General features: G+C 56.9%; 53 protein-coding genes (1 of these 53 running past the window's edge). 31 read left to right on the forward strand and 22 right to left on the reverse strand.

Annotated features, from left to right (window positions below; all coding sequences use genetic code 11):
* Positions 1 to 172: 172 nt before the first annotated feature.
* Together EXR70_00530 and EXR70_00535 are read right to left on the reverse strand one after the other, a co-directional pair.
* Positions 173 to 1048, reverse strand: a complete 876-nt coding sequence (locus EXR70_00530) for an AEC family transporter (protein MSP36958.1) — start codon at positions 1046 to 1048, stop codon at positions 173 to 175.
* A 16-nt stretch (positions 1049 to 1064) separates the two neighbouring features.
* Entirely contained in the window at positions 1065 to 1772 is a 708-nt protein-coding gene (locus EXR70_00535; protein ID MSP36959.1) for a hypothetical protein, read from the reverse strand.
* Positions 1773 to 2011: 239 nt separating this feature from the next.
* Between EXR70_00535 and gyrB the strand changes: the two genes are divergently transcribed.
* From gyrB to EXR70_00590, 11 genes are all read left to right on the forward strand, one after another.
* Positions 2012 to 4450: a DNA topoisomerase (ATP-hydrolyzing) subunit B gene (gene gyrB, locus EXR70_00540; protein ID MSP36960.1), complete on the forward strand. Its 2439-nt coding sequence runs from the start codon at positions 2012 to 2014 to the stop codon at positions 4448 to 4450.
* Positions 4451 to 4516: 66 nt separating this feature from the next.
* Positions 4517 to 6988, forward strand: coding sequence for a DNA gyrase subunit A (gene gyrA, locus EXR70_00545; protein ID MSP36961.1), 2472 nt, complete (start codon positions 4517 to 4519; stop codon positions 6986 to 6988).
* A gap of 58 nt (positions 6989 to 7046) precedes the next feature.
* Complete coding sequence (locus EXR70_00550) at positions 7047 to 8054, forward strand: NAD(P)-dependent glycerol-3-phosphate dehydrogenase (protein MSP36962.1); 1008 nt, start codon at positions 7047 to 7049, stop codon at positions 8052 to 8054.
* A gap of 86 nt (positions 8055 to 8140) precedes the next feature.
* Positions 8141 to 8302 carry a 50S ribosomal protein L34 gene (gene rpmH, locus EXR70_00555; protein MSP36963.1) on the forward strand — a complete coding sequence of 54 codons (162 nt, stop codon included), beginning with the start codon at positions 8141 to 8143 and terminating at the stop codon, positions 8300 to 8302.
* A 9-nt stretch (positions 8303 to 8311) separates the two neighbouring features.
* On the forward strand, positions 8312 to 8677 hold the full coding sequence (gene rnpA, locus EXR70_00560; GenBank protein ID MSP36964.1) for a ribonuclease P protein component: 366 nt from the start codon (positions 8312 to 8314) through the stop codon (positions 8675 to 8677).
* 14 nt (positions 8678 to 8691) lie between these two features.
* On the forward strand, positions 8692 to 8904 hold the full coding sequence (gene yidD, locus EXR70_00565) for a membrane protein insertion efficiency factor YidD (protein ID MSP36965.1): 213 nt from the start codon (positions 8692 to 8694) through the stop codon (positions 8902 to 8904).
* A gap of 9 nt (positions 8905 to 8913) precedes the next feature.
* Positions 8914 to 10503 carry a membrane protein insertase YidC gene (locus EXR70_00570; protein MSP36966.1) on the forward strand — a complete coding sequence of 530 codons (1590 nt, stop codon included), beginning with the start codon at positions 8914 to 8916 and terminating at the stop codon, positions 10501 to 10503.
* 30 nt (positions 10504 to 10533) lie between these two features.
* Positions 10534 to 11379 (forward strand): KH domain-containing protein, encoded by an 846-nt coding sequence (locus tag EXR70_00575; protein MSP36967.1) that lies wholly within the window; start codon positions 10534 to 10536, stop codon positions 11377 to 11379.
* A gap of 77 nt (positions 11380 to 11456) precedes the next feature.
* Positions 11457 to 12554: a flavodoxin-dependent (E)-4-hydroxy-3-methylbut-2-enyl-diphosphate synthase gene (locus EXR70_00580; protein MSP36968.1), complete on the forward strand. Its 1098-nt coding sequence runs from the start codon at positions 11457 to 11459 to the stop codon at positions 12552 to 12554.
* Between the two features lie 149 nt (positions 12555 to 12703).
* Positions 12704 to 14425, forward strand: coding sequence for a proline--tRNA ligase (locus tag EXR70_00585; GenBank protein ID MSP36969.1), 1722 nt, complete (start codon positions 12704 to 12706; stop codon positions 14423 to 14425).
* Positions 14426 to 14473: 48 nt separating this feature from the next.
* Complete coding sequence (locus EXR70_00590; GenBank protein MSP36970.1) at positions 14474 to 15187, forward strand: orotidine-5'-phosphate decarboxylase; 714 nt, start codon at positions 14474 to 14476, stop codon at positions 15185 to 15187.
* 64 nt (positions 15188 to 15251) lie between these two features.
* Here the strand turns inward: EXR70_00590 and thiD are convergent, their stop codons facing one another.
* The gene (gene thiD, locus EXR70_00595; GenBank protein MSP36971.1) at positions 15252 to 16049 is read right to left on the reverse strand and encodes a bifunctional hydroxymethylpyrimidine kinase/phosphomethylpyrimidine kinase; all 798 of its coding nucleotides are present in this window, start codon (positions 16047 to 16049) and stop codon (positions 15252 to 15254) included.
* A gap of 158 nt (positions 16050 to 16207) precedes the next feature.
* On the opposite strand from thiD, the gene EXR70_00600 reads away from it, so the two are divergent.
* Together EXR70_00600 and EXR70_00605 are read left to right on the forward strand one after the other, a co-directional pair.
* The gene (locus EXR70_00600) at positions 16208 to 17227 is read left to right on the forward strand and encodes an ABC transporter substrate-binding protein (protein ID MSP36972.1); all 1020 of its coding nucleotides are present in this window, start codon (positions 16208 to 16210) and stop codon (positions 17225 to 17227) included.
* 162 nt (positions 17228 to 17389) lie between these two features.
* Complete coding sequence (locus tag EXR70_00605) at positions 17390 to 18730, forward strand: MmgE/PrpD family protein (protein MSP36973.1); 1341 nt, start codon at positions 17390 to 17392, stop codon at positions 18728 to 18730.
* 105 nt (positions 18731 to 18835) lie between these two features.
* Here EXR70_00605 and EXR70_00610 read toward each other — a convergent pair whose 3' ends face one another.
* The 4 genes from EXR70_00610 to EXR70_00625 form a co-directional block, all read right to left on the reverse strand.
* Entirely contained in the window at positions 18836 to 19909 is a 1074-nt protein-coding gene (locus EXR70_00610) for a M28 family peptidase (GenBank protein ID MSP36974.1), read from the reverse strand.
* A gap of 90 nt (positions 19910 to 19999) precedes the next feature.
* Entirely contained in the window at positions 20000 to 20401 is a 402-nt protein-coding gene (locus EXR70_00615) for a hypothetical protein (protein ID MSP36975.1), read from the reverse strand.
* 56 nt (positions 20402 to 20457) lie between these two features.
* Positions 20458 to 21954: a YdiU family protein gene (locus EXR70_00620; protein MSP36976.1), complete on the reverse strand. Its 1497-nt coding sequence runs from the start codon at positions 21952 to 21954 to the stop codon at positions 20458 to 20460.
* A 118-nt stretch (positions 21955 to 22072) separates the two neighbouring features.
* A complete protein-coding gene (locus EXR70_00625; protein MSP36977.1) occupies positions 22073 to 23632 on the reverse strand; it encodes an FAD-binding protein in 1560 nt (519 codons plus the stop codon).
* 159 nt (positions 23633 to 23791) lie between these two features.
* Here EXR70_00625 and EXR70_00630 point away from each other — a divergent pair, with 159 nt between their 5' ends.
* Positions 23792 to 24622 (forward strand): alpha/beta hydrolase, encoded by an 831-nt coding sequence (locus EXR70_00630; GenBank protein MSP36978.1) that lies wholly within the window; start codon positions 23792 to 23794, stop codon positions 24620 to 24622.
* Here EXR70_00630 and EXR70_00635 read toward each other — a convergent pair.
* The gene (locus tag EXR70_00635; GenBank protein MSP36979.1) at positions 24600 to 25004 is read right to left on the reverse strand and encodes a hypothetical protein; all 405 of its coding nucleotides are present in this window, start codon (positions 25002 to 25004) and stop codon (positions 24600 to 24602) included. The two genes, EXR70_00630 and EXR70_00635, sit on opposite strands and share 23 nt — an antisense overlap.
* Here EXR70_00635 and EXR70_00640 point away from each other — a divergent pair.
* Both EXR70_00640 and EXR70_00645 read left to right on the forward strand, forming a co-directional pair.
* On the forward strand, positions 24988 to 25224 hold the full coding sequence (locus EXR70_00640) for a hypothetical protein (GenBank protein ID MSP36980.1): 237 nt from the start codon (positions 24988 to 24990) through the stop codon (positions 25222 to 25224). The genes EXR70_00635 and EXR70_00640 overlap by 17 nt on opposite strands.
* Positions 25221 to 26174: an MBL fold metallo-hydrolase gene (locus EXR70_00645; GenBank protein ID MSP36981.1), complete on the forward strand. Its 954-nt coding sequence runs from the start codon at positions 25221 to 25223 to the stop codon at positions 26172 to 26174. Before EXR70_00640 ends, EXR70_00645 begins: the two co-directional genes overlap by 4 nt.
* Before the next feature lie 240 nt (positions 26175 to 26414).
* Here EXR70_00645 and EXR70_00650 read toward each other — a convergent pair whose 3' ends face one another.
* The 4 genes from EXR70_00650 to EXR70_00665 form a co-directional block, all read right to left on the reverse strand.
* On the reverse strand, positions 26415 to 27407 hold the full coding sequence (locus EXR70_00650) for an ABC transporter substrate-binding protein (GenBank protein ID MSP36982.1): 993 nt from the start codon (positions 27405 to 27407) through the stop codon (positions 26415 to 26417).
* A gap of 232 nt (positions 27408 to 27639) precedes the next feature.
* Positions 27640 to 27747: a hypothetical protein gene (locus EXR70_00655; GenBank protein MSP36983.1), complete on the reverse strand. Its 108-nt coding sequence runs from the start codon at positions 27745 to 27747 to the stop codon at positions 27640 to 27642.
* A 223-nt stretch (positions 27748 to 27970) separates the two neighbouring features.
* The gene (locus EXR70_00660; protein ID MSP36984.1) at positions 27971 to 28975 is read right to left on the reverse strand and encodes an ABC transporter substrate-binding protein; all 1005 of its coding nucleotides are present in this window, start codon (positions 28973 to 28975) and stop codon (positions 27971 to 27973) included.
* Between the two features lie 22 nt (positions 28976 to 28997).
* The gene (locus tag EXR70_00665) at positions 28998 to 30050 is read right to left on the reverse strand and encodes an ABC transporter substrate-binding protein (GenBank protein MSP36985.1); all 1053 of its coding nucleotides are present in this window, start codon (positions 30048 to 30050) and stop codon (positions 28998 to 29000) included.
* A 192-nt stretch (positions 30051 to 30242) separates the two neighbouring features.
* On the opposite strand from EXR70_00665, the gene EXR70_00670 reads away from it, so the two are divergent.
* A complete protein-coding gene (locus EXR70_00670; GenBank protein ID MSP36986.1) occupies positions 30243 to 30947 on the forward strand; it encodes a hypothetical protein in 705 nt (234 codons plus the stop codon).
* A 66-nt stretch (positions 30948 to 31013) separates the two neighbouring features.
* On the opposite strand, the gene EXR70_00675 is transcribed toward EXR70_00670, so the two are convergent.
* Positions 31014 to 31334, reverse strand: coding sequence for a (2Fe-2S) ferredoxin domain-containing protein (locus EXR70_00675; protein MSP36987.1), 321 nt, complete (start codon positions 31332 to 31334; stop codon positions 31014 to 31016).
* A gap of 34 nt (positions 31335 to 31368) precedes the next feature.
* Entirely contained in the window at positions 31369 to 31845 is a 477-nt protein-coding gene (locus tag EXR70_00680) for a glyoxalase (GenBank protein ID MSP36988.1), read from the reverse strand.
* 107 nt (positions 31846 to 31952) lie between these two features.
* Here EXR70_00680 and EXR70_00685 point away from each other — a divergent pair, with 107 nt between their 5' ends.
* The 7 genes from EXR70_00685 (at position 31953) to EXR70_00715 (ending at position 37061) form a co-directional block, all read left to right on the forward strand.
* A complete protein-coding gene (locus EXR70_00685) occupies positions 31953 to 32414 on the forward strand; it encodes a GNAT family N-acetyltransferase (GenBank protein ID MSP36989.1) in 462 nt (153 codons plus the stop codon).
* A 139-nt stretch (positions 32415 to 32553) separates the two neighbouring features.
* Complete coding sequence (locus tag EXR70_00690) at positions 32554 to 33411, forward strand: isocitrate lyase/phosphoenolpyruvate mutase family protein (protein MSP36990.1); 858 nt, start codon at positions 32554 to 32556, stop codon at positions 33409 to 33411.
* A gap of 9 nt (positions 33412 to 33420) precedes the next feature.
* The gene (locus EXR70_00695; protein ID MSP36991.1) at positions 33421 to 33894 is read left to right on the forward strand and encodes an MOSC domain-containing protein; all 474 of its coding nucleotides are present in this window, start codon (positions 33421 to 33423) and stop codon (positions 33892 to 33894) included.
* Between the two features lie 21 nt (positions 33895 to 33915).
* Complete coding sequence (locus tag EXR70_00700; protein ID MSP36992.1) at positions 33916 to 34776, forward strand: EamA family transporter; 861 nt, start codon at positions 33916 to 33918, stop codon at positions 34774 to 34776.
* Complete coding sequence (locus EXR70_00705; protein MSP36993.1) at positions 34709 to 35158, forward strand: TfoX family protein; 450 nt, start codon at positions 34709 to 34711, stop codon at positions 35156 to 35158. The genes EXR70_00700 and EXR70_00705 overlap by 68 nt, the downstream gene beginning before the upstream one ends.
* A 233-nt stretch (positions 35159 to 35391) precedes the next feature.
* Positions 35392 to 36537 (forward strand): ImmA/IrrE family metallo-endopeptidase, encoded by a 1146-nt coding sequence (locus tag EXR70_00710; GenBank protein MSP36994.1) that lies wholly within the window; start codon positions 35392 to 35394, stop codon positions 36535 to 36537.
* Positions 36538 to 36539: 2 nt separating this feature from the next.
* Positions 36540 to 37061 (forward strand): DUF4411 family protein, encoded by a 522-nt coding sequence (locus EXR70_00715; protein ID MSP36995.1) that lies wholly within the window; start codon positions 36540 to 36542, stop codon positions 37059 to 37061.
* 136 nt (positions 37062 to 37197) lie between these two features.
* Here EXR70_00715 and EXR70_00720 read toward each other — a convergent pair whose 3' ends face one another.
* Together EXR70_00720 and uvrA are read right to left on the reverse strand one after the other, a co-directional pair.
* A complete protein-coding gene (locus tag EXR70_00720) occupies positions 37198 to 37587 on the reverse strand; it encodes a DUF983 domain-containing protein (GenBank protein MSP36996.1) in 390 nt (129 codons plus the stop codon).
* Between the two features lie 5 nt (positions 37588 to 37592).
* Positions 37593 to 43271, reverse strand: a complete 5679-nt coding sequence (uvrA, locus tag EXR70_00725) for an excinuclease ABC subunit UvrA (GenBank protein ID MSP36997.1) — start codon at positions 43269 to 43271, stop codon at positions 37593 to 37595.
* Between the two features lie 230 nt (positions 43272 to 43501).
* Between uvrA and EXR70_00730 the strand changes: the two genes are divergently transcribed.
* On the forward strand, positions 43502 to 44188 hold the full coding sequence (locus tag EXR70_00730) for a 7-carboxy-7-deazaguanine synthase QueE (GenBank protein MSP36998.1): 687 nt from the start codon (positions 43502 to 43504) through the stop codon (positions 44186 to 44188).
* A gap of 79 nt (positions 44189 to 44267) precedes the next feature.
* Here the strand turns inward: EXR70_00730 and EXR70_00735 are convergent, their stop codons facing one another.
* Together EXR70_00735 and EXR70_00740 are read right to left on the reverse strand one after the other, a co-directional pair.
* Positions 44268 to 47459 carry a glycosyl transferase family 51 gene (locus tag EXR70_00735; GenBank protein MSP36999.1) on the reverse strand — a complete coding sequence of 1064 codons (3192 nt, stop codon included), beginning with the start codon at positions 47457 to 47459 and terminating at the stop codon, positions 44268 to 44270.
* 218 nt (positions 47460 to 47677) lie between these two features.
* Entirely contained in the window at positions 47678 to 48109 is a 432-nt protein-coding gene (locus EXR70_00740) for a cupin domain-containing protein (GenBank protein ID MSP37000.1), read from the reverse strand.
* A gap of 270 nt (positions 48110 to 48379) precedes the next feature.
* Here EXR70_00740 and EXR70_00745 point away from each other — a divergent pair, with 270 nt between their 5' ends.
* The 5 genes from EXR70_00745 (at position 48380) to EXR70_00765 (ending at position 53014) form a co-directional block, all read left to right on the forward strand.
* Positions 48380 to 49279 carry an ABC transporter substrate-binding protein gene (locus EXR70_00745; protein MSP37001.1) on the forward strand — a complete coding sequence of 300 codons (900 nt, stop codon included), beginning with the start codon at positions 48380 to 48382 and terminating at the stop codon, positions 49277 to 49279.
* Positions 49280 to 49346: 67 nt separating this feature from the next.
* Positions 49347 to 50405: an ABC transporter substrate-binding protein gene (locus EXR70_00750; protein ID MSP37002.1), complete on the forward strand. Its 1059-nt coding sequence runs from the start codon at positions 49347 to 49349 to the stop codon at positions 50403 to 50405.
* A 51-nt stretch (positions 50406 to 50456) separates the two neighbouring features.
* Entirely contained in the window at positions 50457 to 51551 is a 1095-nt protein-coding gene (locus EXR70_00755; protein ID MSP37003.1) for an amidohydrolase, read from the forward strand.
* 92 nt (positions 51552 to 51643) lie between these two features.
* On the forward strand, positions 51644 to 52651 hold the full coding sequence (locus tag EXR70_00760) for a hypothetical protein (GenBank protein MSP37004.1): 1008 nt from the start codon (positions 51644 to 51646) through the stop codon (positions 52649 to 52651).
* 81 nt (positions 52652 to 52732) lie between these two features.
* Positions 52733 to 53014, forward strand: coding sequence for a hypothetical protein (locus EXR70_00765; protein MSP37005.1), 282 nt, complete (start codon positions 52733 to 52735; stop codon positions 53012 to 53014).
* A 46-nt stretch (positions 53015 to 53060) separates the two neighbouring features.
* Here the strand turns inward: EXR70_00765 and EXR70_00770 are convergent, their stop codons facing one another.
* On the reverse strand, positions 53061 to 53960 hold the full coding sequence (locus EXR70_00770) for a 2-hydroxy-3-oxopropionate reductase (GenBank protein MSP37006.1): 900 nt from the start codon (positions 53958 to 53960) through the stop codon (positions 53061 to 53063).
* 112 nt (positions 53961 to 54072) lie between these two features.
* Entirely contained in the window at positions 54073 to 55038 is a 966-nt protein-coding gene (locus EXR70_00775) for an ABC transporter substrate-binding protein (protein MSP37007.1), read from the reverse strand.
* A gap of 138 nt (positions 55039 to 55176) precedes the next feature.
* Between EXR70_00775 and EXR70_00780 the strand changes: the two genes are divergently transcribed.
* Positions 55177 to 55860, forward strand: a complete 684-nt coding sequence (locus EXR70_00780; protein ID MSP37008.1) for a hypothetical protein — start codon at positions 55177 to 55179, stop codon at positions 55858 to 55860.
* A 180-nt stretch (positions 55861 to 56040) separates the two neighbouring features.
* On the opposite strand, the gene EXR70_00785 is transcribed toward EXR70_00780, so the two are convergent.
* Positions 56041 to 57048, reverse strand: coding sequence for an extracellular solute-binding protein (locus tag EXR70_00785; GenBank protein ID MSP37009.1), 1008 nt, complete (start codon positions 57046 to 57048; stop codon positions 56041 to 56043).
* Positions 57049 to 57057: 9 nt separating this feature from the next.
* Positions 57058 to 57671, reverse strand: partial view of a hypothetical protein gene (locus EXR70_00790; protein MSP37010.1) — the 3' portion only. Its footprint extends 58 nt past the window's final position; only the last 614 of its 672 coding nucleotides appear in the window; its start codon lies beyond the right edge, outside the window; its stop codon occupies positions 57058 to 57060.

Genomic DNA, 57671 nt, shown 5'->3' on the forward strand with positions numbered 1-57671 from the left:
GTGCGGCCTCAACCACGGTGATCTCGCTGCGATATACTTGTTGAATTACGTCTAGTCGTTTCTCGTCTTTCATTGTCAGGGTTGTCATCCTTCCACCCTGACATAATTACGTTGCCGTTAACCCCTGACATAATCACTTTGCTACAACAGTTACAAAAAATTATTTCGCGCGTTAAAGAATCAGCCACAACACCAGCGGAATCGTCAGTAGCGAGAGAAACGTGCCGATGACGACGATGGAAGCGGCAAGCGCCGGATCCTGGCGGTATTTTTCGGTGAGGACGAAATTGATCACGGCGGCGGGGAGCGCGCCGTAGAGCAGCAAGACTTGGCGGTTGACGCCCTGGGCGCCGATCAAATAGACCGCGACATTGGCGGCGGCAAAGCCGCCGACCATGCGCACTAGCGCGCCGCCCAGCGCATGGCCCCATTGCAGCGATTCGACTTCATGGAGACGATAGCCGAGGCTGATCAGCATGAACGGAATCGTCGCTTGGCCGAGCAAGCCGATGGGCTGGAGCAAGATTTCCGGCAATTTGATTTGCAATAAATTAAACCCTAGCCCGGTGAGGGTCGCGTAGATCAGCGGCAGGCGAAAAATTTCCGTCCAGTTGCCGCGGCCGTTCAAAATATAAATTCCCAGCGAGTATTGGAGAAAGGTGATGATCACGAACAGCAGCGTCGCCCGCTGCATGCCGGCCGGGCCGAAGGCGAACAGCGCCAGCGGTATGCCCATGTTGCCGGCGTTCATGAACAACGCCGGCAGGGCGAAGCCGCGGGAACTGAATCGAAAGAGCAAAAAATAAATCCGGATCAGCAAGCCGACGCCGGCGAAGATCAGCAAAATGCCGCTCAACAGTACGCCAATGTCGCCGGCGTAGAGCGGTTTGCTCGCCAGCGAACTAAACACCAGCGACGGCGTGCCCAGGTAGACGATCAGCTCGGTAACGGAGGTTAGATTGATTTTTTTCCAATGGGCGAAAACGAAACCGGCGGCGATCAACAAAAAGACCTGCAGGACCGGAGAAAGGGGCTTTAAAATTTCCATGAAAAAAATATGCTGCTCAGAGCGTTGCTAACATAACCAAGCTCAGAGTTTCGCTGAACTCGATGGCGGCGCCAAAGTTGCTGTGGGTCAGAACCGCGTGGCGGCGATGCAATAGACTGCGGGCGAATAAGGCCAAGGCTGACAAGGTCAAGGCGAGCCACAGTCCTTTGCGTCCGACTAAGTAGACGGTCAGACCGAGGGTCGCCAGTGTCGTCACTACGAGATGCCAGAAGCGGACGTTTTCAGCAATGCGCCGGGGCGTTTCTGCGCAACGGTCATGGTAGCCATAGATAAAAATCACCAACGCCCAACGCGCCAGCGCCGGCGTCAGCAGCAAGCTCATGGTCAGTGTGTCATCCAAACTGTTGATCGCGCTGACTTTGAACAGAATGATAAAAATGATCGTTACCAAGCCAGCAATTTTTTCACCGGAGTTATCAGCGCGCGCGGGATTATTGACGAATGCTTCGACGGTCTGCTTGATGCCTTCGAGCGGTGCGCCGCCGGTGGCGATTAGTAATATCGCAACTAAAGAGACGCTAAGAATCTGCGCATCGATGTAGGTACTCAGTCCGTAGTTGAGTAGCGCCAAAATAAAACCGAGAGCGATGCCGACCATGGGGAAATACACCGCGCCGCTACCGATCGATGACGGCGTCGGCTGAATCACATTTATGCGGCCCCAAACCGTGAGATATTTGAACGCCGCGATCAGGCTTTGCATGCCACTCCTTTTCCCTTAGTAGTGGTGAGCTGTCAACCTTGGCGGAGCGATTTCAGCGAACTTTCACGGGGATTTGCTCCCGCCCCCAAAAATCATTTTTTTTGCATTAACTATCAACGGCTTAGCGGCACTCTTGAGCTTTACTTTTGGGGGCCATTCCGGTACTATTCAAAGCGGTTGTAAGTCTTCCTAAGTCCACAACTTTTCAAGCAAAATTTCCAACTCGGCGATGGGTGAAAATGGCTGATCCAAAAACTCCAGCGGAGATCGAATACGGCGCGGACAACATCAAGGTTTTAGAAGGCCTTGAAGCGGTGCGCAAACGGCCCGGCATGTATATCGGCGACACCAGCGAGCGCGGTTTGCATCATTTGGTTTATGAAGTCGTCGACAACTCCATCGATGAAGCTCTCGCCGGCCACTGCGACACCATCGAAGTCACCATTCATATCGATAACAGCGTCACCGTGGTCGACAATGGCCGCGGCATACCCGTCGATATGCATTCCACCGAAAAGATTTCCGCTGCCGAAGTGGTGCTCACCAAACTCCATGCCGGCGGTAAGTTCGACAAGAATTCGTACAAAGTTTCCGGCGGCTTGCATGGTGTCGGTATTTCCGTGGTCAACGCGTTGTCGGAAGCCTTGGAAATTGAAATCAAACGGGACGGCAAGGTTTATCAACAAAGTTATCGACGCGGCGATCCCCAAGCACCGCTCAAAGAAGTCGGCAAAACCAAAGAGCGTGGCACGCGAGTCACTTTCAAACCGGACAGTCAGATCTTCGAGGTCAGCGAGTTTAGCTTCGATATTCTCTCACAGCGCTTGCGCGAATTGGCGTTTCTCAACCGCGGCATCAGAATCACCATCGACGACGAACGGTCGCAGAAAAAACATGAATTCGTCTACAAGGGCGGTTTGCTTTCCTTCGTCGAGCATTTGAACCGCGCTAAGAGCGCGATCCACGCCAAAGTGGTTCATTTCGAAGGCGAGAAAGACGGCGTCGAAGTCGAAATCGCCATGCAGTGGAACGATGGTTACACGGAAAACGTTTTTTCGTTCTGCAACAACATCAACACCATCGAGGGCGGCACCCATCTAATCGGCTTTCGCTCGGCGCTGACCCGTTCGATCAACAGCTACGCGGTTAACAGCGGCCTGCTCAAAAAGGACGAGGAGAATCTCCAGGGCGACGACGTGCGCGAAGGATTGACCGCGGTGATCAGCGCTAAGGTTCCCGAGCCACAGTTCGAGGGGCAGACTAAAACCAAGCTCGGTAACAGCGAAGTGAAGGGCATCGTCGAAGCGCTGATCAATGAGAAGTTCGGCAGTTATCTCAGCGAGCATCCAGCCGACGCGAAAAAGATCGTCAACAAAGGCGTCGAAGCGGCAAGGGTGCGTGAAGCGACGCGCAAGGCCAAAGACTTAGCGCGGCGCAAGGGCGCGCTGGATTCCGGTTCGTTGCCGGGCAAGCTCGCCGATTGCCAAGAACGCGACCCGGCCTTGAGCGAACTCTATCTGGTCGAGGGCGATTCCGCCGGCGGTTCAGCGAAGCAGGGACGCGACCGGCGCAATCAAGCGATTCTCCCGCTCAAGGGTAAAATTTTGAACGTCGAGAAGGCGCGCTTCGACAAAATGCTCTCGTCCCAAGAAATTCGCCTGATGATCACCGCCTTGGGCACCAGCGTCAAAGAAGATTACGACCAAGCCAAACTGCGTTACCATTCGATCATCATCATGACCGACGCCGACGTCGACGGTTCGCATATCCGCACTTTGCTTCTGACTTTTTTCTATCGCCAGATGCCGCAGCTGGTCGAGAAAGGTTATCTGTTCATCGCCCAGCCGCCGCTCTATAAAATCAAAAAAGGTAAAACCGAGCGGTATCTCAAGGACGAGGCGATGCTCGAAGATCATCTGATCGAGCTCGGCACCGAAGGTGTGCGCGTGCGCGGCGGGCAAGCCGGCAATGGCAATAACGGCCTCACCGGTCAACCGTTGCAAGCCTACGTGAAAAGAGTTGCCCGCTGGGAAAAGTTGCTAATCTCCATTGGCCGTAAGCGAAAAAACCGCACTGTAGTTGAAGCGCTGCTGTTCGAAGATGGTTTCGGCGAGGAGACATTAAGAGACCGAGCGGCGCTGCAAAATTTAGAGAGCCGTTTGGCCGCCTACGTAGCTTTGACCGCGCCCGAGCAGGCGCCGCTGTCCTGTGCTCTCGACGAAGACCCCGAGCATAACTGTTTCAAGCTGGTGGTCACCACGCGCAGCAACGGTACCGGCTATCAAACTGTCATCGATCGCGAATTTATCACCGGCGCGGAATTCAAAGAGATCAAAAAACTGTTCGAAGAGTTGTCCGTCATTGGCGTCACGCCCTACGCCATCGAAGATGGCGACAGCAAGACGCAGCTCAAATCCTTTGGCGAGATTCTCGCCTACGTCAAGGAAGGCGGCAAGCGCGGGCAGTATATCCAGCGCTACAAAGGATTGGGCGAGATGAACCCCGAACAACTCTGGGAGACCACGATGAATCCCGAGACCCGGGTGCTCTTGCAGGTGCGCGTCGAGGATGCGGTGGAGGCTGATTTGATTTTTTCGACCTTGATGGGCGACGAAGTCGAGCCGCGCCGTAAGTTCATCGAAGATAACGCCCTGACGGTGAAAAACTTAGACGTCTAGTGCATCGGCAGAATTTTTAAACGCTGCTCCGAGAAACCCATCACGCAGTTAAGTTAGCGAGCATTCATGGAAGCGACTATCAGACCGCAAAAGGTTCCGGTTTACATCGAAGAAGAGATGCGCGAGTCGTTCATGGCCTACGCCATGAGTGTCATCATCAGCCGGGCGTTGCCCGATGTGCGCGATGGACTGAAGCCGGTGCATCGGCGCGTGCTATACGCCATGTACGATGCCAGCAACACTTCGGATAAGCCCTACAAGAAGTCCGCCCGTCTGGTCGGCGACATCATGGGTAAGTATCATCCCCATGGCGACACGGCGATCTACGACACGATCGTGCGCATGGCCCAGGACTTCAACCTGCGCTACCCGCTGGTCGACGGCCAGGGAAATTTTGGCTCCATCGACGGCGATAATCCCGCCGCCATGCGTTACACGGAAATTCGCATGACCCTGTTGGCCGAGGAGATGCTCGCCGACATTGAAAAAGACACCGTCGACTTCGTCGCCAATTACGACGATTCGCTCAGGGAGCCGTCGGTGCTGCCGTCGCGCATTCCCAATTTGCTGATCAACGGCTCCGCCGGTATCGCCGTCGGCATGGCGACCAACATTCCGCCGCACAATTTAAGCGAAGTGATCGATGCCTTGGTGGCGCTGGTGGACAATCCCGACATGACGATCAAGCAGTTGATGCGCCATATCCCCGGTCCGGACTTTCCCACCGCCGGTTTCATTCATGGCCGCGAACCGATCATCCGCGCCTACCATGAAGGCAAGGGCATCATTCAGATGCGCGGCAAGGCGTTTACCGAAACCGTCAAGCGCACCGGCAAAGAGCAGATCATCATCAGCGAAATTCCTTATCAGGTGAACAAGAAGCGGCTGATCGAACAGATCGCCGAGCTGGTCAACGACAAAAAAATCGAAGGCATCGGCGATCTGCGCGACGAATCGGACCGCGACGGCATGCGCATCGTCATCGAGCTCAAGCGCGACGCCATCGCCGAGATCGTTTTGAACCAGCTGCACAAACATACCGCGCTGCAAGAATCCTTCGGCATGAACATGCTCGCCATCGTCGACGGCAAGCCCAAGCTGCTGACGCTCAAAGAAGCGCTCAAGTGTTTTCTCAACCACCGCCGGGAAGTGGTCACTCGGCGCACCGCCTACGAACTGCGCAAGGCCGAAGAGCGGCTGCATATTTTGGAAGGCTTTCGCATCGCGCTCGACAACCTCGACGCGGTGATCGCGTTGATCCGCAATTCCGCCGACGGTAAAGCCGCCAAAGACGGCTTGATGAGCACCTTCGCGCTGAGCGACTTGCAGGCCCAGGCGATTCTCGATTTGCGATTGCAGCGCTTGACCGGCTTAGAGCGCGACAAGATCATGGAAGAGCACCGCGAGACTGTCGACCTGATCGCCAAGCTCAGGGCGATTCTCGCCGACGAGAACGAGATCTACCGCATCATCGTCGGCGAGCTCAAAGAGATCAAGAAGCAGTATGGCGACGAGCGGCGCACTCAGATCGTCGATCACTCCGATGATATTTCGATCGAAGACATGATCGTCGACGAAGATATGGCGGTGACGATTTCCCACGAAGGCTATATCAAGCGCAATGCCGTGACGCTTTATCGCGCCCAGCGGCGCGGCGGTAAGGGCAAGATCGGCACCACCACCAAGGAAGAGGACTTCGTCGAATATTTGTTTATCGCCTCGATGCATTCCTACATTCTGTTTTTCACCACTGTCGGCAAAGTGTACTGGCTCAAGGTCCACGAGTTGCCCCAGGCGAGCCGGGCGGCGCGGGGTAAGCCGATTATCAATCTGCTCAATCTCGAAGCCGGCGAAAAGGTTTCGGCGTTTCTCACCGTGCGCGAATTCCAAGAAGGGCGCAACATCGTTTTCGCGACCAAAAAAGGCTTGATCAAGAAAACCGAGTTGATGGCCTACGCCAATCCGCGCGCCAATGGCATCCGCGCCATCGGCATCGAGGATGGTGACGAAGTGATCGCGGTGCGGCTCACCGATGGCCAGCAGGAAATTATTCTCTCGACTGCTGCCGGCCAGTCGATTCGTTTCAAAGAAGAGCAAGTGCGCTCCACCGGGCGTGGCACCTTCGGTGTTGTCGGTATGCGTCTTGACCCCGACGACCACGTCGTCAGCATGGAAATTTTGACCTTCGGTTTCGATGTCCTGTCGGTGGCCGATGGCGGGTACGGCAAGCGTACCGAGATGACCGAGTACCGGCTCCAGTCGCGCGGCGGCAAGGGCATCATCACCATGAAGACGACGGACAAGACCGGTCCGGTGATCGGCGTGCAACAGGTAACCACCGAAGACCAGCTCATGTTGATCACCAATATCGGTAAGATCATTCGCCTGCGCGTCAAGGACATCCGAGTCATCGGCCGCAACACTCAAGGCGTGCGTTTGATCGAACTCGAAGAGGGCGAGCGAGTGGTCTCGCTGGCGCGCTTGGCCGAAAAAGAAGAAGAGGAAGACGAAGCCGGTCCGGTTGACACTGAGCAATAGCCGGCGTTGGTGTTGGCAGTTGCGCGCGCCATGATCTGGACGATTTTCTAAAATCAGTATGGCTAGGGAGATTGGAGTCGTCGGCGCCGGCGGGTGGGGCACGGCGCTGGCCAAAGTGTTGGCGGACAAGGATGACCGGGTCGCGCTTTGGTGCCACGGCTCTGAATGCTTTCGCGATATTGCCGAACGGCGTGAAAATCGTCTCTATCTGCCTGGCATCGAGCTTCCCGCCAATGTGACGCCGACCCAGTCGTTGGCCGCCGCGGTTACCGCCAAAGAGTTAGTGATTTGCGCCGTGCCGTCCCACGCGGTGCGTGAAGTTTTTACCGCCGCGGCAGTGCAAATCGCGCCCGAGACGATATTGCTTTGCGGCACCAAGGGATTGGAAGAAGGAACGCTGGGCACCATGGGCGAGCTGTTCGGCTCGATTTTCGGCCCGGATAACCGCAACCGGCAGGCTTTTCTTTCCGGGCCGACCTTCGCCATCGAGGTGTCGCGCGGCCTGCCGGCGGCGGTGACTGCTGCCGCTTACTTCGAGTCGGTGGCGAAGACCGTGCAGGAAATCTTAAATACGCCGAGCTTGCGAGTTTATACTTCGACGGACGTGGTCGGCGTGCAGATCGGCGGGGTGGTAAAAAATATTATCGCCATCGCCGCCGGCATCAGCGATGGTCTGGGGTTGGGGCAAAATGCGCGGGCGGCGTTAATTACCCGCGGCTTGGCCGAGATGACGCGTTTAGCCACCCGTATGGGTGCGGAGTCGATGACCCTTGCCGGTTTGCCGGGTTTGGGCGACCTGATTCTTACCTGTGCCGGCGACTTGAGCCGTAATCGTGGTGTCGGCTTGCAGATCGCAGCCGGCAAAAGTTTGGCCGAGATCACCGCCTCCACCCGGAGCGTGGCGGAAGGCGTGCGCAATACCCGATCGCTGTTCTTATTGGCAGAGAGCTTAGGCGTGGAGATGCCGATCGTCGAACAGATGCACGCGGTGCTTTATGGAGCCAAGGCGCCGGCAGCGGCGGTGCGCGATCTCATGCAGCGTTCGTTGAAATCTGAGGCGGGCTAATATCGCCGGCAAAATTGACTTCGGCGAGCCGGTATGGTTCAAATAGCGACTTGGCCGCGCTGGCGGCCCGAGGGAGTATCATTTCTATGAAACGCACTTATCAACCGAGTAACATAAAGAGAAAGCGCTCCCATGGTTTTCTCGCCCGCATGGAAACCCCCGGCGGCCGCAATGTGATCCGGCGGCGGCGCGCCAAGGGGCGGAAAAAGCTCACGGTCAGCGTGCCGCCCAAACGGATACGCACCTAAGCCCGGCCCATGTCCTTGAGCGGCAGTGAGCGGTTTCCCAAAACGGCCCGCCTACGAAAACGGCCACAGTTTTTGCAACTGTCACGCACCGGCAGCAAGTTTCAATCGGTTAATTTTGTCGTGATCAGCAGGGTCAATGACGGTGCCGAAAGCCGCTTGGGGATCACCGTGAGCGGCAAGGTCGGCAATTCCGTCGTGCGCAATCGGATCAAGCGTCAGGTGCGGGAGTTTTTTCGCCGCCGCCGCGGTTCATTGCCGCTAGCAGCGGACTACCTCGTCATCGCTCGCAACGGCGCCGCGACTCTGGCCAACCATCTGATCGCCGGCGAACTGGAGCGGGCTTTTTCAAATCAACGAAGCCGGCGTAAAGCGTGAAGCGTATCAAGCAAATAACAGGAAACCTGCTCGGTCTGCTGCTGCGTGGCTATCGCCAAGGAGTATCGCCGTGGCTGCCTGCCGCCTGCCGCTTTTACCCTAGTTGTTCGGCGTATAGCGAAACTGCCATTCAAAAATACGGAGTCCTTAAAGGAATTTTTTTCGGCTTGTTGCGTATCGCGCGCTGCCATCCCGGCAGTGACGGCGGTTACGATCCGGTGAAATAAATTTGATCCATGGATAAACGCGCGCTCATTGGCATCGCTCTATCGGTAATGGTGTTGGTCGGTTACCAGGAGTTCATTAGTTATTATTATGGCCCGCCGCCGGTCGCCGAACCGGCGCCGACCGCCGCCAAAAGCGCGGAGCCCACGGCTGCGCCAGCACCGGCCGCGGCCGCAGTCGCCCCAGCGGCGGTTGCGCCAGCCCAGGTGCCTGCCGGTCAGCCGGCCAAAGAGATCACCGTCGAGACCGACAATTATACTGCGGTGTTCACCAGCCATGGCGCGCGGCTCAAGAGTTTTAAGTTCAAAAAATATCGCAGCACGTCGGACCTCAAGAGCCCGCCGTTTGAAATCATCACGGCCGGCGTGCCGTTGCCTTTGGGTGTCGGCTTGGCCGCGGCCGACGACGGGGCGATCAATTATTCGGTTCAAGGCGCCGATCTAAATTTATCCGGCGATGCCAAAGGCACCGTGATATTTTCCGGCCAGAGTGCCAACGGCACGGTAGTTACCAAAACCCTGAGCTTTTCCGGCGCCAAGTATGCCATCGGTCTCGAGGTCGCAGTCAAAGGGGCTGAAGGCGCGGCCATGGCGCCGGAAGTGTTGCTGACCGATAGAAGCGATCACAGCGTGGTCAATCATGATGCGCCGTTTGAGGGTTTCATCGCCCTGGTCGATAACAAGATCAAGCGCGAAACCGCTGCCGATGCGCTCAAGGGGCACGAGTTCAGCGGCGATGTCTCCTGGGCCGGCTTCGGGCACACTTATTTTTTCTTCGCTTTGCTGCCGGAGAATGGCGCCCAGCATAAATTTTCCGTACGCCAAACCGGCGCGGCGCTGACGGCGTCGGTGGGCGGACCGGCGACCAGCGGCCGCTACACATTATTTATCGGCCCGAAGGATTTCGACCTGCTCGAATCCATGGGCAAAGGTTTCGAGCGTGCCATCGACTTCGGCTACTTCGGTTTTGTCTCCAAGCCGCTGCTTAATATCCTCCATTTCTTCCATCGCTTCACCGCGAGCTACGGCGTCGATATCATCATTCTGACGATCCTGATCAAGCTTCTAATGTGGCCGCTCACCCACAAGAGCATGGCGTCGATGAAGTCGATGCAAAAGTTGGCGCCGCAAATGGAAAAGCTCAAGGAAAAATTCGCCAACGACAAAGAACAGCTCAACCGTGAAATCATGGAGCTCTACAAGCGCAACGGCGTCAACCCGCTGGGCGGCTGCTTGCCCATGGTGTTGCAGCTGCCGGTGTTTTACGGGCTCTACAGCGTGCTCGGCACGCCCATCGAACTGCGCCATGCGCCGTTTCTATGGATTCAGGACCTGGCCCGGCCGGATTGGGAATCGTTGCCGTTCATTTTCAATGACTGGCATCTCGGTGTGCCGATTCTGACGATTCTCATGGGCGCGAGCATGTTTTTGCAGCAGTGGATGACGCCGACGGCGGGGGATCCCAATCAGCGCAAGATGATGATGCTGATGCCCCTGATGTTTACTTTCATGTTCGTGTCGTTTCCCGCCGGTCTGACGGTTTACTGGCTGGTCAACAATGTCCTCAGCATCGTCCAACAGTATTGGATCAACCGTAGGTAAAGCTAGGCGATTTTGAGAAAGGTTTAAGTCATGGATTTTGTCGAAAGCGAAGGCGATAGCATCGACGCCGCCATCGAAAACGCGCTCCAGCAGCTCGGTGTCCAACGCGACAAAGTGACCGTCGATATTATCAGCGAAGGACGCAAAGGGATTTTCGGCTTCGGCGCGCAAAAGGCCAAAGTGCGGGCCGAGCTGAGAACTAAAAGCGTTGCGCCCAAAGCGCCGGCGGTGCCGGCATTGGAGCGGCGCCGGGAAGAAGAATTACCGCAAGCTGTGTTAGCGGAACCGGCCGCGCCCGTCGATCAATCGGCGGCGATTGAGAAAACCCGCGCCGTGCTGTGCGAAATTCTCAAGCGCATGGGGATCGCCGCCACGGTGGAACAAAAGAGCGCCGCCAATGGCGCCGAGATTATCCTCGAAATCAAAACCGAGGAGAGCGGTCTTTTGATCGGCCGCAAAGGTCAGACGTTGGAAGCTCTGCAGTATCTAGTCGAGCGCATCGCCGGCGAGCGCCAGAGCGGCGAAGGCGCGCAGATTATCATCGATATCGAAAACTACCGTGAGCGGCGCCGCCGTTCTCTCGAAGACATGGCGTTGCGGCTGGGAGAAAAAGCTAAGCGGCAGCGTAAGACCGTCACCGTCGATGCCCTGGACGCCGCCGACCGGCGCGTGGTTCATGCGGCGCTGCAAGACGATCCCTGGTTGACCACCCGCAGCCTCGGCCAAGGTCCGTATCGACGCTTGTTGATCATTCCCGAAGGGGATCGAAAGATCAAAAACCAAGCCGCGCCGGGCGCTCAAGAGCCCCGTGACGGGCGGCCGCAAAGAGAAGCTCCTAAGGCCGCGGCACCGCAGGAACCGGACGAAGAGAGCTGAGCGGCGCGCCGAAATTACTAATCGACGTTGACAGCGGCGCGATTGACCCCAGCAGGTCGCTTCTCTATAGTCATGCCATGATTGAACGCCGAAAAACCCGACCGTTACAGATTGGCAAGCTCACCGTGGGCGGCGACGCGCCGATCACCGTGCAGTCGATGACCAAGACCGACACCCGCGATGTGCGCGCCACGGTGCAGCAGATCTGGTCCTTGGAAGCCGCCGGCTGCGACATCATTCGCTGCGCCGTGCCGGTACGCGAAGCGGCCGAGCAACTGGGCGAGATTAAAAACCGCATCCGCATTCCGCTGGTCGCCGACATCCATTTCAATTACAAATTAGCTTTGATCGCCATCGAGCAAGGGGTCGACGGCTTGCGTCTCAACCCCGGCAACATCGGCGCGCGCAAGTATGTCGAAGAGGTGGTGAAGGCGGCGTCGGAAAGAAAAATTCCTATCCGCATCGGCGTCAACGCCGGCTCGCTGGAAAAAGATCTGCTGCAAAAGTACAACGGCCCGTCGGTCCAGGGCATGGTCGAAAGCGGCCTGCGCCACATTCATATCCTTGAAGACGTCGGCTACCGCGAAATTAAAATTTCACTCAAGGCCTCCGATCCGTTGATGATGATCGAAGCCTATCGCGCGCTCGCCGATCAGGTCGATTATCCGTTTCATCTCGGCGTCACCGAAGCGGGCACGCCGACGGTGGGCACGATCAAATCGGCTGTCGGTTTGGGCACCTTGCTCGCCGAAGGCATCGGCGACACGATCCGGGTTTCGCTGGCCGCCGATCCGGTGGAAGAAGTGCGTGTCGGGCGGGAAATTCTCAAGGCGCTGGGTCTCAAGAAAGATGGTCTGACCTTCGTCGCTTGTCCGTCCTGCGGCCGGGCCGATGTCGATCTGGTCGGCCTGGCGAAAAAAGTCGAAGAACGCATGTTGCCCTACAGCAATTTGAATCTCCACGTCGCGGTGATGGGCTGCGAAGTCAACGGTCCGGGCGAAGCGCGCGCCGCCGATCTCGGCGTCGCCGGCGGCAAAGGCATCGGCCTGATCTTCAAGCGCGGCGAAGTGATTCGCAAAGTTCCCGAAGCTGAAATCGTCGACGCGCTGATGCAAGAAGTGGAAAAGTTCGCCGCCGAAAAAGCCGCCGAACAAAGCGCCGCCGCGGATGCGTGATTTCGTCTCTCTCGGTTTGACTAACCGGCAAATGAGAAAACAGTTTCCACCACGAAGGACACGAAGAGCACGAAGGTCGGAGCATTAATTATTTGAACCCTTCGTGTCCTTTGTGCCTTCGTGGTGAGGTCGGGTAATACGAACCATTTATGCGTTGGAGCAAAACTCTCATACCGACATTGAAAGAAGTGCCGGCGGACGCGGAAGTCATCAGCCATAAACTGCTGGTGCGTGCCGGTTATATTCGCCAAATCAGCCGGGGCATTTATGATTATTTCCCGCTGGCGCTAAAAGTCATCCGCAAGATCGAAAACATCGTGCGTCAGGAAATGGACCGCGCCGGCGCGCAGGAACTGCTCATGCCGATCTCTTCTCCCGCCGAGCTTTGGCAGGAGAGCGGCCGCTGGGAATATTACGGTAAAGAACTTTTGCGCTTCAAAGATCGCCACGAACGAGATTTTTGCCTCGGTCCGACCCATGAAGAAATTATCACCGATTTAGTGCGCCGCTCGGTGCGTTCCTACCGCGAGCTGCCGATGAATCTGTATCAGATTCAAACCAAATTTCGCGATGAGGTACGGCCGCGCTTTGGCTTGATGCGCGGCCGAGAATTCATCATGAAGGACGCTTACAGTTTTCACACCGACATCGACGACTGCCGGCGCGAGTATGAAAACATGTATCAAACCTACAAGCGCATCTTCACGCGCTGCGGTTTGAGCTTTCGTCCGGTGGAGGCCGACACTGGCGCCATCGGCGGCAGCCTATCCCATGAATTCCAAGTGCTCGCCGAGTCCGGTGAAGACGCGATCGTCAGTTGCAACAGTTGCGATTACGCGGCCAACGTTGAGAAAGCCGAGATCAAAGCGGGTCAGCCGGCAGGACGTACCGTCGGTGAGGAAGCGCCGCCGTTGGAAAAAGTTTCGACGCCGGGGAAAAAGACTGTTCCCGACGTAGCGGGCTTTCTAAAATTATCCGCTGAGCGTTTCATCAAGACGTTGGTCTACAAAACCGACGGCGATGAACTCATCGCGGCGCTGGTGCGCGGCGATCATGAAATCAATGAACTCAAGCTGCGCACGGTGCTTGGCTGCCGCGAAGTGGCTCTGGCCGATGAGACCGCCGTGGCTACTGCTACCGGTGTGGTGCCAGGCTATTTAGGTCCCATCGGTTTGAAACTGCGTGTGCTCGCCGATTTGAGCGTGCAAGGGATGCGCGGCGCGGTGACCGGCGCCAATGAAGCTAACGCGCATTATGTCCAAGTCGATCAAGAGCGCGACTTTACGCCGTCGGCATTCGCCGATTTGCGTTTGGCCACCGCCGGCGATCCCTGTCCGCGCTGCGCGGGTGGCAAGTTGGAAGCCCACCGCGGCATCGAAGTGGGCCAGGTTTTTTATCTCGGCACCAAATACAGCGAGAAGATGAGCGCGACGTTTCTCGACGCCGAAGGTCAGGCGCGGCCCATCGAGATGGGCTGCTACGGCATCGGCATCAGCCGCATGGTGGCGGCGGCGATCGAACAAAATCACGACGCTAACGGCATCATCTGGCCGTTTTCCATCGCGCCGTTTCAAGTTTTGGTTTTGCCGATCAATTACCTGGAAGAAAAGTTGCGCGACGCGGCGGATAAGCTGTATGGAGAATTGCAACAAGCCGGTGTCGATGTTTTGCTCGACGACCGCGACGAGCGGCCGGGGGTGAAATTCAAAGACGCCGATCTGGTCGGCATTCCATTGCGCATCACCATCGGCGCGAAAAGTTTGGACAAAGGTTGCTACGAGCTACGCCGGCGCCGCGACGGCAAGACCGAAGAGATCGCCGTCGGCGACGCGGTGCAGACGATTAAAAATCTGATCGCCCAAGCTTTGTAAATTTACACCATGGCTTCCAAGCTCGAGCTAGTGCGAAAACGGGGTTCCATGCGCGACCGTTTGATCGTCGCGCTGGATGTCGACTCCTTGGAGCAAGCCCAGAACATCGTCCGGCTGCTCGCCAAAGAGGTCGGCATGTTCAAGATCGGCAAGCAGCTTTTTACCCATGCCGGGCCCCAAGCGGTGCGTTTGATTCAAGAGCTGGGCGGCGAAATCTTTCTCGATCTCAAATTTCACGATATTCCCAACACCGTCGCCAAGGCGGCCATCGAAGCGACGCGCTTGGGCGTCAAAATGTTCAACGTGCATGCCTCGGGCAGTTTGGAAATGATGCGCCTGACCGTCAAGGAAGTGCGCCGGGTGTGCCGCCAAGAGAAACGGCGCCAGCCGATCATGCTGGCGGTAACCGTGCTGACCAGTTTGAATCAGGACGATCTCAAGCGGGTCGGCGTTGAAACCCAGGTCGCCGCGCAAGTCGTGCGCTTGGCCGCGCTCACCCAAGAGGCCGGCATGGACGGCGTGGTCGCCTCGCCCCAGGAAGTGACCGATATTCGCGCGGCGTGCGGCCGCCGTTTCATTATCGTCACGCCCGGCATTCGCCCGGCGGAAACCCAACACAACGATCAACAGCGCGTGATGACGCCCCAGGACGCCGTGCGCGCCGGCGTCGATTACATCGTCGTCGGCCGGCCGATTATTGAAGCGAAGGATCCAGTCGCCGCGGCGCGGGCGATCGTCGCCGATATGGAACTGGCCAAGTAGCCGCGCTTTCGCGCGGCATTGCTGATTTCAAATTACAGATTCCAAATTCCAGATTTTCGACGGGCTAGGTTTTCCAGGTGCGATAGAAATGATTTACCGGGCTGTGGCCGGCGCCGATGGAGAAGCTCGACTGAATCGCTTGAGTGATAAATTTTTTCGCCAGCGCGACGGCGCGGTCGAGCTTTTCGCCTTGGGCTAAATAGACCGCGATCGCCGCCGAAAACGTGCAGCCGGTGCCGTGGGTGTTCTTGGTTCGAATGCGCGGCGCGGACAATTCATAAAACTTCTTGCCGTCGTAGAATAGATCGATGGCCGGCCCTTTGAGATGGCCGCCTTTGATGACCACGGTTTGCGCGCCCATTTTTACGATTCGCCTTGCCGCTTCTTTTATTTCTACCGTAGTTAGCAATTTCATGCCGGTGAGTTCTTCGGCTTCGGGAATATTGGGTGTGACCACACTCGCCAGCGGGATCAGTTTGTTGCGCAAAGCCGCGACGGCGTCTTTTTGAATCAGCAAATCGCCGGAAGTGGCCACCATCACCGGGTCGACGACGATGTTTTTCAAGCGATGCTGGCGAATTTTTTTTACGACCATGTCGATGATCGCCGTATTGGCAAGCATGCCGGTCTTGAGCGCATGGGCGCCGATGTCATCGATGATTGCGTCGATCTGCGCGCCAATTAATTTCGGACTGAGCGCCAAGACTTGAGTGACGCCGACGGTATTTTGCGCCGTGATCGCAGTGATCGCCGATGTGCCGTAGACGCCCAGCGCCGCGAAAGTCTTCAGATCGGCCTGAATCCCCGCGCCCGCGCCGGAGTCGGAGCCTGCGATGGTCAATACTTTACGAATAGCTTTCATTAATTTCAATCGTAGCAAAGCAGGCACGAGGTTGCGAATGATCTTCCATTGACCGACCTTTGTGGCCTTGGCGGGCTTGGCGCGAGATCATTCGAGATACGTTTGCCGCGTTGCGTCACTGTGGTAAATACTCTTTCAGATTAAAGGCATTGGGGTTAATGCGCAAAATTTCCGTAATCTTAGTCTATTTGTGTGTTTCTCTCGTCAATTGGACAGACGCGCTTGCCGCGGCGGCTAGGCCCAAGGTGGTCATCGCGCATGCGGCGATGAATTTCCGCGTGGCGCCGCTCTGGGTCGCGCAGGATCAGGGCTTTTTCAGTAAGTACGGTATCGACTCGGAGATTATCTACATGCGCGGTGGGCCGACGCTGATGTCGGGCATGTTGTCCGGCGACATTCAGATCGGCTGGACCGCCAGCTCGATCCTCGCGCCCATCGCCGAGGGCGCCGATTTTGTCGTCGTCGCCGGATTCAACAATCGGGTGACCGACGAATTGATCGTCCGACCGGGCATCAAGCGGCCGGAAGATTTGCGCGGCAAGCGTTTCGGCGTGCAAAGCATCGGCGGCGGCGGTTGGATGGGCGCCATGCTCGGCTTGGAGTCGTTGGGCTTGGAACCGAAGCGCGACGATATTCGCGTACTGGTCGTCGGCGACAACACCTTTCGCAGTCAAGCGCTCGAAGCCGGCTCCATCGACGCCACCGTGCTCGACGGCGCCTTCAGCCGCAAAGCGAAGAGCAAAGGTATGATTTCGTTGGCCGATTTTTCTCAGGCCAATTTGCCGATGATGAATCATCTGGTGGCGGTCAGAAGAACTTATCTGCAGCGCCAGCCGGAGATTGTCGAAAATGTTTTGCGCGCGCTGGTCGAAGGCTTGGCGTTTACCTGGTCGGCGAAAAGCAAAAGCGCGGTGCTGAAAAGCGTCATGCGCCGGCTGCGGATCACCGAGATGAATATCGCCGAAGACGGCTATCAAGAATTACTGACCCGCGGCGGCCTGGAAAAGAGGCCCCATCCTTCGCTTGAAGGTGTGCGCAACGTGCAGCGCCTGATGACGACCAGCAACCCACGCGTCGGCGAGGTTAAGCTGGAGGAGATCATCGACCGCAGCATCATGCGCAAACTCGACGACAGCGGTTTTATCGACCGGATGTATGGGGTTTATTCGGCGAAGTGATTGTAGATTTTATCCTCGAATTTCCTGCCGCGCTGGGACTGGGAACGGAGATATAACCACGAAATACACGAAAGGCACGAAAAAATAGGACCGGAGTTTTTTTCGGATTTCGTGTGTTTCGTGGTTAACCTTCTTTGACTATAGGCAAACAGGGGAATCATCATGGGAAAAACGGAAACCGCGCTGGCGCAGTTCGTCTTAGACTTTCCGACTGAAAATGTGTCGGCGGAGATCATGCATTTAGCCAAGCGCTGTTTGATGAACTACGCCGGCGTGGCGCTATACGCGACCCTCGATCCGTCGATCAACATCATGCTCGATTTCCTGCGCGCCGAAGGATGCACCGAGCAAGCGACCGTTGTTGGCAGCGGGTTGCGCACTTCGGCGCAGAACGCGGCGTTGGCAAATGGTTTCTTGGGACACTTCGAGGATTATGACGATACCCATTCAACGGTGATCCATCCCACCGCACCGATCTTGCCGGCGGCGCTGGCGCTGGGCGAGCAGCGCGGTATCAGTGGGCGAGAGTTGCTCGCGGCATTTGCCGTCGGCGTCGAGGTCGCTTGCCGCATCGGCTTGGTGATCTACAAAAACTTTCGCGACGGCGCGGCGCACTGGCATATCACCAACACCTGCGGCGTGCTCGGCGCCGCCGCCGCCGCGGGCCGCCTGCTCAAACTTACTGAACAACAAATGGTTTACGCCTTCGCCATCGCCGGCACCCAGGCGAGCGGCGTGCGCGAGGTGTTCGGTTCCATGTGTAAACCCTTGCACGCCGGTAAAGCGGCGCAGAACGGTTTGGTCGCCGCGCTGTTGGCGCAGCGCGGCTTCACCGCCACCGACGGCATCTTCGAAGGCGAGCGCGGCCTGGTCGGCGTGATGGCCACCGGACACGACATTACATCAGCGACTAAAGATCTCGGTAGTCATTGGGAGTTGCCGGCCAACGGACTCAAACCTTACGCCTGCGGCGTCGCCAATCACGCCTTCATCGACGCGATGATCAAGCTCCGCCAAAAGCCCGGCGTGTCCGCCGACACCGTAAAACATATTCAAGGCAGCGTGCTCGCGGCTGCGCCCGCGCTAGTGCGCCGCCGTCATCCACGCACCGGCACCGAATCGAAATTCTGCTACTACCATTCCATGGCCGTAGGATTTCTCGACGGCCAAGCGCTGCCGGCCCAGTACACCGACGCCCGCGCCGTCGACCCGCTAGTCGCATCGATCCACGATCGCATCGATATCAGCGAAGACCCGTCTCTGCCGCGCTGGACTGTGAGCGTGACTGTCGAGTTGAACGATGGCACGAAATACACCGAACGGATTCCGCATCCGACCGGGATGATGGACACACCCATGAGCGACGCGATGGTGCAGCAAAAATTTGACGGGTCAGCGGCTGCGGTGATGGGCGCGGAGAAAGCGGCGAAAGCGCACCGCGCGTTGTGGGAAGCTGATAAGCTTTCGGATGTGCGCGAGTTGATGCCGTTCTTGATGAAGTGAGCGCGCGGCAGCGACGTACGGCGTCATATGAACGTCATAACTCAACAATCAAGGTCGGGATGCAGGGTCAGATTTTTTTCCATACTTTCTCGAAACACGCGAAAGTTACTCGCCGATCGCTCCGACAATCGTGCCGCGGCCATCTTTGGGCGGGAAGTTTGGGCCGCGCAGCTGAGCCATTGTCATTTTGTTGACGTGGTCGATGATCGAGGCGAACGCGCGCACCGAGCGGCTCATGCCTTCGGCGGGAACCATCTCGGGGGTGTCGAGGCTGGTGTGGTAGACGACGTGGTTGATGATGTGGATGGACGGCGCGTAGTTGCCGTTCTTGGGGCCGTCTTCGACGCCGTAAACCGACACGCCGAAGTCGCGCAGCTGCTCGAAAGCCATTCTCTCAAACTCCGCGCTACCCAAAGCGTTCCACCGCGCAGAGCTCATCTGGTTGGTCGCGGTTAAATCAGAATTGTACATGTAGAGGAGCGTCTCGGAGGGATGCTCCATGGTGAGCTTGAGCGCGACCTTGCTCCAATTGTAAGTCGCGTCGATGCCGACGTCTTTGCGGCCGCGGGCAACTTCGCCATGGTGATGATCGGGAAACTGAATGAACACCATGGTGCGCGGACGCTGCGCCTGCGGTATCGCCGCATAGTGGCGCGCTAATTCCAGTGCGCCGGCCATGCCGGAATTGTTATCCGTCGCGGCTTGGAAGTAGCCGTCGGTGTGCGTCATGATCACGATTTGTTCGTCCGACGCGCCTGGCAGAGTGGCCATTGTCCACGCGGTCTCGACGTTGGTCACCTGCGGAGTATTCAAGTGCAGCGTGAAAATAATTTTCTCGCCGGCGCCGAGCCGGTCGCGCAGAGCGAAGCCTTCGTCCTGGCTGACGGTCATCTGCGGAATGTTGCTGAGTCCGCCTTCGGGTTGGAATTGGCCGTTGCCGGGGACCGCAATGACGTTGATCACCATGGCGGCGCCGAGTTGCTGCGCGCGCGCATTGGCATTGAACAAACCGGCGCGATCGGAAGCCGAATGGCTACGGCCGCCGGGAACGAAGGTGCTGTAGATGATAACGGCCTTGCCTTTGACATCGCGGCCGAGAAAATCAGCCTGGGCGCCGATGCCAACCCAAATCGCTTCAGCGCTAATGCCGCTGGCGCTCGTTCCTTTGGTACCTGACACTGGGAATGCAGTCGCGAGTTCGATCTTGTTGCCGTTCGCTGTGGTGTAACTAGCGTTCCAACTTTGCGGCAGCCAATCTCTTGGCAACGTCTACGGGAAGGACTCGACTTTCAAACCCAGCCGCGTAAATTCATCGGTCATGAACTTCATGCCGGCTTTGTCGGCGTCGGTGCCAGGGAAGCGGCCCCACCATTGTTTGTTGACGGTGTCGCGGTAGCGCAGCGCGATCTGCGACAAAGCGACGACATCTTTCTTCATGCGCGCGCCATCGATGTCCTTATAGATTTCCTGTCCCGGTTTGAGTGGAAATACCGGATAGTCTTTGTCGGCAAACAACTGCGAACCGTGATCCCGCGGCAGTCCAATGCCGTAAGTTTTTTCAGTCTTCGGTCCTTTGTCCATCTGCGACATGGCCGCGTTGCTCGACAATACGGCGATCATCAGGGCAAAGCTCGCAAGGATTCGCTGCATCGATATCGCTGGCTTTTTCATTTGATCGTTCCTCGATCCAAGAGTTTGTTATGGCATGTCGAGACAGTTAACTGGGATCAGGTACCGCAAAAAGTCCTGTAGCCTTCCTGTCCATCCGGCGCCGGTTCCCTGAACGCAGTAAACTCCGGTTGTTCGTCAAACGGTCGCGATAAAATTTTTAGCAGCGTTTCGAAGGGGGCGTAATCGCCGCGCTCCACGGCGGCGCTCAAGGCTTCTTCGACACGGTGATTGCGTGGAATGAATGCGGGACTGACGCGCCGCATCATCTGCGCGCGCTGCGCGGGTGTTATTTCTTCACGCGCCAGCCGCGCGTGCCAGTGTTCACTCCAGATATCGTAGGCGGACGCATTGGCGAACAGTGCGCGAATTTTTTCTTCGTCGCCTGAGACCGCTTCGGCGAGGTTACGGAACGCCAGTGTGTAATCAACTTCCTGGTTCCCCATCGCAGTGACAAATCCGGTGGCCAGGTTGAGATCGGCTTCGTCTTCAGTCACTAGTCCGAGTTTCGCGCGCATGCCTTGCAGCCACTGGCGTTCGTATTGTTGGGGAAAGGCGTTGATCACCTCGCTAGCCTGCGCAATGGCGCGGTTACTGTCGGCGTCGATCAACGCCAACAGCGTCTCGGCCAAGCGCGCGAGGTTCCATTGCGCGATGCTCGGCTGATTGCCGAAGGCGTAGCGGCCGCGGCTGTCGATGGAGCTAAAGACCGTCGCCGGATCGTAACGATTCATGAAGGCGCATGGGCCGTAGTCGATGGTCTCGCCGGAGATCGTCATGTTGTCGGTGTTCATCACGCCATGGATGAAGCCGACATGCATCCAGTTGGCGACGAGAGCGGCTTGTCTGTCGCATACGCAGGCGAGTAAGGCGAGGTAAGGACTCGCGTGGTTTTTCACTTCGGGATAATGGCGTCCGATCACATAATCGGCCAAGCGTTTCACCTTGTCCTGCTCACCACGGGCGGCGAATAACTGGAAAGTGCCGACGCGGATGTGGCTCGCCGCGACGCGCGTCAAAACCGCGCCCGGCAGCGCGGTCTCGCGAAAGATTTGTTCGCCCGTGGTCACCGCGGCGAGCGCGCGCGTAGTCGGGATGCCGAGCGCGTGCATCGCTTCGCCGATTAGATATTCACGCAGTACCGGTCCGAGCGCGGCGCGGCCGTCGCCATTGCGCGAGAAGGGAGTGGGACCGGAACCTTTGAGCTGAATATCGCGGCGCCGGCCGTTGCGGTCGATAACTTCGCCTAAGAGCAGCGCGCGGCCGTCGCCGAGCTGCGGCGAGAAGCCGCCGAACTGATGGCCAGCGTAGGCTTGGGCCAGCGGCAGCGCACCTGCGGGAGTTTCATTGCCGGAAAAAATTCGCGCGCCTTCGTCGGAATCGAGAGCAGCGGCATCGAGCGCCAACTCTTCGGCCAACGCGTAGTTGAGCTTCACTAACGTCGGCTGCGCCACCTGCGCAGCTTTCCACGGCATGTAGAAACCTTCGAGTTCGCGGGCGTAAGTATTGTCGAAAGTGAATCGCGCGGCAGCGGTGTTGTTTGGAATATACATCATGAATGCGACTTCCTTTAGGCCCGAAGATTTTTACCACGAAAAGCACGAAATACACGAAAATTAGTTCCGAGTCTTTTTCCCTCTTTCATGCCTTTCGTGTGTTTCGTGGTTCATGTCTTTATTCCGATCTCACCGCAGCCTCGGCACAGCGCTCGCCATCCATGGCCGCTGAGACGATGCCGCCAGCATAACCCGCGCCTTCGCCGCAGGGAAATAAATTCGCAATCTGTGGATGCTGTAAACTCACTTTGTCGCGGGGGATGCGCACTGGCGAAGAGGTGCGGCTTTCGACGCCGATGATCTGCGCGTCGTTGGTTAGGTAGCCTGGCATTTTTTGTCCGAAGCTTTGAAATCCCTGACGCAGCGCATCGGTGATAAATGGCGGCAGGAATGCGCGCATGTCCGCGGCAATTAGTCCGGGATGGTATGAGGTGTCGAGCGACGTGGAGGATTTTTTGTCGTTAACGAAATCGACCAAGCGCTGCGCCGGCGCGACTTGCGACTTGCCGGCGACGTCCCAAGCATTTCGTTCGACTTCCGCCTGAAACTCCATGGCGGCGAGAGCGCCGAAGCGCTGGAGATGCTGGTAATCGTTCTCATCGACGGCGACGACGATGCCGGAGTTGGCGAAGCGGGCATTTCTTTGCGACGGGCTCATGCCGTTGACGACCAACTCGCCCGGCGCAGTCGCCGCCGGCACGATGAAGCCGCCGGGGCACATGCAAAACGAGAAGACGCCTTTGGCTTTGCCATCGATCTTCGCCTGATGCACCAGCGCGTAGGCCGCGGCGGGTAAATACGCGCCGCGTTCGTCCTGGCAGTGGTATTGAATGCTGTCGATCAGGCTTTGCCGATGCTCCACGCGCGCACCTAAGGCAAATGGCTTCGCTTCGATAAGAATCTTTTTATCGTTCAGTAAGCGAAATATATCGCGAGCGGAGTGGCCGGTGGCTAAAATCGTTGCCCGCCCTTCGATGACATCGCCATGCTGGGTGCGCACGCCTTTGATTTTGTTGCCGTCGAGCACGAAGTCTGTCACGCGGGTTTCGAAATGGACTTCTCCGCCCGCCTGTTTGATACTCTCGCGCAGTTCGGCGACGAGTTTGGGTAATTTATTCGTGCCGATGTGCGGATGAGCGTCGAAAAGAATGTCTTCCTTGGCGCCGTGGGCGACCAATATTTCCATGATGCGCTGAACGTCGCCGCGTTTCTTAGAGCGTGTGTATAATTTACCGTCGGAGTAAGTGCCCGCGCCGCCTTCGCCGAAGCAATAGTTGGAGTCGGGATTGACGACCTGTTCTTTATTGATGGCGGCGAGATCGTAGCGGCGCGCTTGCACGTCCTTGCCGCGTTCGAGCACGATCGGTTTGTAGCCCAATTCAATCAACCTTAGCGCGGCAAACAAACCGGCCGGGCCGGAACCGATAATGACGATTGGCTCTTTGTTATGTACCGAAGGATAATCTTTGGTACGTCGCGGCGGTATGTTGGCGCGCTCGACGATTTCATACTGGACGCGGACAACGATGTTACGGCCGCGCGCATCCACCGAACGTTTCACTGGCACGACCACCCGATTGCCGGCGCGGGTAATCGCCAGCTTCTTATACAAAGCCGGTATGAACAAAGCCTCGTCAAAAGCTTCCGCCGGTGTCAGAACCAATTCTTTGATGTTCATATTCGGAAGGTTTTTATCCTTCAATTATTTGCCGTAACTCTCGTCTGCACCATAATGATAGCAGCAGATTCGCGATTCACGAAGAGCTTCGCTCGCGTTCACTCGGAGAGCGTTCTTATAGGCTTGCAGTGCGAGCCCGCACGGCTGTAGATTCCCGCCATGGTCAACCATTATGAAGTTGAAGAGCGAGATGTCGAGTATCAACACCTGGCGGGCAGGCCGTGGATGGCGCGCATCTATCAACCTCAAGGTAGCGGGCCGTTTCCAACTATTGTCGATATTCACGGCGGTGCCTGGCACAACGGCGATCGGCTGAACAACGCCGGTGTCGACCGCGCTCTGGCGGCGCGGGGCATCGTCGTGGCGGCGATCGAGTTCCGCCAGCCGCCCGAAGCGGATTATCCGGCTTCGATTTGCGACGTGAATTTAGCGGCCCGCTGGCTCAAGGCTCATGCGGCAGAGTTTAACGGCACGAGCAAAATCGGCGCCTACGGCAATTCCAGTGGCGGTCATCAAGTGGTGCTCAGCGCGCTGCGGCCGCGCCACGCGGCGTATTCATCGCTGCCGCTGGCGAATCATCCTGAGCTTGATGCGAGCATCGCTTACGTGATTGCGGCGTGGCCAGTGATCTGTCCATTGTATCGTTTTCGCTACGCCAAAGAGATCAACAACCAGGGACACATCCAGGCGCACATAGACTACTGGCGCACGGAAGCGGCGATGGCCGAAGGCAGTCCGCAGACGATTATTGATAGCGACGAGCGGATCGAATTGCCGCCGATTTTGTTCTTGCTCAAGGCCAACGACAAAAATCATCCGCTGGCAATGCAAGAGCAGTTCATCGCGTCCTATCGCAAACGCGGCGGACCGATCGACGTGCAGACTTTCGACGGCCTGCCGGAGCACCGCATGGTGCCATCGCCAAGCCAGCCGGAAACGATACGTTTCATCGACATCGTCAGTGCATTCATCTTTGCTCGATGCGTTTGACGATGGATGCGTCGAAGATCAAGTTCGGATCGGTTTGCTTGGCTTGGGGATATTGAAGCGAGAGAATATCCAAACCGCTCTTGATCACTGCCAGCGACGGCTGCGGTGACGCATCCATGGTATTCATCGTCGTCTGATAGGCTTCGTCGAGAACGTCGTCACTCGTGCCGCGCAGATATTTTTTCCAAACCGCTAGGCTCTTTTCCTTATTCGATCGGAACAGCGCGCGGCCTTCCAAGATGATTTTCAAAACCTTCTCGAGCAAATCGGGAGTCTTGCCGATGGTTTGGCGCAAGGTCGTCACCGTGTTGTAGGGATAAACGATGCCGACGGTTTCGTAATTGACCAGTTCGCGAAAGCCCAGCTTGCGCGCCAGCGCCACCTGCGGACCAGAAAATGACGCGCCGTCGACGACGCCGCGCGTGGCGCCGAAACCCCGCGTCGAGCGCTACGAGCGCGCCGAGTCCATCGGCTGGGCGCTGCCGATGGACGACACGAGCTTCCGCGTCTACGTCGCGGGCCGCGTGCGCGAGCTTGTGGCGCGCACATCGCGGGCTTATGATAAACCGTTGCTTTACAACGCTTCAAGGGGGATAGAATGAAACGGATCGTATCGTTGATGCTTGGCTTGGTGTTCTTGGGTGGTTGCGCCGTCGCTAGCCTGGATGACTACAAGGAGCTCATACTCCCCGCGAGCCCCGTGACGGGCGCCGGAAAAAAGAACCTGACCGTGATTTTCATCGGCGTCTCGACGCTGCTGTTCGATGATGGTGAGACGGCCTTCATGACGGATGGATACTTTTCCCGCGTTGCGTATAATTCTCTAGCCAGGATCGAACCGGATCGCGATCGGATTGCCCGATCCCTGCAGCGTGCCAGCGTGAAGTCGCTCGCGGCCGTCATACCGACGCATACGCACTTCGATCATGCGCTCGATTCCCCGATTGTGGCGCAGCAAACCGGGGCGCTGCTGGTGGGTTCCAACTCAACCGCGAACATCGGCCGGGGATATGGATTTCCGGAACCTCGCATACGGACGGTCAAGAACGGCGAATCGCTGAGCTTCGGCCGTTTCAAGGTCACATTCGTGACCTCTAGGCACCTGCCGATCGATTTTGCCCTGGGCGAAATCACGTCGCCGCTTTCGGTCCCCGCGAGAGCAAGCGACTTCAAGATGGGCGACGTCTACTCGCTGCTGGTCGAGCACGACGGCCGCACGTTGCTGATCCAGGGCGGCGCGGGCTTCACCCCTGGCGCGTTGAAAGGCCGCAAGGCCGACGTGGTGTATCTCGGGATAGGTGGCCTGGCGGAGCGCGATGACTCCTATCGGGATGCCTACTGGCGGGAAATCGTCCAGGCCGTGGGCGCGCGGCGGGTCGTGCCGATCCATTGGGACGACTTTTACGGATCTCTGGACCGGCCGCTGGTGCCGTTGCCGGGATTCGACCGGTCGATGGGATTCCTGCAGGCCCGCGGCAAGAAGGACGGCGTGGACATTCGCCTCCAGCTGGAATGGACGCCGGTTGACCCGTTTTCAGGTTTGCAGCGCTGAATGGCGCAAGCGCACGGCCACGGAGTTCTACGACTTCCTGTTCAACCAGTCCAAGCAAATCCAGGCGGTGCTAGACACCGCCGCCAACGCGATCACGATTTTTTGATGCCGCCGCGCGGTGATGATCAGTCAAGCACAACCGATACCTGACCGTGTTCTTTGCGAGTCGGCCTGACGGTGATCTCAGCGTCTTGGCCGAGCGCAATTAATTTGTGCCCACTTAATTTCGTGACCCGCAGTTCATCTGTTGCCCAGCTCTTTTAATGCATCCTTCAAATAACTCTGATCCACGTATCTTGCCGGACTTGGCAGCGGTCCCTTGAGTTGACCCTGCTCGCCGTAGATTTGTATCAGGGTCTTAACGCCCTCGGTATTGATATCCGAGTCCGGGTACCAAATTCGATTCGCTGTATAGTATTCCCATCCCTTACGGGCGTGCGCCGGTTTAAGCTTCATTTCCTTGGTTAGAAAATCAATCGCCGGCTCCTTGTTTTCAAACACCCAACGCATCGCCATAACCATGCCCTTGACGAAACGGATTAACAGAGGCCGGTTGGCTTCCGCCCAGGAGCGCCGCACCGTCATCGCGGTGAGCTGATAGTTCGGCAATACGTCTCGATACCAGCCGATCACATTGAATCCCGCTTCTTCAGCGGCAAAATTAAGCGGTATCGCGAGCGGTGCCGCCGCGATCTGGCCGCTCGATAGCGCCGCGAAAAGATCGGCGGTTCCACCGACGTTGACCAGCTTGTAATCGCGCGGATATTCCAGTCCCTTTGATTTTAACACCTGTTTCAAGGGGAACGTGATGCCTGAGGTCAGGCTCTGACCGCCGATCGTCGCGCCGCGTAAATCTTCATAGCGTTTATAATTTTTCCCACCCATGATCGCGTGAGAGAGACCGTTGATTAAACCCACCACCATCACCAGATCGATTCCGCGCTCGCTTACGTCCATCACCGCATCCGGAGTAGCGCCGCCAACGTAAACGGAGCCGGCGACAAGCGCTTGAACCGACGGAGGCGTACCACGCAGGAGAATCACCTGAGCATCCAGACCCTGCTGGTCGAAGAAGCCGTGTTTCCAGGCGACCCAAAGAGGCCCATACCCCAGGGTCTTACTGGACGCAGCAATCGGAAATTTCACTTTTTCCTGGGATCGACAGGGGAAAGACGAGAGCACTAAGAGCGAGGCTATAATGCTCAAGCTAACCCTAAGCCGGGATAATCTCATGTGGCACGCTCCCTCGACGAGAGATCGATTAGCGCGAAGCGCTTACTTGTTTGGCTGAGTATTAAGCGTTCAGTTTACGAGGCGGAGCATATTAGGCCGGCAATTGGAATGTCAAGCAATCATTTCCGTGGAAATGAAACAATTAGGAGCGCACTGACACTGGGTTCTGACATAACAATCTTTCTTCTCGGATCGACGGCGCGAGACCGAACGTGATTATAAAGTCTATTCGTCATTCGACTGAACAATTGCCCGAACGATTACGCATCAGGGCCGAAACGTGGGGCTGCTTGGTGCCGAGAATTGCGCCCGCTTCAACCTGTATGAGGCCGCAACTCATGATGATGCGGTAAATCGTCCGGAAAGCTCACCTACAGCCCGTAGAACCTGCGCGGATGATCTTCGACGATCTTGCGCGCCACCGCTGCCGGAATATCGCCGGTGGCGCCGCGCCGTTCGATCCCGTCTAACGCTTCGATCTCCGCCGACTGACCGGCGTGGCTGTAGTCGGTGCCGATCATCACGCTCTCTTCGGTGCCGTCGCGCGGGAGATAGGTGAAAAATTATTTTTTGTTAAGCGCATCGACAAAGCCGCTCTGCTCGATGCGTTTGACGATAGAAGCGTCGAAGATCAAGTTCGGGTCGGTTTGCTTGGCTTGGGGATATTGCAACGACAAAATATCCAAACCGCTCTTGATCACTGCTAGCGACGGCTGCGGTGACGCATCCATGGTATTCATCGTCGTCTGATAGGCTTCGTCGAGCACGTCATCACTCGTTCCGCGCAAGTATTTTTTCCAAACCGCTAGGCTCTTTTCTTTATTCGAGCGGAACAGCGCGCGGCCTTCGAGGATGATTTTCAAAACCTTATCGAGCAGATCGGGATTCTTGTTGATGGTTTGGCGCAAGGTCGTGACCGTGTTGTAGGGATAAACGATGCCGACGGTTTCGTAATTGACCAGTTCGCGAAAGCCCAGCTTGCGCGCCAGCGCCACCTGCGGACCAGAAAATGACGCGCCGTCGACGATGCCGCGCTCTAAAGCTTGCAGCGCCAGGGCGGGCTCGCCCACAGGTAAAATTTTCACGTCGCGATCGGGTACGAGGTTTAACTTGGCGCGTAACACGTAGCGCGCCATGATGTCGCCCAGGGCGCCGGGCCGGCCCGAGCCGATGGTTTTTCCCTTCAAGTCCTCGGCGCTTTTGATCTCTGGTTTCGTGAACAAAACTCCGGGAACTTTGCTGCTGAAGGTCAGAATAATCACCTGGTCTTTGACGCCGAGGATATGCGACGTGAGCGCGCCGGTGCCGCTGGCGATGACGATCAGCGCTTCGTTGCCGATCAATAATTGCTGCGGTCGGGCGCGCCCGGCATAGACCGCTTTCAAATCGATGCCATATTTCTTGCCGATACGATCTTCGACGCCGATCCACAGCGGCACGTAGTCGCCGGAAAAAGACGAGTAGCCGACGGTGACGCTTTCAAGTTGCGCGGCGTGGCTGTGCGCGGCGCAAATTATCAGCGTGGCGAATAACCCAGCGACAAGTTGCGCGCGCCGATGGTTAAACATTTTGGACTCCTCTCATGCAGGCTCAGCGAGTCTGGCCGTACAGTTGATCGATGGCGCCACTCTGTTCGAGCTCGCGGACGAAGCGGGCGTCGATGAATCCCTGCGGGTCGGCGCTCTTGGCGCGCGGGTCGCGCGCCGCGGCGAGGTCGAAGATGATCTGCACGGCGGCGGGTGTCGCGTAGGGAACCCTGGGAAACTGTTTGACGACGAAAGATTCGTAGGCGTCTTCCAACGCTTCGCGATCTTGGACGCGGAGATATTTCTGCATGATCTTCAACGCCGCTTCGCGGTTGGTCTTGGCGTAGTGGATCGCTTCGACGATGACGCGGATCATGCGCCGGACGGTGTCCTCGTTCGCTTTGACGTAGGCGCGCCGGGTCACCAGGCCGCCTTGTAAAAATGGAATACCAAGTTCCACACCGTCGGCCAAGACGCGAAATCCCATGCGCCGGGCTTGCACGGTCTGCGGCGAGTCGAGCACCGTGGCGTCGACTTTTTTCGCTTCCATGGCCGCCAGGCGAGTGGACGGACCGCCGCCGCCGGCCTGGATGATCTGCACGTCTTTATTCTCGTTGATGTTGAGCTTACGCAAAATTAATCGTAGTGCCCAGTCGGCGGCGGCGCCGAATCTGCTGATGGCGATCACTTTGCCGCGCAGATCCTCGGGGCGGCGAATTTCCGGGCGGGCGATCAGCTGATACGAATTCAGATTGCACCAGCCGGCGAGCATGACTAAATCCAGGCCGTTGAGATAAGGTCCGACGGCCAAGCCGCCGGACATGGTCGCCATGGGCGCCGCTCCGGCGGTGAGCGCTTGCACCGCCGGGGTGGAGTCGACATAGATCAATTCGGCATTCAAACCATGGCGCTCGAAGAGTCCGGCTTCGCGGGCGAACCAAGTGGCCGAGTTGGTCATCGTGAATTGGCTATAGATGACTTTAAGCCGCTCTTGAGCCTCAAGGCGCAGCGGAACGAAAGCGGCGAGCGCGCCAAGAATTGCGAACAGGTAAACTCGCTTATACCGACGACGGCATATGTTTCGTATGATCAGCGCGGCAGCGGAACTAGTTTCCACGCGTAGCTCCTGTAAGGATTTGACACCGGTCTACTCAAAGCTACGCGAGTTGCGCCTTGCGGGTCAAGAACTAAATCTCGGCGTGAACCGTTTGAAACTCGCGCTTAGCTGAAGTAAGCCAAACCAAGTGTTTGACGATAGCGCTCGGTGACTTCAGGCGACCGTGCCGAGCGAAATTTTTGGAGGCAAACGATGAAACTGATCGGATTGATCTCGCCCAATAGCAGCGACGAAACCTTGGCCGATGTTTATAAAATTTTTCCCGACGGGATTCGCATCGAAGCGCGTACGTTGCACGTGAGTAATTATACCGACGATGAGTTTGCGCGCGCGGAGCAAACCTTTGTCGGCCTGGTGCGCGACTTGGCGCGCCAACCGTTGGATTTTCTCATGGTCACCGGTGAGCTGTTTCTGTCCTACAAAGGGCCGGGCTCGGACCGGGCAATTTTAAATCTGGTCAAACAAGTGACGCCGACTCCTGCTTCCACCGTGCTCACGGCGGTGACGCGCGGCTGTCAGAAGGTCGGACTCAAGCGCGTGGTGATGGCTTCACCGTTTCCCGCCGATCAAGACGAGCGGCTGGTAAAATTTCTCGCCCATGACGGCATCGAAGTGGTGGCGTGGCGCGGCCTCGGTTGTCCCAACGCCGAAGTAATTTGGCAGTTGGCGCCGGAGAGCGGTTATGATTTGTCGATGGAGCTGTTGCGCGAACATCCCGACGTCGACGGCGTCTACATGCCGTGCAATAAGTGGCGCACCGCGTCGGTCATCGAGCGCATTGAAAAAGATAGCGGCAAGCCGGTGGTGACCAACACCCAAGCGTGGACCTGGGAAGCGCTGCGGGCGATGGGGATGAAAGAAGCGATCCCCGGTTATGGCCACCTGTTAAATTCGTGATCTGGTTTTAACATCCCCCTTTTGAAAAAGGGGGACCAGCCTAGCGCTCGGCTGCGTCGATCGATCTCAAAACACGCCGGCATCGAGCAACTGGTAGACGATATCTTTCAACGATCCGTCGATGGTGTCGAGGCGAGTGACGGCGGGGCCGCCGGCGAGAGAGTTCAAAATCTCTGGCAGGTCTTCTTTTTTGACGCCGGCGTACCAGTTTTTTTGCGGGTGGACGACGATGTTGGGGCCGAAGTCGCAGCCGCCAAAGCAGATGTACGGTTTCACTTCCGCGTCTATCGATTTCGCCGCGACTTGGGCGGTGAGTTCTTTCATGAGCTCTTCGGAGCCCCGTTGTTGGCAGTCGATGTTTTGGCAGACAAAGCAATTTTGTTTCATCGCGGTGAGTTCCTTTACAATTTAGAAAATTTAATTAGTGCACGCCCAGGCCGCTGGCTTGGGCGACAATGGCGTCGACGCTCTGATCCAAATCGAGCTTGCGGTTGATGCGCGCGTCGTCGCGCTCGGCCACCAGGGCGTAAACTTCGATGCGGTTGCCTTCGGGATCGAGAAAATAGCATGAGACGGTGTTGCCAAACTCGGTGTAGGCGTGGCTGACGCAGTGGTCGATGGGCACGCCCTGGGCTTTGAACTTGTCGTAGAATTCTTTGACTTCGGACGGCTTGTCGACTTTCCAGGCGATATGAGCGATCAGCTTGGCTTGTCCCTCGCGTCCAGTGGTGAGGGCGAGTTCGTGATCTTCCTTGCTTGGGTCGGAGGTGAGAAACACCATGCGTCCAGCGTTTACACGATACTTCACCAGTCCCAGCACCTCGGTGTAGAAATTGACCATTTTGTCGAGATCGTTGACGTACAATACGATGTGACTCAGTCCTTTGATGGTTGGCATAGCTGCCTCCTTAAATCTGTTCGGCTGGTTGTGAACCTACCCGATTCAAAGGTTTTATGTCAACTTGGCCGATCAATAACAACAAGCTGAGGGGCGGAAAAATTAACATGAAGCGAAGATCAGCAGTAAAAATTAAGCGGGTTACTTCCCTGGCGGAGCTGGTGCAGGCGCTGACCATCCGTATCCGCGTGTTCGTCAAAGAGCAGCGCGTGCCGGCGGAGATCGAGCTCGATGCTGAAGATCGGCACGCGATTCATTTCCTGGCGATTCAATCTGGCAGAGCGGTGGGGACGGCGCGCATCGTGATGAAATATGATAGCGCCAAGATCGGCCGCATGGCGGTGTTGAAAAGTTATCGGCGCAAAGGCGTGGGCGCGCAGTTGCTCAAGCATGCGCTGACGACGGCGCAGAGATTACATGCGCGAAAAATTTATCTCAACGCGCAATTAGCGGTGATCGGCTTTTACCAGCGAATGGGTTTTCGCGCCGTCGGAAAAGTCTTCGATGAAGCCGGCATTGCCCATCGCAAAATGGTTTTCGGAGGGGGAGTTAACCACAAAGGGCACTAAGTAAGAATTCATGGATTCGGAGAATGGCCGCAAAAAGCGCAAAGGGCGCAAAAACGATTCGCCAATTGTTCTGTCTTTCCATTAGTTCCGGCATTACGATACAGTCCGGTCATCACTCAAGCGTAGATTGGAGGCTGCGATGGAACCGATTGCAAACAATATTCTTCAAGATGCCAACGCCAAAAGCCGACGGCTCAGAGAATTGGTCCGCGCGCCGGAGATTCTCGTCATGCCCGGCGCCTACGATGTGCTGAGCGCGCTGCTGTTTCAGCAGTTGGGCTTTCAAGCGATTCAATGCACCAGCGGCGGCATCGCCGCGGCGCTGGGTTATCCCGACGGCGAGGCGATGAGCCGGGACTTGTTCATTCAATTGACTGCGAGCTTCGCCGCCGCCGTGTCGGTGCCGGTCAATGCCGACGGCGAAAAGGGTTACGGCGATGAAGAAGGCGTGAAGGAAACCGTCCGATCGCTGGTCGCCGCCGGTGTGGCTGGAATGAATTTGGAAGACAGCATCGCCAAAGGCGGCAGCGGACTGGTCGAGCTTTCGCAGCAACTGCGCAAGATTAAATCCGTCATGGATGCCAAGCGCGAGCTCGGCAGCGAGTTTTTTCTCAACGCGCGGGTCGATTCGTTTCACGTTTTTACGAACGATCCTAAGAAAGCGCTCGATGAAGCGCTTCGCCGCGGCAACGCTTACGCTGAGGCGGGCGGCGACTGCATTTTTTATTTAGGTCTTCATTCCGCAGATACCATCCGGACAGTCGCTAGAGAAGTGAAGGCGCCGATCAGTATTCTCGCCGGGCCGCAGTCGCCGAGCGTGAGCGAGTTGCAAGACTTGGGCGTGGCGCGGGTGAGCTACGGTTCAGGCTTCATGAAGGCGGCGATCACCGGGACTAAGAAATTGGCCCAAGAGATTTTGGAAAAGGGTACATGCAGTCTGTTGAAAGACGGCGTGCAGACGCCGGAGATCAATGCGCTGGTGGCGAAAAAGAAATAAGCGACTGCGATGAACACTGGATCTCAGGTCGTGTCGCTGCACATCGCACCGATCGCGGCCGCGCCGATGCAAGCGGTTGACGCCGTCAATGCCGTCGCCGGCCGCGGTCTCGAAGGCGACCGCTACTTCAACAATTGTGGAACCTATTCGGATCATCCGGGTGACGGGCGGCATGTGACGTTGATCGAGGTTGAAGCCATCGCCGCGCTTGAGCGTGAATATCAGATCGAAATCGCTCCCGGCTTGGCACGGCGCAACGTTGTCACCCGCGGCGTGGCGCTCAATCATTTGATTGGTCGCGATTTCAACGTTGGCGCAGCGATCCTGCGCGGCACGCGGCTGTGCGAACCCTGCCTGCATTTAGATAATCTCAGTCGCAAAGGCGCCATGCGCGGTTTGATCCATCGCGGCGGATTGCGCGCGGAGATTATTTCCGGCGGCGTCATTCGTGTTGGCGAGCCGATTCTCGCGGCGCAAGATTAGCCTCACGACCACGGTTTTGTCATGACGATTGGCGCGTTGATTCTGGTTCTGGTTGCCGCGGTGATCCACGCCACCTGGAATCTGCTCAACAAGCAGGCGAGCGGCCATCCGACGTTTACTTGGCTGGTCGCGGTGCTGTCGGCGATGTTTTACGCGCCGGCTACTATCGCCATCATTGAAATCTGGCAAATCAAAATCGGCTTCGTCGAAGTCGGCAAGATAGCCGGAAGCGCGGCGCTGCACACGGCTTATTTCGTCCTGCTCCATCAAGGCTACCGCTCCGGCGATCTGTCGTTGGTCTACCCGATTGCGCGCGGCAGCGGGCCGCTGCTGGCAACCATCGCGGCGATTGTTTTTCTCGGCGAGCGGCCGTCGCCGGTTGCGCTCCTTGGCGTATTGCTGATCATCGGCGGCGTGTTCGTTCTATCCGGCAATCTCACGCGATTGCGTCAGGGGGAACATCGCTCGGCGGTCGGTTACGCGTTGATCACCGGATTATTCATTGCTGCTTATACTTTGTGGGACAAGCAGGCGGTGAGTCGTTTTGCCATCGCGCCAATCGTTTTGGACTGGGGCGCCAACGTCGGCCGCGCGGTGTTTCTTACGCCCTACGCGCTGAAATATTCCGACGATGCGATCAACGAGTGGCGCGAACATAAGTTCGAAGCGATCGCCATCGCGATCCTGATTCCCCTCGCCTACATTCTCGTGCTCACGGCGATGCGTTTTACGCCGGTGAGCTACGTCGCCCCGGCGCGCGAGATTAGTATTCTGATCGCCACGGTGATGGGCGCGCGACTTTTAGCCGAAGGCGATGCACCTCGGCGCGTGGCGGCGGCCTGCGCGATGGTGTTGGGCGTGGTGGCGTTGGCGGTTGGATGAAGTTCAAACCGGTCAAGCCGTTCGGCTCGGAGCTGCGATGAACGCTAAAGATGAATCGTTTAAAGATTACGTGGTCGATCAACTTCACCAATTGAACGAAGTCGAAGCGCGCCGCATGTTCGGTGGATTTGGCTTGTATCAAGACGAAACTTTCTTCGGCATCGTTCACAAAGGCAAGCTGTTTTTCAAGATCGACGAATCTACTGTCGGCGAATATCGTAAGCGAAAGATGAAACCGTTCTGGCCCAACCGGAAGCAGACGCTCAAGAGTTACTACCAAGTTCCGGCGGATGTTATCGAGGACGCGGACGCGTTATGCGCGTGGGCTGGGTGGGCGGTGAGATGTCAACGCAAGGGGGAAATAGATCGCATTACATATTGAGCGGTTGAGAATGTATCGGACATCTTTGAAAACTACCGCCAACACGGGGAAGATCAATTTACGCAACCTTTGTAATCCCGACAAAAATGGATTCACGGGGTGCGAAGGACCGAGCTGTTTGTAAGTGTGACGCGAAACCTAGTTTCGTATTTAAATAAACACCATGAATAAACGATCCAGTCTGACGCGTCGGTTTTATTTTTGCCGATCTTAGCTGATAATAGAGTCTTGCTATGAGCAAGGTCGCGGTAAAATCTGATTTAATCAGCTGGGCGCGCGAGCGGTCAGGTGTCGCAAGCGATGAATTGTTAAAACGCTTTCCGAAGTATCGAGAATGGGAAAGCGGCGCGGCGCAGCCTACCCTGCGCCAGCTCGAAGCGTTGGCCAAGACCACTTTTACGCCGTTAGGATATTTTTTTCTCCCCGAACCGCCTGAGGATCGCTTACCCATCCCGGATTTTCGCACATTGCCTGGCGCCCAACCGAAACGTCCAAGTCCGAATCTTCTTGAGACTATTCAAACAATGCAACAGCGCCAAGGCTGGATGCGAGATTTCTTGAGAGAACAGGGGCAGGAGCCTCTGGCGTTTGTTGGTAGCGTCTCATTGGGGGTCGATCTGAACGAACTTGCTGCCGGGATTCGTGCGGCTCTTTCCTTGTCGAACGACTGGGCGCACCGCGAATCGAATTGGACGGAAGCATTGAAAACGTTACGGGAAGCAACCGAAGACGCGGGCATCTTAGTCGTGATCAACGGGGTCGTCGGCAACAACAACCGTCGCAAACTGGATCGAAGTGAGTTTCAAGGATTCGTTTTGACCGATGAGTACGCGCCATTGATTTTTATCAATGGGGCGGATTTCAAAGCGGCGCAAATGTTTACCCTCGCACATGAACTAGCGCATTTGTGGCTTGGACGCGGCGGGGTTTTCAGCTTTGAAGAAATGCAGCCTGTTAACAACGAGGTTGAAGTAATCTGCAACCGCGCGGCAGCGGAATTCTTAGTGCCGGCGGCGCAGTTGCAATCCGTTTGGCAGGAATCTCAAGAAACCGACGAACCGTTTCAGTTTCTCGCCAGGCATTTTAAGGTTAGTCCAATCGTTGCCGCGCGCCGCGCGCTTGACCTTCAGCTCATGAGCCGCCCAGAATTTTTTGAATTCTATCACGCGTACGAGGAAGATGATCGCCGTCAGAAGCAGACGAGCAGCGGTGGTGACTTTTATGCTACGCAGGGAACGCGGATCGGTGAAAGATTTGCGAACACGGTCATTCGTGCGGTAATAGAGGGACACCTGCTATTTCGAGACGCCTATCGGCTAACGGGTTTATATGGCAAAACCTTTGACCGCTACGCCGACTATCTTGGGTTTCGCCTTTAGACATGCCTCCTGACAGGAAATATTTATTAGACTCGAATGTCTTTACCCAAGCGAAGCGGCGCTACTATGCGTTCGACATCTGTCCTGGGTTCTGGGAGTGTCTCATTTGGCACCATCAAGGAGCAATGGTGCAGAGCATTGACCGCGTGAAAGAGGAACTGGAGCGAGGCGGCGATGAACTGAATGATTGGGTTCAGGCAACAATGCCAGCATCTTTTTTTGCTTCGTCCGATGACGTGGGGGTGATCGAGCAATATTCGCATATTCAGCTCTGGGCGCGTCAACAAGGACAGTTCACAGAATCTGCAAAAGCTGAGTTTGCCGCGAAAGCCGATGCGTGGTTGATTGCGTACGCGAAAGCTAAACATCTTGTGCTTGTTACACACGAGGTTTTTGATCCGCATATTCAAAGAAAGATTCCAATGCCGAATGTTTGTGAAGTCTTTAATGTTGTTCATATCGATACATTCGCGATGCTCCGAGAGTTGGTAGCTCAGTTTCACTGGCAAAAGCCAACACAGTAAAAATCCATGGTCGAGCCCAGACTCCTTATTTTGGGGAAGGCCCAAACTTTAAATAAGGCTGCTAGCTAACTAGGATTCAACCAACAGTTCGTACCACGAGTCCGAAGCGATCTTTATTTGATCGCTACCTGATGGATTAGGGGTTAGGGGCTCTTTTCGGCGGGACGCTGTAGAGCTTTTCTGGTGGGTTGAAGAAGTGATCCATGACCAGCCACAGGCTTCGTGAGTGGTGGAAAAACAGCAAGGGAAAGATTACCGCGAAGGGTACCCAAAGAGCGAGCTGCTGGTTGATCGTGATGTTGGTGAAAGTGTCGAGGAGGAAGAATCCAGGGACGGCGATGCCGACCGTGGCGGTGTAGTTGATGTAGATGGCGCCGATGAAGTAGCCCTGTTCGCGTTCGAACTTGAGCGCACAATTGCCGCAATGCTCGGTCATCTTGAACGGCTTGCCATACAAATTGCCAACGCCGCAGCGCGGGCAGCGCAGGCGCAGACCGTGGGCGAGCATGGTGAAGATTCTTGCCATGCCAACTATGCCGGCACTCTTTTGCGCGCCGCTTTGCGGGTTGGTGTTACGGCGCTGGCGCCGCCATTCAAATACTCGCGCAGAAAACGCGCCGTGTAAGATTTTTTGCCGTCTTTGATTATTTCCAACGGCGCGCCACAAGCGACTAGCTGGCCGCCGGCGGCGCCGCCTTCGGGGCCGAGGTCGACGATGTAGTCGGCGTCTTTGACGATATCGAGGTTATGTTCGATGGTGACCACGGTGTTACCCATGTCGACGAGGCGATGAAGAATATGAATGAGCTTTTCCACGTCGACGAAATGCAGTCCCGTGGTCGGCTCGTCGAGGACGTAGAGCGTGGTGCCGCGGGATTCCTTACCCAGCTCGTAGGCGAGCTTGATGCGCTGGGCTTCGCCGCCGGAAAGCGTATTGCTCGATTGGCCGAGGTTGATGTAGCCCATGCCGATGTCGTCGAGCACTTTTAGCGGCCGGCCGATTTTCGGAAAAGCGTGAAAAAATGGCACCGCTTCTTCCACGGTCAGACAAAAAACCTCGAAAATATTTTTTTCGTTGTAGCGGATATTCAACGTCTCCTCGTTGAAGCGTTGGCCGTTGCAGGCTTCGCAGTCGACGAAGACATCGGGGAGAAAACTCATTTCCTTGCGAATCTTGCCTTGGCCGGCGCACTCTTCGCAGCGGCCGCCTTTGACGTTGAAGGAAAAACGGCTGGGCGTGTAGCCGCGCAGGCGCGCTTCCGGCGCCAGGGCGTAGAGTTTGCGAATTTCATCGAGCACGCCGATGTAGGAGGCCGGCACCGAACGCGGCGTTTTACCGATCGGGGTTTGATCGACTTCGACGATCCGTTCGAGCGCTTTCCAGCCGGCGATCTCTTTATGTTCTCCGGGCCGGCCGGCGAATTGACCGAGCAGCAGTTTGACGCCTTTGTAAAGCACGTCGCGCATCAATGTGCTCTTGCCCGAGCCCGAGATGCCGGTGATGCAGCTCCACATGCCCAAGGGAATTTTTACGTCGAGATTTTTCAGATTATGCGCCTTGGCGCCGCGAATGGTCAGCCACTGAGATTTTTTCAGATCGCGTTTGGCGCCGAGCCGTTTGCGCTCCGAGCGCAGGTAAGCGCCGGTGGGCGAATCGGGATTGGCTTTGATCTGCGCCGGCGTGCCGATGTAAACCACGTTGCCGCCATGGACGCCGGCGCCGGGGCCGAGATCGATAATTAAATCCGCCGACTGAATCGTCGCTTCGTCATGTTCGACCACCAGCACGCTGTTGCCCAATTGTTCAAGCCGGCGCAAAGTTTTCAGCAGCATGGCATTGTCGCGCGGGTGCAGACCGATGGTCGGTTCGTCGAGGATGTAACAGACGCCGCGTAAGTTCGATCCCAGCTGCGCCGCCAGACGAATGCGCTGGGCCTCGCCGCCGGAAAGCGTGTCAGCGCGCCGGTCGAGGGTTAAATAGGGCAGGCCGACTTCAGAGAGAAAATTCAAACGCTGGGCGATCTCCTTCAAGATTTTATCCGCCACCGCTTGGTCGCGCACGGCGTTCAAGTTGTCGGCGTGGGACAGATCGAGCTTGGCAAAATATTCTTTGGCGTCGTCCACCGCGAGCCCGGTGATCTCCCAGATCGCTTTGCCTTCGACTTTGACCGCTTGGGCGCGCGGGTTGAGGCGCCGGCCGGCGCAGGTGTTGCAGGTGGTTTCGGTCATCAGCTCGTCGATCTCGTTGCGGGCATTTTCATCGCCAGCGGCGGCCAGTTCTTTTAGAAATGGAATCAAGCCGACGAAGGCGCGCCGGCCTTTGCCACCGTGGAGAATTTCCTGCTGAACGTTCTTGGGCAATTTGGCGAACGGTTGAGCGATATCGACGCCGTGATCGTCTTTTAATTTTTCGATCAAGCGCTTGATGGCGCGTTCAAGTTCGGAGCCGGTCACCGAAGAGCCGGCGGAAATGCCGCTCAGCGCATCTTTGAGCGGCTGGCGCGGGTCGGCGAAAATCAAGCCGGGATCGAAATCGAAAATAAATCCCATGCCGGCGCATTCCTTGCACGCGCCTTGCTGGCTGTTAAACGAAAACAGCCGCGGGTCGAGCGGTTCGTAGCCGATGCCGCAGCCGAGGCAGAACAGCCGCTGATTGAATATTTGCTCGCCACGATCGGAGAGCAAATGGATCACGCCGTTGCCCAAACGCAGCGCTTGATCGATCATCGCTTCGACTTCCCGTCCGCCGGCTTTGGCCTTGCCGACGACGATGTCGATGTTGTGCTCTTTGAAACGCTCCAAGCCGTTGGTCAATTCCGGCGCGCGCAGATCCATCAGTTTGCCGTCGATGCGCGCCCGGCGGTAGCCCAGGCGGCGGGCGCCGGCGATGATCTCTTTGTGAAAACCTTTGCGGCCGCGCACCAATGGACTTAACACCAAGACGTCTTTGCCGCGGTAGGCGCGGCCGATGCGGTCGAGAATTTGGCTGCGCGTGAGCGCATGGATCTGCCGGCCACAGCTGACGCAATGCTGCTTGCCGACTTTGGCGTAGAGCAAACGCAAGTAGTGATAGATTTCCGTTACCGTGGCGACGGTGGAATTGCGCCCGCCTTGGCTCAGCCGCTGTTCAATTGCCACCGTCGGCGGTATGCCGGCAACGTAATCGACGTTGGGGCGCGCCATCACTTCGAGAAACTGGCGCGCGTAGGCGGACAGACTATCGATGTAGCGGCGCTGCCCTTCGGCGTAGACGATGTCGAATGCCAGGGTCGATTTTCCCGAGCCGCTCAGACCGGTGAAGACGACGAAGCGGTCGCGCGGAATGTTGACGCTGATATTTTTTAAATTATGTTCCTTGGCGCCGACGATGGCGATGGCGTTGTCGTCGATCTGGGAGGGCAAGGCACGCCTTGCCCCTACATCAAATAACACTGGCGCGAACGGCGCCGGCGATTTACTTAAATATGGCCGTAGATAAACGCCGGTGTGGGAACGCTCGACGGCGGCGATTTGCGCCGGCGTGCCGACGGCGACGATCTCACCGCCCTTGTCGCCGCCTTCGGGACCGAGGTCGATGATGTGGTCGGCGCACTTGATCACTTCTAAATTATGCTCGATGACGACCACCGAGTGGCCTTGCTCGATCAATTCGTTGAACGCCCAGAGCAAGCGCTCGATGTCGTGGAAGTGAAGACCCGTGGTGGGCTCGTCAAAAATAAACAGCGCGCCGGCCTTTTTCGCCCGCGCCATATGGGACGCGAGTTTCAAACGTTGGGATTCGCCGCCCGAAAGCGTCGTCAGCGGCTGGCCCAGGCGGACGTATTCCAAACCGACGGCGCGCAGCGGCAGCAAGCTGTTGTGGATGTCCGCCGTGTCTTTGAAAAATTCCAACGCGTCGGTGATGGTCAGATCGAGCACCTGGCGAATGTTGCGGCCGCGATAGCTGACTTCGAGAACTTCCTCGCGGTAACGGCTGCCGTGGCATTCGGGACAAGACGTATAAACGTCGGAGAGAAACTGCATCTCGACTTTTTCGAAACCTTCGCCGCGGCAGGTTTCGCAGCGGCCGCCTTCGACGTTGAAGGAAAAAGTCGACGGCGTGTAACCGCGCAGGCGCGATAGGTCGGCGCTGGCGAAAAGTTTACGCACGCCGTCGAAGGCTTTCATGTAAGTCGCCGGATTCGAGCGCGGCGTGGTGCCCACCGGCGCTTGATCGACCAGCAGGACTTCGGAAATTTTTTCGACGCCGAGGATTTTCTCACAATCTGTGACGCTGGCGGTGGGCGCTTCTTTAAGCTTTTTCAGATTGCGGTGCAGTACTTCGTCGACCAAGCTCGATTTGCCCGAGCCCGACACGCCGGTAATGCAGACCAACATGCCGAGGGGAATCTCGATGTCGATGTTCTTTAGATTGTTGGCTTTGGCGCCGATGACTTTGATCGAGCGCGGCAAGAGCGGCCTACGCCGGCGCGCCGGCAACGGAATGGTTTTGCGTTGGCTCAGGTAAGCGGCGGTGAGCGAATTCTCATCCTTGAGCAAGTCGTCATAGGAACCGGCGAACATGATTTCGCCGCCTTGCTCGCCGGCCTTCGGCCCAAGATCGATGATGTGATCGCACTCCTTGATGATCTCAGGATCATGCTCGACGACGACGACGGTATTATGATTGGCGCGCAAGCGCTGGAGAATTTCCACCAAACGCCGGCTGTCGCGCGGATGAAGTCCAATCGACGGCTCGTCGAGGACGTATAGGGTATTCACCAGCGAGGAGCCGATGGCGGTGGTCAAATCGACGCGCTCCAACTCGCCGCCTGACAGCGTGCGCGATTGGCGGTCGAGGGTCAAATATTCCAAACCGACGGCGACCAGATAACCCAAGCGGCGGCGAATCTCGTCGAGGATCAAACTCGACACTTGATCCAAGGCGCCGACGGGTTTGAGGGCGGTGAAAAATTCGTGGGCGGCGGCGACGCCGAGAGCATTGACCTGGGCAATGTCTTTGCCTTCGATGCGATAGCCTAAGCCGTCCGATTTGAGCCGGCTGCCCTGGCAGTCGGGACACATTAGATAGGCACGATAACGCGCCAGCAGCACGCGCACATGCATGCGGTAGCTGCGCCGTTCGAGGCGGCGGAACCAGCCGCGAATGCCGCGATACTCGCCGTCGCCGTCGACGATTAATTGTCTTTGCCCGTCGGACAATTCGCCCCAGGGTTTTTTGCCGGGAATGTTTTTGCGCGCGCAGAAGTCGAGCAAACGTTTCACTCTGCGCTTGCGGTTGATCCACGGCCGGATGGCGCCGTCGCTGAGGGATTTGCCGGGATCGGGGATGATCAAGTCGAGATCGATGTCGATGACCCGGCCAAAGCCTTTGCAAGTCTCGCAGGCGCCGAGCGGACTATTGAATGAAAATAGATTGGGCACCGGCTCGCGGTAGGCAATATCGCAATGGGCGCAGTGGCGCTGGTTGCTGAACGGCTCGCGGCGCCAATCGTCGTCGGGGAAAAATAAATTCAAGCGCCCTTTGCCGTAGTGAAACGCCTGTTCCAAGGACCCGGTGATGCGTTTTTTATTTTGCCCGCGCAAGACGAAGCGGTCGACGATGACTTGCAACGGATCTTTTTTCGCCGGCGCAGCGCTCAATTCGTCGAGCTCGCGAATTTCCCGATTGACCAGCACGCGGTGAAAGCCGGCTTGGCCAAGACCCTTGCGCACTTCGTCCCAGGCCACCGCTGAGGGCGCTAAAGGAAAAGTCAAAACCGTGGCGGTGCCTTCGCCCATGGCTTCGAGCTTGGTAAAGACCGTTTGCGCCGTGTCCCGTTCGACGACACGCTCGCAGCCGCGGCAATGGAGCACGGCGATCTTGGCGAACAGCAACTTAAAATGATCGTGCAGCTCGGTCATGGTGCCGACCGTGGAGCGCGAGGTGCGCACCGGCCGGCTCTGATCGATGGCGATGGTCGGCGGGATGCCTTCGATGCTGTCGACATCGGGTTTGTCCATGCGATCGAGGAACTGGCGCGCGTAGGCGGAAAAACTTTCGACGTAGCGGCGCTGGCCTTCGGCGTAGAGTATGTCGAAGGCCAACGTCGATTTCCCCGAGCCGCTGACGCCGGTGATGACGGTCAGTTGATTGAGCGGAATCTCGATGTCGAGATTCTTCAGATTGTTTTGCCGGGCGCCGAGGATGCGGATCGATTTGCCGTTCATGTGCGAGCTCGGTTTCAGTTTCTAATTTTGCTGGTTCCCAGGTTGCTGCGAAAGAGTTTGCACCACGGAGGACACGAAGCGCACGAAGGTCGGAGTTTAGAATATCAGAACTCTTCGTGTCCGTACCGCGCACGGCTGGAAGCATAAGCCAGCGTGTCAACCTCATACCTCTACCACAGGGCCGGTTCGAATCAAGTTTCATTCGCGCTGATGGTTTGTTAGTTTGCGCCATGCGCATCAGCGAAGTTTTTTACTCGATCCAAGGCGAAGGCCGGCTGCTCGGTGTGCCGTCGGTGTTCATTCGCACGTCCGGTTGTAACCTACGCTGCGTCTGGTGCGATACGCCTTATAGTTCATGGCAGCCGGAAGGCAAGAGCTGGAGTGTTAAGAAACTCCTCGACGAGGTTGTCAAATATCCGGCGCGCCATGTGGTCGTCACCGGCGGCGAACCGCTGTTGGCGCCGGAGGTCGGCACGCTGACCGAGCAATTAAAAGCCGCCGGCCTGCATATCACCATCGAAACCGCGGCGACGCTGTTCAAGCCGGTGCAGTGCGATTTGATTTCCCTCAGTCCGAAGTTGGCCAATTCAACGCCGTGGAAAAGAGCGCGGGGAAAATTCGCCGCGCCGCATGAGCGCCGGCGGCTCAACCTTGGTGTGATTCAGAAATATTTAGACGCCCACGATTATCAGCTCAAGTTTGTCGTCGAGCAAAAAGCGGACTTCGGCGAAATTCGTCGGATCATCGAGCAACTGCGCAACGTCGATGCGGCGCGGGTCTTGATCATGGCGCAGGGGACGACCAACCGAGAGTTGAATCGGCGCGCTAAGTGGATCGTCGAGCAGTGTAAATTTTTTGGCTTCAGTTACACGCCGCGCTTGCATATTCAGCTGTTCGGTAATCGCCGCGGCACGTGATGGCGCGTTGCGCGCCATCACGAATTTCAAATTTCATATCTCAAATTACAGATTTCGGAATGGGTCGGTGTGCGTTTTCTTATTGCGCGGGGCGCATGAGAGCGTTTGCTTGAATGCTCCGAACATCCCCCTTTGGAAAAGGGGGAGCGAGGGGGATTTGGTGGTGTCGTGTCGTGGTTGTCTTGTCGCTGATCGGCTGAGCGGGAACGTCGGCTGGGGTTTCTTCGACAGGGGCGCTCGGCGGCAGGGCTTTATTGTTGAGCCTGGCGTTGATCGTCGGCGCGAGCAGTTTCAAGATCGTCACCGGTAGACCGCTGGTGAAGTGATAGTTTTCGGCGTCGCGGCCTTGGACGAAGGCGGTGATGACGCCGAAATAACGCTGGCCGATGTAGAAGATAAACGTCGCGGTGCGGTTGGTGGCGCGCGAGCTGGTGACGGCGCCGGCGCGATTGAAGGTTTGAAAGCGATTGTCGCCGGAGCCGGTTTTGCCGCCGGCGGTGACGACTTCGCCGTTGGCTAGCTTAAACGCGCCATTCAAGCGGCGCGCCGTGCCCTGTTCGACCACTGTGGCCATGGCGCGGCGGGCGACGCGGGCGACTTCAGGCGCCAGGACTTGCTCGCCTTTGGCTTGGCTCGGTTCGAGCAAAGTTTCGTACGGCGTCGCGGTGGCGAATTGGACTTTATTTAAACTCGTTGACGGCCGGCGTACGCCGTCGTTGACCAATATTCCGACCAGCTCCGCCAGCGCCACGGGACGATCCGAAGAGCTGCCGATGGCGGTGGCGTAAGTGGGCACCAAGGTTTTAAATGGAAAGCCGAGCCGCTGCCAATAGGGCGCCATGCGGTTGAAGGCTTCCTTTTCTATGCGGATGCGCAGGCGCAGATCCTGAGCGCGACGATTGCGGTTGTTGAGTAACCAAGAAGAGCCGGCGCGGCGCGCTTCGCCGCTGTTGGCCCAGAGTTTTTCCCAGGTGAGATTGGGATCGTTGCGAAATTCGCTGGCGCACCAAAGATCGAGCGGGTGAAAGCCGAGCAGATAGGCGTAATCGACCAGCGTCAGGCGCGGGTTGTGAAAGGCGCGGAACAGTTTGCCAACGTCGACTTCGGCGGTGTTGATCTGATGTTGCGTCAGCCAGTCGCTGAGCGCCGGCTCGTCGCTGCCGATATGCCAAGCGAAAAATAGGATCGTCAGGCGCCGCTCGATATTGCCTTTGGTGCCGAGTAAACGGCTGACGATCTCTTCGAGAGTTTGCTTGGCAAAGCTCTGGTAGGCTTTGCGTAACGCGCTACGCGATTCTTCTTCGGCGATCTCCTGGAGCATTCTTTGCCGGTCGGCGTTGGCCGGACTGTTCATCACGTCTTCGGAACGATAACTGAGCCGGGCGCGATGGTAGCTTACCAGGTCGCGCATCAGGCGGATGAAGACTAAGTTGGTCGAGTTGCGAAAAGCGTCGCGCAATTCAAAAATCTGATTGTCGTCTTTGTCGTCGAAATTTTCGAAATGATGCACGCCGCCGCCGGTGAAAAAGGTTTCATAGGGGCTCGCCGAGTAGCGGCGGGTCATGGCCTTGGCGAGAAACGCCGGCAACGCCAGCTGCTTTTCTTCGAGCAACGTCTCGCAGCTCCACTTGGTGAGCGGATCGATCGCGGCCTTGGCTCGTTCTGACAATTCCGTGGCATCGAGCCCGCCGAGTTCCTTGTGCAGCTCGGCGATGATTTCTAAATAATGGGTCAAGGTGCGGAGCTTCGCCGTACTGCCCAGTTCGAGTTTGACGCTTTTATTGAAATCGAAGGGCGCGGCGAAATTATCCGCCTGGACGCGCACCAGATTGCCGGTCGCTGTCGCCTCGACGAGGAGAAAAGAGTAAATCACTTTGCTCGGATCGTCCTGTTCGAGCAGCCGCTCGCCGTTCAAACCGAGAGCGTCGACGACTTTCTTGTCGGCCAGGCGGCCGATGAATTCAGTGACCTGCTTTTGCAGCGGCACGTCGATGGTGCTGTCGACTCGCAGGTGCAGCCGGTTCAAGTCGTAGAGATTGGCTACGCCCAGCGACTCCATCATGGTGTTGCGGATGGCGTTGGCGGCTTTGTTCTTGACCGAGGACGGTTGCGGCGGCAGCGGCGCGCTGGATAAAAACTTGATCGGGGTTTTTTGCAGCTGGTCGGCGAATTCACTGTCGATGACGCCTTCGCGCGCCATGAGCCGGGTAAACTGGCCGACTTTCTCCTCCAACGAATCGCGCTCGTCGATCAGAAAGACCGATGGCGCGCGCACCGAGATCAGCAAGGTGAGGGCGTGCTTGAAGGCGCGGATTTTCTCGGCGCTGCTGTCCGGCCCTTGGAGCGCTTTCACCACATCATTCAAACTCAGGCCGAACCAAGCGTGCAGTCCTTCGCCCAAGCCGTGAATCTCGCCGTAGCTCGGCGCCGCCGCCAGCGGCACGGTGTTCAAATAATTGACCACGATGCTTTCGCGCCAAGCTTTGGTGTTGGCCCCTTCGCGGTAGGCTTTCAAACTGGCGCCGACGATTTGGCGCAATTTTTCCACCGGCCCGTCGGTGCGGCCATTGGGCGAGTGGCGAAATTTTTCCAACTGCACGGCGAGTGTACTGCCGCCTTGAACCGGCACCGGCAGCGACAACTTGGAGCCGAGATAAAAGAGCGCAGCTTTGAAAATGCGCTCCCATTCGATCACCGGGTTTTGCCACGGCGTCGCCGGCCGGTCGAGGTCGCGGTTTTCTAAAAACAGCAGCGTCTTGACCAGCAGCGGCGGGATATCGTCGATCTTTTGAAAAAGAAAATCCGCTTGGGCGTAGTGAAACAGCTGCGCGCCGTCGGCGCCGAGAATTTCCAGCCCAGTGTCAGGCCGTTCAAGATAGGGCGGCGACACGCCCCGATCGAGCAGCGTCCGCATGGTTTCCGACTGGCGCGTCTGTTGGCTTACCCGATAGCCCTGGGCTTCGAGTTTGGACTGGAATTGCGCCAGCTTCGAATAGCCGCGCCGATCGTCAAAGGGGGCTGCGCGCGGAAAGCGGATTTTTTTGTTCCGTCCATTCTCCAACTTGTAGGACAAACGCTCGTTGGTGCTGGTGAAAAACCAGGATTGCAAAACCGAGGTCTGCATCTCGATGAACAGACAAGCGGCGACGATGGCGAACAGCGCCAACCACCAAAGCCAGACTTTGAGCTTGGTGAAGTTGAGAAAGAAAAAAAACCGGGAGGCGAACGACGGGCGGCGTGGCGCATCAGATGGGATAGTTTTTCCGCTCATCGAAGTGTGCTCGCATGATAACACACTGGCGGAAAAAACCTAAGATGCTTTTTAGTTGAGAGGATGAATGCTGGCGATGACCGTTGCGGAAGATGTTCAGGATTTTCTCCCGCAAAGGCGCCAAGCCGCAAAGTTAAATAAGACTCGACGACGAAAAATTCGCCAAACCAAATTTCCGAACTTAGCGTCTTTGCGCCTTTGCGGGAGAAAAATCCGAGTTAATTCCAGTCGGCGAGGACACCCATATCTTGGCCGCCGCCGTGTTGGAAGACAACCCGCTTGCCGGTCTTTTCGTCGATCTCATTTCTCTGGCCGCCGGCTTTGGCGACGTCTTCCGCGGTGGCTTTGTGGCTATTGCCTAACAAGATCATCGGCTCGTCATTGGGATTGGACCCTTCGTAAAATTCATGGGCCGGGATGCTGATGATCTGCCCCTGGGAGACCTCGTGGGTTTCATTGCGCCCTTTGACGATGCCTTTGCCGGTCAAAACATAATAGCTCCGGTCCGACGGATGGTTGTGCATGACTTGCACGTCTCCGGGGGGAAAAATCAGAATCCAGGTTTCTAAATTCTCCCGGCGGAACAGATCGATGCGGCGCTGGCCTTTTTTGCGGCCCTTGGACATTTCCAAAACATCTAAGACTTTCATGGGAACCTCCTTTTGAGTTACCGTTACTAATGACGCAAATCTATTCCCGTCGGTCTCACCCTGTCAAGGTCAAGTTTGTCTGCCGGCGCCAACCGTAATATAGGAGTCTTTAGGCTTTACGTGTGTCGTTCAGATGGTTTTGTTCATCACGAAGGCACGAAGGACACGAAGGGCTCGGAAAATAAAACTCCGAACTTCGTGCTCTTCGTGTCCTTCGTGGTGAAAACATCTTCACACGAAACTCGGAATCATCACAAAGGAGAAAAGGTCATGAGTCTAACCAAGCTCAGTTGCATGTACGGCCATCTCGAAGGTATCGACGGCAAGTTCGCCCGCGACATCACCGGCTATCTGTCTATCGACGCCGGCATTTACGCCAAACATGGTCTGGAGGTTTCTTGGAATCATGTGCAAGGAACCGAAGAACGATATCGGAGATTGGCAAATGGTGAAGCGCAGCTTTCGTTCGTCGTCGGGCGCGCCTCGTTGCAACATTTTCTCGACACCAAGACGACTCGAGTGATTGGTTGCGCGATGAATACTTGTCCCTATCTGTTGGTTGCCGACGGGGCGATTAAAGAGATCAAAGATTTGAAAGGCCAAACCGTGGTCTGCCGCGAAGGGCCGGCGCGCGGCGTGCCGCTGGGTTGGCAGTTCCAACAGCTCGGCGGCCTTGCCTTGGGTCACGACTTCCAACTCAAGCTCGTGCCGAGCGACCAAGAAGCGTTTCATACGCTGCTCGACAAGAAAGCCGCGGCGGCGATCGTGCCGCGTCCCTACGGATTTGTCGCCGAAGACAAGGGCTTTCACCGCATGGTCGAGTGGAACGACTTGGTTGACGATCCATTGCCAATCACCATCGAGACCACGCAGAAGCTCTTCGGTGAGCGCGAGAAAGACTTCAGAGCGTTTCTCGCCGCGCACAGCGAAGGGATCGTTCACGCCAAGGCCAATCGTGAGAAAGCGGTGCAGCTGCTGATCGACAAGTTCGGCCACTATCGTTCGCTGGCCGAGAGGACGTTCGACGATTATCTTTGTTATATGGATGAGTCGTTGACGGTCGACGTAAAGCAGCTGAGTAAGTTGTTGGCCCAAGTTGCGTTGCAGTCCGTTCAGAACGCCCGCGAAGTGGCAGCCGAGTGGCTGATGGCTGGAGCGCTGCTGTCTTAGTAGGGGCGACCGGCGGTCGCCCTTTTCGAACTTCTAGGCCTAGCGGAACCGACTCGTTTCTTGCTATATGTCAGCCGCTGGCGTGATTGTACGTCGGACAAAACTATCGGGGCTGGAGTGTGATCGAATGACGAAATTCTCATTGCTTTGTCCAAGCATCTTTCAAGTCTCCCGCGCTATGGCAGCTCTAGGCTTGATCTTTTTTTGTAACTCGAATGGCTCTGCCGCCGAGGTGACCATCGCGCTGCCGACGAAAAGTTTTCAGCAGATTATTTTTCCGCTGGCGGTTGAGCGCGGTTACATGAAGGAAGAGGGCATCGATCTGAAGATCACTTTCATGGAGCCGACGCCGAGTATTCAAGCGCTGGTCGCCGACAGTATTCAACTCACCGGTTCCGGCGGCAGCGCCATGGTGGCGATCGCGCGCGGCAATGTGCCGATGAGAGTTGTGCTGGCGGTCAACGATCGCGTGCATCAGTGGATTCTCAGCCGGCCCAACATCACGAGCTTGCGAGATTTGAAAGGCAAGATTGTCGCCACGCCGGGCATCGCCGCGGTTTCCACTTTTATGTTTAAACAGGTGCTGTCGAAGTATGGCCTCGACGGCAGCAAGGATGTCACCTTCGTCGATCCCGGCGTTGGCAATCAGGTGGCCGCGTTGATCTCCGGCGCCGCCGAAGGCGCCATCGCCAGCGTCGAACAGCGCTACGCCGGCGTCGACGCTGGCATGAAAGAGCTCTTGTATTTGGGTAACGAAGTGAAAAATTCCTGGGGCACGACGGCGGCTTCGGACAAGTTCATCAAAGAACAGCCCAGGCTCTTGGCCGGCTTCATACGTGCGACGCTCAAAGCGCTGCGCTTGATCAAGCGCGAGCGCGACGGAACTATCGCCGCGTACGCGAAATTTTCCGGCTTACCGGCAGCGACAGCCACTCGGCTTTACAACGATTTAATCGGCACATTTACGGCGGGCGGCAGCGTCGACCTCGACACGCAGAAAAGCGATCTCGAAGTGATTCGCCAAGTTTTGGATGCCAAGGAAGCGTTGCCGGCGGCGCGGGTTTTCGATTTCAGCGCGGCGCTGGAAGCGGACGCGCAGCTCAACAAGACTGGCTGGAAACCATAGATTACGTTTCAAACCGTGAAAAATTAAAATGCACACTAAAGGAGAAAACCCATGGCAGGCATAATCGATTCGGATACGCATATATCGGAAGGCGAGGCGATGTGGGCGATGATGGACAAGGAGATGTACGGGCGCCGGCCAGTGTTGATCAAAAGCCCGGAAGACACGCTCTACGGGCCGCGCAATGCGTTTTGGTTGATCGACGGTAATATTTTCCCCAAACCCAACGGCAAGGGCAGCTTTCGTTTGATCACGCCGTCGGCGTCCAAGCTTGAATCTTCCCGCGGCGATATTCACCTCGCCTATCGCGAGATGACCGACATCCCCGGCCGGCTGCGCGATATGGACAAGCTCGGCGTCGATCTGCAGGTTGTTTTTCCGACTTTGTTCTTGATCTACATCACCGACGATGCCGCCCTCGATATCGCCATGGCGCGGGCCTACAACCGCTTCATCGCTCAGGCCTGCGCGAAATCCGGCGGGCGCATTCGTTGGGTGGTGGTGCCGCCGCTGCACTCGGTCGAGGAATCGGTGAAGGAAATCAAATGGGGCAAAGACAACGGCGCGGTGGGGGTGTTCTTCCGCGGCATCGAGGGGCAGCGTACGCTCGACAATCCTTATTTCAATCCGATTTACCAGGCGGCCAGCGATACCGGTCTGCCGATTCTGATCCACACCGGCGCCGGCTGTCCGTTGTTCATCAATCTGTTCGATGTCGAGCGCAACCACACCTTTGGTCACAGCCGGGTGCAGCCATTGTTCGCCTTCCGCGATCTGATCGCCAACAAAATTCCTGAGCAGTTTCCCAAACTCAAGTTCGGCTTCATCGAAGCATCGGCCGGCTGGGTGCCGTTCATGATGCACATCATCAAGCGGCTGTTCAAAGAAAAATGGAAGTTCGCCAACGACGCCGACATGTTCCGCGAGTATCGGATTTTCGTTGCCGCCGAAGCCGACGAGGATGTCAGCTACATCGCCCAGTACACCGGCGAAGATCATCTGATCATCGGTTCGGACTACGGCCATCAAGATCCGTCGGAAGAACGGCAATTGGTCGCCGCCATGCGCGCCCGCGAAGACATCGCGCCGGCGCTGACGAATAAAATTTTCTTCGACAATCCGAAATTGCTCTATCCGCTGAACTGATTCGTGCGTCAACACTCACTTGATCCATCCTTTTCCTCACCCTCTCCCGCGTGCGGAAGAGGGTGAGGGTGGTTTTCAACCGAGGAGCGACGATGAAATACCGATCGAAGCTGATCTCGTCCATGGGAAGTTGCCGGTTGTTGGCCGTCGCGTTATCCGCGCATTGCTTCTCTTTAAGTCCCGTCAGCGCTCAGTCATTGCAGATCGTCAACATGGCGATTCCGGCGCGCAGCTTTCAGATGGTCATCTATCCCGTTGCCCAGCAAAAGGGCTACATGAAAGAAGAAGGCCTCGACTCGCGGGTGATCTTCATCGCCGCGACCACGAGCATTCAAGCGATGCTCGGTGGCGACGTGCACTTCACCGGCGCGGGCACCAGCGCATTAGTCAGCGTGGCGCGTTCAAGTACGCCGCTCAAAGTTGTTTTGGCGACCAACGACCGGGTGTTGCAGTGGCTGGTGACCAGACCGGAAATCCAAAGCCCGAAAGATTTGAAAGGCAAGAAGATCGCCGTTACCGGCATCGCCGCGATGGCGACTTATATATTGAAGCAGGTTTTGACCAAGCACGGCCTCGACGCCAATAAAGATGTAACTTATTTGGATGTCGGCGCCACCAATCAACTGCCGGCGCTGCTCGGCGGCGGCTTCGAAGCGGCGACGCTGAGCGTCGAACAACGCTACGTCGCCCTCGACAAAGGCATGAAGGAGATGTTTTTCTTCGGCAACGAAGTAAAAAATTCTTGGGGCACGTTGGCGACCACCGATAAACTGATCAAGGAAAATCCCAAAATGATTGCCGGCGTTATGCGCGCGACCTTGAAAGCGATGCGCTACATCCGGCATGACAAGGAAGGGACGATCGTGGAGATGATCAAGTTCGCCAACGTTTCACGCCAACAGGCGATCCGTGTCTACGATGATATCATTCCAACCTTCACGCGCGCCGGCGTGGTCGATGACGAGACGCAGAGAAACGATCTCAACATCATCCGCCAAGTGATCAATGGTAATGAAACTCTGCCCAACGCCAAAGGCTATGACTTCAGTATCGCTCTGGAGGCGGAGCAGCAGTTGAATAAGAGCGGCTGGAAGCCGTGACCGAGTAGGGTGCGCTAGGCGCACCATTTTGATCAAGTCACGGTGCGCAAGCGCACCCTACGGGATGAAAGTGAAACATTCATGATTGAAGCCCTGGGCATGGTTAGCGGCATCGTCATGCCGTTCTTCAATATTCCGTTGATTCTGCGCATCGTCCGGCGCCGCTCTTCCGAGGATATTAGTTTGGTCTGGGTAGTCGGCGCGTGGATCTGTGTGATGGGAATGGTGCCGCAAAGCTTGCAGTCGACCGATCCAGTTTTGATGATGTTCGGTATCGTCAACGGTCTCTTTTTTACCGGCGTGTTTGTGAGCGTGCTGCTATTTCATCCCGCCATCAAGAAAAGATTTCGACACCGCGATTAATCGATCCTGGCGGTTTCTTGCGCTGAGACTTGGACGGAGGCGAAGTTCAAGCTCGCTGAGCAAGGTCGGTCTTCGCCAACTCCTCGACAAACTTCACCAGCCCGGAGTGATCGAGATCGCCGAGCCCCATGCCTTTCATCGCGGTCATTATTTGACCGACGACGCCGGTGACCATCAGCGGCACGCCATATTCTGAGCCAGTCGCGAGGGCGATCTTCATGTCCTTCTCGTGCAAACGGATGCGGAAGCCGGGCTTAAAATTTCGGTCGAGCATTTTCTGACCATGGGCTTCGAGGATTTTCGACTGGGCGAAGCCGCCGAGCAGCGCTAGTCTGACCTTCGCCGGATCGACGCCGGCTTTGGCGGCGAGCACCAGCGCTTCGCTGACGATCGCGATGGTCGTGCCGACGACCATTTGGTTTGCGGCTTTGGTTACCTGTCCGGCACCAGCGTCGCCGACATGGACGATATTTTTGCCGAGCTTCTCGAAGATCGGCATGGCACGTTCGACCGCCGACGTTTTTCCGCCGATCATGATCGATAGCGCCGCGGCGATGGCGCCAGCTTCACCACCGCTCACCGGCGCGTCGAGCATATCGCAGCCGCGCTTTTCGGCTTCCACGGCAAGCTTGCGCGCGACCACCGGCGAGATGCTCGACATGTCGATCAGTAACGTTGCCGATTTTACACCGGCGAAGATGCCTTGCTCACCGGCGTAAACTAATTCCACATCCGGTGAATCAGGCAGCATGGTGATGATGACTTCGCTGCGCGCCGCGACTTCTTGCGAATTCGCCGCAACCTGGGCGCCTTCTTTGCTCAGCTCATCGACCGCCGCGCGGCTCCGGTTATGAATTACCAAAGGATATCCTGCTTTGAGTAGGTGGCGCGCCATGGGTTTGCCCATGATGCCGAGACCGATGAAACCGAGGGTTGGGTTGCTCATGATTATCTCCTATTCAAGTTCGCGGCTATAGAATAACTTTCTCGGAGTCCTTCGACAGGCTCAGGACGAACGGAAAAACCACTGCGGAGAACGCTACACATTGTTCGACGTTCTACGGCAAGTAGCTCAGATCGATGACCTGCTGCGGCGTGACGCTTTTCGCTTTGGGATTTTCTTTCACTAGTTCGTCGATGGCCAATTGGATTCCCTTCAACGTCGGTTTGCCGTCGTCTGGGAAGGCGCGGGCGCGGAAGTTGTAGTCGGCCTCGGCAAGCTGGCGGTCGTCGGTACGGATCGCTTTCATGGTTTCTTTGACGGCGCCCTCGCGGTTGGTTTTGTAGTAACGGATCGATTCAACATAGGCGCGCAGGAAACGGCGCAGCGCGTCGGGATTGTTTTTCAAATAGTCGCCGCGACTGACCACGCCGGTCATCTGATAATCGATTTCCTTTTCGGCGAAGTCGACTAGGGGATTCAGGCCGGCTTTCTTGGCGACATGGCTGACGCCAGAGATCAGCGACGTCGCGTCGATGCTGCCCGCTTGTAGCGCGTTGATGCGCCCCACCGAGCCGCCGCCTTGGATAAATTTTACGTCGGTCTTGAGATTCAATCCGAGCTGCTCCAATGCCATCCTAGTCGCCAGTTCGTCGGTGCTGCCGTAGCGCGTGATGCCGACGACTTTACCTTTGAGTTGCGCGGCGCCGGTGATGTTGGGCCGGCTGAAAAACGTGTAGGGAAAACGGTTATTGACGCCGCCGACGATCTTCACGTCGGCGCCTTCGACGTAGCCGTGCAGGAAAACCGTGGCGCTGGTGGTGATGATGTCGAGGCTTTTCGCGAGCAACACCTGCATAGCCACTGGACCGCCGGTGATTAGAACAATTTCCAATTCGAGATTATGTTTCCTGAGAATGCCGGCGTCTTTGGCCAAGGCGAAGGCGACTTTTTCAGTGCTGGTGGCGGCGGTGGTGCCGAGGCGAATCTTGGTGACTTGGGCGTCGGCATTGCCCATTGTCAGCGCGGCAAAGAGTGCGAGTAAGAATACAGACAAGCTTCTCAAGATTAGAATTTCTCCCATGGGTGTTTTGTTTCAGTCAGATATGACAAATGGGCGGGTAAACGCAAGGCGGTGAATGGGGTGGGACAGTTGCGACCGTCCCCTACATTCGGATATGCCTTTGTCATCGTAATTTGGTTGCGGTATGTTACGGGCAAGATGGAAACAAAAATATTTTCATGGCTGGGCAGAGAGTTTGTCGAGATTGTCGGCGAAGCGCGAACCGGTGTGGCGGTCGAGGCCGCGACCGCCGAGTTGTTTCAGAGATTCGCCGACACCCTCAGTCCGCTCGGTTTGTCGCTCGATAACGCGGTGCGGATTCGGGTCTTCGGCCGCGACCGACAGGCGCGTACAGACGCGACGGTGGCGCGCTCCATGGTTCTCAACGGCAACCGGCGCGCCGCGAGTTCGAGTTTCATATCGCAGGAATGGTACGATTCGAACGGCGCCGCTGGACTGGAACTGCTGGTCATGCGGCCGCTGAATTCCGCCGCGCGAAGACAGCCGGTCGATTTCGTACCGGCGCGCAATTATCTCTGCTATCTAGTTTACGATTCGCTGTTGTTTTTCTCCGGCTTTACTTCCGAGGGGGCGACTTTGGCAGAGCAGGTTAGTGATGTGCTCGGCACCTTGGATCGCGCCTTCGCGCGGGCGCAAACCGATTGGTCGAAAGTGAAAAAATTATCGTTGTTGCTGCAACGCGGTTCAAATGTTGACAAGGTGCGGCAAGTTCTTGCCGCCGCTAATCGTCTGAGCGTGCCAGACATAGAGTTTACGTTTGTCGATGGTTTCGCCGGCGAAAAATATTTGGTCGAGATCGAGGCGACGGCGTTGGCTGTTTAGGACGCCCTCGCTACGGCCCTGCGGGCCTACTCGGGCAATCGGAAGGAATGCTCGATGATTTCGCACGCCAGCAAAGCGACGGCGTTGATAAAAGGTTAAGAGCGGTCCGACTTCCTTTCCGATTCCCTGAGTAGCGACCGTCGTCGGTCGTGTAGCGAGGGGTGCAATTTTACTCTTCGATCACTTCTTCCAAAACAGCTCCCTGAATTCTTTCTCGTATTCACTAACCTTGCGGAACATGTCGGCGGGGACGTAGTGGATTTTTAGCGCGGCTTGATCGAGCTTCGAGATTGTCGGTTTGACGCTCGGACGGACCGGTACGCGTGACAGGTTCTTGATGATCGTTTGACCTTCTTCCGACATGACGTAGTTGATCAGCAGCTTGCCGGCATTGGTATGGGGAGCTTTGGTCGAGAGCGCGATGACATTGATCGAGGTGACGATGGGATCGGACGTGGCCGACCAGTCGACGCGCGCGCCTTTTTGTTTGAGCTGTTCGATCTCGAAGGGAAAAACCAGCGCGGCGTGAAATTCTCCCGCCGCGAGTAGCTGGGCAAGCAGACTATGGCCGCGGCGGAGCTGCGGCTGTTGCGCCGCCAGGGCGCGCAGAAATTTTCCGGCTTTCTCCCGGCCCCAGTAGTCGACCAGCGTGCCGTACCACTCGAACTCTTCTTCGTCCATGGCGAACTTGCCCTTCCAAAAGGGCGCGAGTAAATCATTCCAATCCTTGGGGCGATCCTTTTCGCCGAGCATCGCGGTGTTGTAGCCGATCACGAAGTTGCGCGCATAGATCGCGGTGAAGTTTTTGTCGCGGTCTTTGGCACGCGCCGGATAGGCTTCGGCTTCCGGCGGGTCATAGGCTTGCAGCAGGTTGCGCGATTTGAGCAAGCCCATCTCCATGCTGCTGACGCTCACGACATCGGATAAAAATTGGCCCGCCGAGGTTTCCGCCAACACGCGCTGGCGCAGCTTCTCGCCGGTGCTGCGCAGCACTTGAACTTTGAGAAACGGATATTTTTTGCTGAAGCCGGCAACGATCGCCTGGTTATCGCCGGCGGAAGTGGTGGTGTACCAGACGACTTCCTTGTCGTTCTTCGCGGCGGTGGTGAGTGAATTCAAATCGGCCTGCGCCCAAGCGTCGATTCCAAATAGCAACGCAATGATCAGCAGCGCAAAAGTTTTTTTCATCGGATTTTCTTAGGCGTACTCGCGATAGAGACCTTCGAATTTGCCGAGCTTGATGCGCACCATGTATTGAGCGCTTTCACGAACCAGCCGTTCCTCACGGGGGGTTTTGACCATCTTGGCGATCAGCTCCGCCGAGCGCGCGGTGTGGTCCTGGTCGGCGACCATGTGGACGGAGAAAAACGTCAGGTCGCGGTCCGAGAGGCCGTAGTATTTGCGGCCGGCGTTCAAGAATTCTTTCGAGTAACGGCAGACCATGCTTTCGCTGGTCAGCGCCGAGGCGCGATTTTGCGGCGCGTAGCCCATCAGCGTGTTGTAGACCGTGCGCGCGGAATGAATCTGACATTCGAACATCTGCGTCGCCTCGCTGAAGTCTTCTTCTTTGAGACCGATGGCGAGGCCAAAGCGTTTCGCCAAGTCGGGGTGGCTTTGCTCTTCGGTGAATTGCTCGGTGAAGTAGTCGAACATCACCGGCTCGTGGGCGTTTTTCACCATGCCGAGCGCGAAGGACTTTAGAATCGCTTTGTTGTGCAGGTAGTGCTGGATCGCCCAGCCCTGCATTCTTTTGAGCGATAATTTGCCCGCGCGCAGTTCGGTGAAATACTGCGTGTCCAGCAAACTCTGAA

Source organism: Deltaproteobacteria bacterium (genome assembly GCA_009692615.1).
In the GTDB taxonomy this organism is placed as follows: domain Bacteria; phylum Desulfobacterota; class Binatia; order UBA9968; family UBA9968; genus DP-20.

Coding starts and splice junctions, on each gene's coding strand:
- EXR70_00740 (MSP37000.1), bottom strand. CDS start 48,109: ATGAAAGTCTTAGATGTTTTGGAAATGTCCAAGGGCCGCAAAAAAGGC.
- EXR70_00680 (MSP36988.1), bottom strand. CDS start 31,845: ATGCCAACCATCAAAGGACTGAGTCACATCGTATTGTACGTCAACGAT.
- EXR70_00550 (MSP36962.1), top strand. CDS start 7,047: ATGGCTAGGGAGATTGGAGTCGTCGGCGCCGGCGGGTGGGGCACGGCG.
- EXR70_00630 (MSP36978.1), top strand. CDS start 23,792: ATGGTCAACCATTATGAAGTTGAAGAGCGAGATGTCGAGTATCAACAC.
- thiD (MSP36971.1), bottom strand. CDS start 16,049: ATGAAAGCTATTCGTAAAGTATTGACCATCGCAGGCTCCGACTCCGGC.
- EXR70_00615 (MSP36975.1), bottom strand. CDS start 20,401: ATGAAAAAGCCAGCGATATCGATGCAGCGAATCCTTGCGAGCTTTGCC.
- EXR70_00690 (MSP36990.1), top strand. CDS start 32,554: ATGGAACCGATTGCAAACAATATTCTTCAAGATGCCAACGCCAAAAGC.
- EXR70_00745 (MSP37001.1), top strand. CDS start 48,380: ATGAGTCTAACCAAGCTCAGTTGCATGTACGGCCATCTCGAAGGTATC.
- EXR70_00720 (MSP36996.1), bottom strand. CDS start 37,587: ATGGCAAGAATCTTCACCATGCTCGCCCACGGTCTGCGCCTGCGCTGC.
- EXR70_00625 (MSP36977.1), bottom strand. CDS start 23,632: ATGAACATCAAAGAATTGGTTCTGACACCGGCGGAAGCTTTTGACGAG.
- EXR70_00575 (MSP36967.1), top strand. CDS start 10,534: ATGGATTTTGTCGAAAGCGAAGGCGATAGCATCGACGCCGCCATCGAA.
- EXR70_00695 (MSP36991.1), top strand. CDS start 33,421: ATGAACACTGGATCTCAGGTCGTGTCGCTGCACATCGCACCGATCGCG.
- EXR70_00705 (MSP36993.1), top strand. CDS start 34,709: ATGCACCTCGGCGCGTGGCGGCGGCCTGCGCGATGGTGTTGGGCGTGG.
- EXR70_00620 (MSP36976.1), bottom strand. CDS start 21,954: ATGATGTATATTCCAAACAACACCGCTGCCGCGCGATTCACTTTCGAC.
- EXR70_00685 (MSP36989.1), top strand. CDS start 31,953: ATGAAGCGAAGATCAGCAGTAAAAATTAAGCGGGTTACTTCCCTGGCG.
- gyrB (MSP36960.1), top strand. CDS start 2,012: ATGGCTGATCCAAAAACTCCAGCGGAGATCGAATACGGCGCGGACAAC.
- EXR70_00770 (MSP37006.1), bottom strand. CDS start 53,960: ATGAGCAACCCAACCCTCGGTTTCATCGGTCTCGGCATCATGGGCAAA.
- EXR70_00605 (MSP36973.1), top strand. CDS start 17,390: ATGGGAAAAACGGAAACCGCGCTGGCGCAGTTCGTCTTAGACTTTCCG.
- rpmH (MSP36963.1), top strand. CDS start 8,141: ATGAAACGCACTTATCAACCGAGTAACATAAAGAGAAAGCGCTCCCAT.
- uvrA (MSP36997.1), bottom strand. CDS start 43,271: ATGAACGGCAAATCGATCCGCATCCTCGGCGCCCGGCAAAACAATCTG.
- EXR70_00775 (MSP37007.1), bottom strand. CDS start 55,038: ATGGGAGAAATTCTAATCTTGAGAAGCTTGTCTGTATTCTTACTCGCA.
- EXR70_00570 (MSP36966.1), top strand. CDS start 8,914: ATGGATAAACGCGCGCTCATTGGCATCGCTCTATCGGTAATGGTGTTG.
- EXR70_00710 (MSP36994.1), top strand. CDS start 35,392: ATGAGCAAGGTCGCGGTAAAATCTGATTTAATCAGCTGGGCGCGCGAG.
- EXR70_00760 (MSP37004.1), top strand. CDS start 51,644: ATGAAATACCGATCGAAGCTGATCTCGTCCATGGGAAGTTGCCGGTTG.
- EXR70_00715 (MSP36995.1), top strand. CDS start 36,540: ATGCCTCCTGACAGGAAATATTTATTAGACTCGAATGTCTTTACCCAA.
- EXR70_00580 (MSP36968.1), top strand. CDS start 11,457: ATGATTGAACGCCGAAAAACCCGACCGTTACAGATTGGCAAGCTCACC.
- EXR70_00660 (MSP36984.1), bottom strand. CDS start 28,975: ATGTTTAACCATCGGCGCGCGCAACTTGTCGCTGGGTTATTCGCCACG.
- EXR70_00765 (MSP37005.1), top strand. CDS start 52,733: ATGATTGAAGCCCTGGGCATGGTTAGCGGCATCGTCATGCCGTTCTTC.
- EXR70_00600 (MSP36972.1), top strand. CDS start 16,208: ATGCGCAAAATTTCCGTAATCTTAGTCTATTTGTGTGTTTCTCTCGTC.
- EXR70_00670 (MSP36986.1), top strand. CDS start 30,243: ATGAAACTGATCGGATTGATCTCGCCCAATAGCAGCGACGAAACCTTG.
- EXR70_00730 (MSP36998.1), top strand. CDS start 43,502: ATGCGCATCAGCGAAGTTTTTTACTCGATCCAAGGCGAAGGCCGGCTG.
- EXR70_00590 (MSP36970.1), top strand. CDS start 14,474: ATGCGCGACCGTTTGATCGTCGCGCTGGATGTCGACTCCTTGGAGCAA.
- EXR70_00530 (MSP36958.1), bottom strand. CDS start 1,048: ATGGAAATTTTAAAGCCCCTTTCTCCGGTCCTGCAGGTCTTTTTGTTG.
- EXR70_00585 (MSP36969.1), top strand. CDS start 12,704: ATGCGTTGGAGCAAAACTCTCATACCGACATTGAAAGAAGTGCCGGCG.
- EXR70_00750 (MSP37002.1), top strand. CDS start 49,347: ATGTCAGCCGCTGGCGTGATTGTACGTCGGACAAAACTATCGGGGCTG.
- rnpA (MSP36964.1), top strand. CDS start 8,312: ATGTCCTTGAGCGGCAGTGAGCGGTTTCCCAAAACGGCCCGCCTACGA.
- EXR70_00645 (MSP36981.1), top strand. CDS start 25,221: ATGAAACGGATCGTATCGTTGATGCTTGGCTTGGTGTTCTTGGGTGGT.
- EXR70_00700 (MSP36992.1), top strand. CDS start 33,916: ATGACGATTGGCGCGTTGATTCTGGTTCTGGTTGCCGCGGTGATCCAC.
- EXR70_00675 (MSP36987.1), bottom strand. CDS start 31,334: ATGAAACAAAATTGCTTTGTCTGCCAAAACATCGACTGCCAACAACGG.
- EXR70_00655 (MSP36983.1), bottom strand. CDS start 27,747: ATGAGTTGCGGCCTCATACAGGTTGAAGCGGGCGCAATTCTCGGCACC.
- gyrA (MSP36961.1), top strand. CDS start 4,517: ATGGAAGCGACTATCAGACCGCAAAAGGTTCCGGTTTACATCGAAGAA.
- EXR70_00780 (MSP37008.1), top strand. CDS start 55,177: ATGGAAACAAAAATATTTTCATGGCTGGGCAGAGAGTTTGTCGAGATT.
- EXR70_00650 (MSP36982.1), bottom strand. CDS start 27,407: ATGAGATTATCCCGGCTTAGGGTTAGCTTGAGCATTATAGCCTCGCTC.
- EXR70_00535 (MSP36959.1), bottom strand. CDS start 1,772: ATGCAAAGCCTGATCGCGGCGTTCAAATATCTCACGGTTTGGGGCCGC.
- EXR70_00785 (MSP37009.1), bottom strand. CDS start 57,048: ATGAAAAAAACTTTTGCGCTGCTGATCATTGCGTTGCTATTTGGAATC.
- EXR70_00755 (MSP37003.1), top strand. CDS start 50,457: ATGGCAGGCATAATCGATTCGGATACGCATATATCGGAAGGCGAGGCG.
- EXR70_00735 (MSP36999.1), bottom strand. CDS start 47,459: ATGAGCGGAAAAACTATCCCATCTGATGCGCCACGCCGCCCGTCGTTC.